General features: G+C 61.0%; 46 protein-coding genes and 1 pseudogene. 6 read left to right on the forward strand and 41 right to left on the reverse strand.

Features of this window, described 5'->3' with window-relative positions:
* Nucleotides 1-115: 115 nt before the first annotated feature.
* The 3 genes from ygfK to AB5767_RS03700 all read right to left on the reverse strand — a co-directional run bounded on the left by ygfK (nt 116) and on the right by AB5767_RS03700 (nt 6,210).
* A complete protein-coding gene (ygfK, locus tag AB5767_RS03690) occupies nt 116-3,115 on the reverse strand; it encodes a putative selenate reductase subunit YgfK (protein ID WP_368131878.1) in 3,000 nt (999 codons plus the stop codon).
* A 148-nt stretch (nt 3,116-3,263) separates the two neighbouring features.
* A complete protein-coding gene (ssnA, locus tag AB5767_RS03695) occupies nt 3,264-4,619 on the reverse strand; it encodes a putative aminohydrolase SsnA (protein ID WP_346979512.1) in 1,356 nt (451 codons plus the stop codon).
* A 196-nt stretch (nt 4,620-4,815) separates the two neighbouring features.
* Nucleotides 4,816-6,210 carry a uracil-xanthine permease family protein gene (locus tag AB5767_RS03700; protein ID WP_055285183.1) on the reverse strand — a complete coding sequence of 465 codons (1,395 nt, stop codon included), beginning with the start codon at nt 6,208-6,210 and terminating at the stop codon, nt 4,816-4,818.
* A 352-nt stretch (nt 6,211-6,562) separates the two neighbouring features.
* On the opposite strand from AB5767_RS03700, the gene AB5767_RS03705 reads away from it, so the two are divergent.
* A complete protein-coding gene (locus AB5767_RS03705) occupies nt 6,563-7,219 on the forward strand; it encodes a helix-turn-helix transcriptional regulator (protein ID WP_249360945.1) in 657 nt (218 codons plus the stop codon).
* A 108-nt stretch (nt 7,220-7,327) separates the two neighbouring features.
* Here AB5767_RS03705 and AB5767_RS03710 read toward each other — a convergent pair whose 3' ends face one another.
* Nucleotides 7,328-7,705 (reverse strand): RidA family protein, encoded by a 378-nt coding sequence (locus AB5767_RS03710; protein WP_089572469.1) that lies wholly within the window; start codon nt 7,703-7,705, stop codon nt 7,328-7,330.
* A gap of 378 nt (nt 7,706-8,083) precedes the next feature.
* Here AB5767_RS03710 and AB5767_RS03715 point away from each other — a divergent pair, with 378 nt between their 5' ends.
* Both AB5767_RS03715 and AB5767_RS03720 read left to right on the forward strand, forming a co-directional pair.
* The gene (locus AB5767_RS03715) at nt 8,084-10,576 is read left to right on the forward strand and encodes a peptidase U32 family protein (RefSeq protein WP_368131877.1); all 2,493 of its coding nucleotides are present in this window, start codon (nt 8,084-8,086) and stop codon (nt 10,574-10,576) included.
* A gap of 15 nt (nt 10,577-10,591) precedes the next feature.
* A complete protein-coding gene (locus tag AB5767_RS03720) occupies nt 10,592-11,251 on the forward strand; it encodes an RluA family pseudouridine synthase (protein WP_368131876.1) in 660 nt (219 codons plus the stop codon).
* 399 nt (nt 11,252-11,650) lie between these two features.
* Here the strand turns inward: AB5767_RS03720 and AB5767_RS03725 are convergent, their stop codons facing one another.
* From AB5767_RS03725 to AB5767_RS03835, 23 genes and pseudogenes are all read right to left on the reverse strand, one after another.
* Nucleotides 11,651-12,397, reverse strand: coding sequence for a DeoR/GlpR family DNA-binding transcription regulator (locus AB5767_RS03725; protein ID WP_368131875.1), 747 nt, complete (start codon nt 12,395-12,397; stop codon nt 11,651-11,653).
* 3 nt (nt 12,398-12,400) lie between these two features.
* Entirely contained in the window at nt 12,401-13,480 is a 1,080-nt protein-coding gene (locus tag AB5767_RS03730; RefSeq protein WP_368131874.1) for a Gfo/Idh/MocA family protein, read from the reverse strand.
* A gap of 496 nt (nt 13,481-13,976) precedes the next feature.
* Nucleotides 13,977-14,282 carry a 50S ribosomal protein L24 gene (rplX, locus tag AB5767_RS03735; RefSeq protein ID WP_006235043.1) on the reverse strand — a complete coding sequence of 102 codons (306 nt, stop codon included), beginning with the start codon at nt 14,280-14,282 and terminating at the stop codon, nt 13,977-13,979.
* Between the two features lie 13 nt (nt 14,283-14,295).
* Nucleotides 14,296-14,664, reverse strand: a complete 369-nt coding sequence (gene rplN, locus AB5767_RS03740) for a 50S ribosomal protein L14 (RefSeq protein WP_006235041.1) — start codon at nt 14,662-14,664, stop codon at nt 14,296-14,298.
* Nucleotides 14,665-14,782: 118 nt separating this feature from the next.
* Nucleotides 14,783-15,043 (reverse strand): 30S ribosomal protein S17, encoded by a 261-nt coding sequence (gene rpsQ, locus AB5767_RS03745; protein WP_006235040.1) that lies wholly within the window; start codon nt 15,041-15,043, stop codon nt 14,783-14,785.
* Between the two features lie 16 nt (nt 15,044-15,059).
* A complete protein-coding gene (rpmC, locus tag AB5767_RS03750; RefSeq protein WP_006235039.1) occupies nt 15,060-15,275 on the reverse strand; it encodes a 50S ribosomal protein L29 in 216 nt (71 codons plus the stop codon).
* Nucleotides 15,276-15,361: 86 nt separating this feature from the next.
* Nucleotides 15,362-15,778: pseudogene (gene rplP / locus AB5767_RS03755) on the reverse strand (50S ribosomal protein L16); the annotation flags it as partial.
* Nucleotides 15,778-16,488, reverse strand: coding sequence for a 30S ribosomal protein S3 (gene rpsC / locus AB5767_RS03760; protein ID WP_006235037.1), 711 nt, complete (start codon nt 16,486-16,488; stop codon nt 15,778-15,780). The pseudogene rplP and the gene rpsC, both read right to left, overlap by 1 nt.
* Nucleotides 16,489-16,494: 6 nt before the next feature.
* A complete protein-coding gene (gene rplV, locus AB5767_RS03765) occupies nt 16,495-16,866 on the reverse strand; it encodes a 50S ribosomal protein L22 (protein ID WP_006235036.1) in 372 nt (123 codons plus the stop codon).
* Nucleotides 16,867-16,880: 14 nt separating this feature from the next.
* Nucleotides 16,881-17,141, reverse strand: a complete 261-nt coding sequence (rpsS, locus tag AB5767_RS03770; protein WP_006235035.1) for a 30S ribosomal protein S19 — start codon at nt 17,139-17,141, stop codon at nt 16,881-16,883.
* Between the two features lie 32 nt (nt 17,142-17,173).
* Nucleotides 17,174-18,004, reverse strand: coding sequence for a 50S ribosomal protein L2 (gene rplB / locus AB5767_RS03775; protein ID WP_022094198.1), 831 nt, complete (start codon nt 18,002-18,004; stop codon nt 17,174-17,176).
* 179 nt (nt 18,005-18,183) lie between these two features.
* Nucleotides 18,184-18,471, reverse strand: coding sequence for a 50S ribosomal protein L23 (gene rplW / locus AB5767_RS03780; protein ID WP_022094197.1), 288 nt, complete (start codon nt 18,469-18,471; stop codon nt 18,184-18,186).
* On the reverse strand, nt 18,472-19,098 hold the full coding sequence (gene rplD / locus AB5767_RS03785; RefSeq protein ID WP_006235032.1) for a 50S ribosomal protein L4: 627 nt from the start codon (nt 19,096-19,098) through the stop codon (nt 18,472-18,474).
* 46 nt (nt 19,099-19,144) lie between these two features.
* Nucleotides 19,145-19,765, reverse strand: coding sequence for a 50S ribosomal protein L3 (gene rplC, locus AB5767_RS03790; RefSeq protein ID WP_035137484.1), 621 nt, complete (start codon nt 19,763-19,765; stop codon nt 19,145-19,147).
* A gap of 599 nt (nt 19,766-20,364) precedes the next feature.
* On the reverse strand, nt 20,365-21,162 hold the full coding sequence (locus tag AB5767_RS03795) for a sulfite exporter TauE/SafE family protein (RefSeq protein ID WP_368153306.1): 798 nt from the start codon (nt 21,160-21,162) through the stop codon (nt 20,365-20,367).
* Between the two features lie 501 nt (nt 21,163-21,663).
* Nucleotides 21,664-22,275: a hypothetical protein gene (locus AB5767_RS03800; protein ID WP_117647577.1), complete on the reverse strand. Its 612-nt coding sequence runs from the start codon at nt 22,273-22,275 to the stop codon at nt 21,664-21,666.
* A 15-nt stretch (nt 22,276-22,290) separates the two neighbouring features.
* Nucleotides 22,291-23,775 carry an arylsulfatase gene (locus AB5767_RS03805; protein ID WP_117862211.1) on the reverse strand — a complete coding sequence of 495 codons (1,485 nt, stop codon included), beginning with the start codon at nt 23,773-23,775 and terminating at the stop codon, nt 22,291-22,293.
* A gap of 101 nt (nt 23,776-23,876) precedes the next feature.
* Nucleotides 23,877-24,977, reverse strand: a complete 1,101-nt coding sequence (locus AB5767_RS03810) for a radical SAM/SPASM domain-containing protein (RefSeq protein ID WP_117647580.1) — start codon at nt 24,975-24,977, stop codon at nt 23,877-23,879.
* Between the two features lie 103 nt (nt 24,978-25,080).
* Nucleotides 25,081-26,577, reverse strand: coding sequence for a sulfatase (locus tag AB5767_RS03815; protein ID WP_117647582.1), 1,497 nt, complete (start codon nt 26,575-26,577; stop codon nt 25,081-25,083).
* Between the two features lie 169 nt (nt 26,578-26,746).
* The gene (locus AB5767_RS03820; protein WP_117862213.1) at nt 26,747-27,577 is read right to left on the reverse strand and encodes a PTS system mannose/fructose/sorbose family transporter subunit IID; all 831 of its coding nucleotides are present in this window, start codon (nt 27,575-27,577) and stop codon (nt 26,747-26,749) included.
* Nucleotides 27,577-28,386 carry a PTS mannose/fructose/sorbose/N-acetylgalactosamine transporter subunit IIC gene (locus AB5767_RS03825; RefSeq protein ID WP_117647586.1) on the reverse strand — a complete coding sequence of 270 codons (810 nt, stop codon included), beginning with the start codon at nt 28,384-28,386 and terminating at the stop codon, nt 27,577-27,579. Before AB5767_RS03825 ends, AB5767_RS03820 begins: the two co-directional genes overlap by 1 nt.
* Nucleotides 28,387-28,466: 80 nt before the next feature.
* Nucleotides 28,467-28,943, reverse strand: a complete 477-nt coding sequence (locus tag AB5767_RS03830; RefSeq protein WP_117647588.1) for a PTS sugar transporter subunit IIB — start codon at nt 28,941-28,943, stop codon at nt 28,467-28,469.
* Nucleotides 28,944-29,060: 117 nt separating this feature from the next.
* Entirely contained in the window at nt 29,061-29,516 is a 456-nt protein-coding gene (locus AB5767_RS03835; RefSeq protein WP_233543591.1) for a PTS sugar transporter subunit IIA, read from the reverse strand.
* Between the two features lie 247 nt (nt 29,517-29,763).
* On the opposite strand from AB5767_RS03835, the gene AB5767_RS03840 reads away from it, so the two are divergent.
* Both AB5767_RS03840 and AB5767_RS03845 read left to right on the forward strand, forming a co-directional pair.
* Nucleotides 29,764-30,528, forward strand: coding sequence for a DeoR/GlpR family DNA-binding transcription regulator (locus AB5767_RS03840; RefSeq protein WP_233543592.1), 765 nt, complete (start codon nt 29,764-29,766; stop codon nt 30,526-30,528).
* A gap of 15 nt (nt 30,529-30,543) precedes the next feature.
* Entirely contained in the window at nt 30,544-31,305 is a 762-nt protein-coding gene (locus tag AB5767_RS03845) for a DeoR/GlpR family DNA-binding transcription regulator (protein ID WP_117862215.1), read from the forward strand.
* A gap of 99 nt (nt 31,306-31,404) precedes the next feature.
* Here AB5767_RS03845 and AB5767_RS03850 read toward each other — a convergent pair whose 3' ends face one another.
* From AB5767_RS03850 to AB5767_RS03915, 14 genes are all read right to left on the reverse strand, one after another.
* The gene (locus AB5767_RS03850) at nt 31,405-31,632 is read right to left on the reverse strand and encodes a hypothetical protein (protein ID WP_233506705.1); all 228 of its coding nucleotides are present in this window, start codon (nt 31,630-31,632) and stop codon (nt 31,405-31,407) included.
* Nucleotides 31,633-31,663: 31 nt separating this feature from the next.
* A complete protein-coding gene (locus tag AB5767_RS03855) occupies nt 31,664-32,284 on the reverse strand; it encodes a histidine phosphatase family protein (RefSeq protein ID WP_368131873.1) in 621 nt (206 codons plus the stop codon).
* Between the two features lie 39 nt (nt 32,285-32,323).
* Nucleotides 32,324-33,478, reverse strand: a complete 1,155-nt coding sequence (locus tag AB5767_RS03860; RefSeq protein ID WP_368131872.1) for a cation diffusion facilitator family transporter — start codon at nt 33,476-33,478, stop codon at nt 32,324-32,326.
* Between the two features lie 149 nt (nt 33,479-33,627).
* Nucleotides 33,628-34,842 (reverse strand): PTS sugar transporter subunit IIC, encoded by a 1,215-nt coding sequence (locus AB5767_RS03865; RefSeq protein WP_368131871.1) that lies wholly within the window; start codon nt 34,840-34,842, stop codon nt 33,628-33,630.
* A 40-nt stretch (nt 34,843-34,882) separates the two neighbouring features.
* A complete protein-coding gene (accD, locus tag AB5767_RS03870; RefSeq protein ID WP_368131870.1) occupies nt 34,883-36,607 on the reverse strand; it encodes an acetyl-CoA carboxylase, carboxyltransferase subunit beta in 1,725 nt (574 codons plus the stop codon).
* Entirely contained in the window at nt 36,594-37,937 is a 1,344-nt protein-coding gene (locus tag AB5767_RS03875; RefSeq protein WP_152067433.1) for an acetyl-CoA carboxylase biotin carboxylase subunit, read from the reverse strand. Before AB5767_RS03875 ends, accD begins: the two co-directional genes overlap by 14 nt.
* 10 nt (nt 37,938-37,947) lie before the next feature.
* Complete coding sequence (gene fabZ / locus AB5767_RS03880; protein WP_368131869.1) at nt 37,948-38,370, reverse strand: 3-hydroxyacyl-ACP dehydratase FabZ; 423 nt, start codon at nt 38,368-38,370, stop codon at nt 37,948-37,950.
* Between the two features lie 9 nt (nt 38,371-38,379).
* Nucleotides 38,380-38,853: an acetyl-CoA carboxylase biotin carboxyl carrier protein gene (gene accB / locus AB5767_RS03885; RefSeq protein WP_022094191.1), complete on the reverse strand. Its 474-nt coding sequence runs from the start codon at nt 38,851-38,853 to the stop codon at nt 38,380-38,382.
* Between the two features lie 3 nt (nt 38,854-38,856).
* Complete coding sequence (fabF, locus tag AB5767_RS03890; protein ID WP_196025294.1) at nt 38,857-40,104, reverse strand: beta-ketoacyl-ACP synthase II; 1,248 nt, start codon at nt 40,102-40,104, stop codon at nt 38,857-38,859.
* A 39-nt stretch (nt 40,105-40,143) separates the two neighbouring features.
* Complete coding sequence (fabG, locus tag AB5767_RS03895; RefSeq protein ID WP_195520901.1) at nt 40,144-40,917, reverse strand: 3-oxoacyl-[acyl-carrier-protein] reductase; 774 nt, start codon at nt 40,915-40,917, stop codon at nt 40,144-40,146.
* Nucleotides 40,918-40,947: 30 nt separating this feature from the next.
* Nucleotides 40,948-41,874 carry an ACP S-malonyltransferase gene (locus AB5767_RS03900; RefSeq protein ID WP_368131868.1) on the reverse strand — a complete coding sequence of 309 codons (927 nt, stop codon included), beginning with the start codon at nt 41,872-41,874 and terminating at the stop codon, nt 40,948-40,950.
* Complete coding sequence (gene fabK / locus AB5767_RS03905) at nt 41,862-42,806, reverse strand: enoyl-[acyl-carrier-protein] reductase FabK (RefSeq protein ID WP_343001094.1); 945 nt, start codon at nt 42,804-42,806, stop codon at nt 41,862-41,864. Before fabK ends, AB5767_RS03900 begins: the two co-directional genes overlap by 13 nt.
* A 2-nt stretch (nt 42,807-42,808) precedes the next feature.
* Complete coding sequence (locus tag AB5767_RS03910) at nt 42,809-43,045, reverse strand: acyl carrier protein (RefSeq protein WP_006235019.1); 237 nt, start codon at nt 43,043-43,045, stop codon at nt 42,809-42,811.
* Nucleotides 43,046-43,096: 51 nt separating this feature from the next.
* The gene (locus AB5767_RS03915; RefSeq protein ID WP_161160724.1) at nt 43,097-44,056 is read right to left on the reverse strand and encodes a 3-oxoacyl-ACP synthase III family protein; all 960 of its coding nucleotides are present in this window, start codon (nt 44,054-44,056) and stop codon (nt 43,097-43,099) included.
* 176 nt (nt 44,057-44,232) lie between these two features.
* Here AB5767_RS03915 and AB5767_RS03920 point away from each other — a divergent pair, with 176 nt between their 5' ends.
* Entirely contained in the window at nt 44,233-45,009 is a 777-nt protein-coding gene (locus tag AB5767_RS03920; RefSeq protein WP_368131867.1) for a biotin--[acetyl-CoA-carboxylase] ligase, read from the forward strand.
* Nucleotides 45,010-45,141: the final 132 nt, after the last annotated feature.

The raw sequence follows: 45,141 nt of genomic DNA on the forward strand, positions 1-45,141 counted from the left end.
ACACAGCCAATGCAGCCTTCGCTGCAGCGGGCGTCGCCGCCTGCGGAAGCACAGCCGCTTCCGCAGGCAACGTAGGCCACGTTATGTTGAATGGATTTGGCCATAAGAGACTCGCCTATTTCTTAAGAAGGTACGAATAGTTGTCGCGCACAGCCCTGATGGTCAGGCGGACGGCCTCGGGAAGACCGGTGTTGACGGCATCGACCGAGACGGTGCGGACCGTGCCGGCGACGCGGACCTTAAAGTGATCCTCGTCCACGGCCAGGAAGCCCTCGTTCTCGGAGTTCTCCATGTCCTGCTCGCTCCAGAACAGGGTGAGCTTGTCCTTGTAGGGACGACCCTCCTGGTAGGGGCAGAACACGGCGCAGTTGCCGCACTCGTTGCACATGCCGTCGACGTGGACGACCTGATGCTTGGCCAGGCCCGGCACCTTAATGGCAACGTTGGCGCGGTTGGGGCACACGTCGCAGCAGACCTCGCACACCGAGCCGCAGCCCAGGCAGCGGGTCTTGGTGCAGTTGCGCTTGTCGCGGCACAGCGACCCCTTGCGCTCGTAGCAGGTGTCCTCGCGGCCGGCCTGCTCGTTGCAGTCGGCGTACTTGTTAAAGTCCACGCCGGCGATGGCACGGGCGACCTCGGCGGCGTCGGCGATAGCCTCAACCACGGTGGCAGGACCGCGACGGCAGTCGCCCGCAGCCCAGACGCCCTCGACGCCGGTGGAGGTGGCGGCAAGGCGGCCGCGACGGTCGTGCTCAACGCCCGCGGCGTCGTACAGGCTGGCATCGATGCCCTCGCCAACGGCGCAGATCACCGTGGTGGCAGGAAGCTCGACGGTCTCACCCGTGGCGACAGGGCTGCGACGGCCGCTTGCATCCGGCTCGCCAAGCTCCATAACGTCGCAGGTCAGCACGGCGCCGTTAAGTGCCTTGGGCGCCAGCAGCTCGCAGAACTCAACGCCATCGGCAAGAGCAAGATCGAGCTCTTCCTCGTCGGCGGGCATCTGCTTCTTGGTGCGGCGATACACCAGGCGTACGTTCTTCACGCCAGCCAGGCGCTTGGCCACACGGGCCGCATCCATGGCGGTGTTGCCGGCGCCGATGACCACGACGTCCTCGCCCAGCTCGAGCTTCTCGCCCTTCTTGGCGGCCTCGAGGAACTCCAGCACGTCGAGCTCGGCACCCTCGCCCAGGCCGGCGGAACCGGGCATCCAGGCACCGGTGGCCACGACAACGTCGGTAAAGCCCTGAGCCTTGAGCTCTTCGATGGACTCCACGCGAGCATTGAGCTGCACCTTGGCGCCAAAGGCCAGGCAGAGCTCTGCGTCGTGGGAGATATCGTCGCTCGCAATGCGGAACTCAGGAATCACGTGACGGACCACGCCGCCGAGCGAATCGCGGGCCTCGAAGATGGTGACGGGCACGCCGGCACGCGTCAGGAAGAACGCCGTCGCCAGACCGGCCGGACCGCCGCCGATAACGGCAACGTTGCGCTCGCCGTCGTTGGCGATGGCCTGGGCGCGCAGCTTGGGCAGCACGGCGGTCATGGCCTCGCGGGCGGCCTTGAGCTTGCTGGCGCGGATCTGGGCGCCCTCGGGCTCGTAGAACGCACGCTCGCAGGCACGGCCGCAGGGATGCGGGCAGATGGTGCCGGTAATGAACGGCAGGGCGTTGCGCTCGATGATGATGTTGAGCGCATCCTCGTAGCGGCCCTCGTCAACAGCCGCCAGGTAGGCGGGAATATCCTGCTGGATGGGGCAACTCGTGCGGCACGGCGTGGTAAAGCAGTCGGAAAGCGGGCTCTTGCCGGCGACCTTGCGGTCGGGCAGCGAACGCAGCGGCTTCTTGTAGAGCGGGTTGGTGAGCGAGTCAGCCTGGATCGCGGTCACGGCGTCGAGCGAGACGCCCGCGAACGGCTTGCCATCCAGGTCGGTAAACTCGCCGGCCATCTGGCTAAAGCGCTCGTAGCCACCGGGCTTGAGCACGTCGGTCGCCAGGGTAACGGGCCAAATGCCGGCATCGTACAGGGCGCGGATGTTGTAGACCGTGGCGCCGCCGGAGTAGCTGATGCGCAGTTTGCCATCGAACTGCTCGGTAATGCGGCGGGCAGCCTCGATGGTCAGCGAGAACAGCGAACGGCCGGACATGTACATCTCGGTGGAAGGCAGCTCGTCCCTGGTCACGTCGACGGGGAAGGTATTGGTCAGCTTGACGCCAAACTCCAGACCGCGCTCGGCGCACAGGGCAATCAGGCGCTCGAACATGGGCACGGCATCGGCCCACTGCAGGTCCTCGCGGAAGTGCGTGTCATCGAAGACGATGTAGTCAAAGCCCAGCTCGTTCAGACGCTGGCGGGCAAACTCATAGCCCAGCAGCGTGGGGTTGCACTTGATGTAGGTGTTGAGGCCCTTCTCGGTAATCAGATAGGTCGCGATGCGCTCAATCTCCGCCGGTGGGCAGCCGTGCAGGGTGGACTCGGTGATGGAGTTGGAGACGCGTGCCGGGATGGACTCGACAAACGCGGCGTCGACATGCTCAAACTTGTCCAGGTTGGCGAGCGCCCAGGCACGGCACTCGTTCCAGACGTCAGAGCCGCTGGCGTTCTTCATGCCCTCGATGTAGGCGTCGACCTTGGGGCTCTTGATGCCCTCCAGGTCATAACCCACGGACATGTTGAAGACAAAGCCGTCCGGGCTGCCCAGGCCGTACTCGCGAGCGATGAGGTGGCAGGCGAACCATGCCTTCACGTACTCGGCAAAGGCTTGCGGAACCTCAAGCTCGGTCGACCACTCGCAGTTGTAGCACTCGTCCTGCGCCACGATGCAGGGCTTGTTCACACACTTGGAGAGCTCCTCGCCGTCCATAACCTGAACGGTCTTGAGCTCAAAGAAGCGGGAACCGGCCACGTAGGATGCCACGATGTTCTGGGCAAGCTGCGTGTTGGGGCCGGCGGCCGGGCCAAACGGAGTCTCGATGCGCTCGTCAAAAATGGGAAGCGCGCCCTCCTGGTTGGTCGTGACCATCTTGCGCACGCCAAAGACGGCGCCCTGGGTCTTGTGCTCCTCGATGATCCAGTTCATCAGCTGCGAAAACGGGATCGGCCTCATGATGTCGCTCATAGTGAGCTCCTCTCTGCAACGCCCGGCGAGACCGCGCGGCGGGCGCAAATACGGTGTAGCGCTAGCACAGCGCCGGCGACCCCGCGGAGGTCGCCTATACGCGCGTCGGATGCGGCGAAACATCCGGCGCGCGTGAATCTACTTGTAATTAGTAGGCGCGATCGTTGAGCGTGCTCCAGAGCTTCTTGGACTCAGCCATGGTCCACGCGTTGATCTTGTCCTCATCGATACCGACAAACTCGCGATCCTTGTACAGGACGCGGCCGTTGATGATGGTGGTGCGGCAGTTTTTGCCCATCATGCCAAAGAGCATGTGGCCGTCGATGTTCTCCTCGCTCAGCGGCGTAAAGGGCTTGTAGTCCATGACGATGACGTCGGCGGCAGCGCCGGGCTCAAGCACGCCGAGCTTGCGATCGAAATACTTGCTGGCCATCTTGGCGTTATTCTCGAACAGCATGGTCATGGCCTCGCACCAGCCCACGTTGGGCATAGCGGCGTTATGGCGCTGAATGATCAGGAAGACCTTGAGGCTCTCGAGCATGTCGTGGGTGTAGGCATCGGTGCCCATGCACACGGGGATGCCGCGGCGGAAGAACTCGAGCACGGGAGCGCAGCCCACGGCGTTACCCATATTGGATTCGGGGTTGTTAACCAGCCAGGTGCCGGACTCCTTGACGATATCCATCTCGGCGGGCGTCACGTGAATGCAGTGACCCAGCATGGTGTCGGGACCGAGCAGGTTGTGCTGCAGCAGGCGCTCGACGGGGCTGATGCCGCCGCGGTTGAGGCGGGAATCCCACACATCGTTCATGCCCTCGCACACGTGGATGTGGAAGCCGGTCAGGCCGTTGTTGGCCTCGGCCATCTTATCCATAGTCTCGTCCGACAGCGTAAAGGTGGCGTGACCGCCAAACATTGCGGCGATCATGTGGTTGTCGTTATCGCGACGCTCCTTGGCGGCCCACTGGGCAAACTCGGCGTTCTCGGCAATAGCCTGGTCGCATTTTTCCTGACCACGGCGGTCGGAAACCTCGTAGCACAGGCACGAACGCATGCCCAGCTCCTGAGCGGCGTCCTTAATGGTAAAGAGACTGCCCGGAATCTCGCAGAAGCTCGCATGGTGATCGAAGATCGTGGTGACGCCGTCGCGGATGGAATCCAAAATCGTGGCATAGGCGCTTGCCTTGGTGCCGTCGAGCGTCAGGTTGTCGTCAATCTTCCACCACTGCTGCTCAAGATTCTCCAGGAAGTTGGTGGGGTTGCAGCCCTTAATGGCAAGACCGCGGGCCAGACCCGAATAGATGTGGGTGTGGCAGTTGATAAGTCCGGGCATGATGAGGTTGCCCTGGGCGTCGACGTACTCGGCATCCGGGTACTTGGCTTTGAGCTCGCGCTCGGGGCCCACTTCGACGATCGTATCTCCGTCAATAGCGACCGCACCGTTGGGAATGAACGGAGTCTGAGCGTTGCGGGTAAAGACGGAACCGTTAGCGACCAGAAGCATAAATGCTCCCTTCAACATCAGAGGCGGGGTTTGACACCTCTGACATGGCGGAAGTGCGAAGCGCCGGCCTACACCGGAAACGGGCCCTCTCCCGTCAACGCTTCACCAAAGGGACAAGCCCTTTGAAGTGCGGCCTATCGCCGCATGACGTCGGCGGACGAGGCGATACGTCCGCCGACGAATAGCACCGAATTGGTTACTTCTTGCTCTCAGGCAAGACCAGATCCACGGCAGCGTCCTTGGCGGCATCGATGTGCTGAGCCACGACCGGCGTCTGCGGGAGGATCAGATTGAGCACGATCGCCATGATGGCGGTGGGGGTTACGGCATTGGAGCCGATGACGGTGGACACCCAGGCGGGCATACCCTCGCCGGCAAGGCAACCGCTGGCCATCCAGATACCCAGGCCAAAGACGACGGAGGTGCCGACGATGGTGGTAGTGCGCTGCGTGAGGCCCTCGCGGGTGAACATGCGCACGCCGTTCATGGTGATGGTGCCAAAGACGCCGACGGTCGCGCCGCCGATGACGGGCTGCGGGATAGCGGAAAGGACGGCAGAGAGCTGCGGGAACAGACCGGCGATGGCAAAGACGGCCGCAATGATCACAAAGACCCACTTGTTGACGACCTTGTTGGAGCAGATGATGCCCACGTTCTGGCCAAGGGCGCTGGTGGGAAGACCGCCCAGCAGACCGCCGACCATAGAGGTGAGGCCCTGGGACACGATAGCGCCGGAGAGCTCGCGCTCGGTGGGCATACGGTCGATGGAGCCCAGGCAGGCGGCGGAGACGTCACCGATAACCTGGATGGCAACCATGGGGAACACGACGGCGAGGGTAATGCAGACCTCGGGATCAAACTCGAGCGCGTAGGGCATGAGCTTGGGAAGAGCGAAGACCTGAGCGGTGGCGACGCTGGAGAAGTCGATCATGCCAAAGGGGATGGAGACGATCATGCCAACGATCATGCCAAAGAACACGGATCCCAGCTTGAGCGTGCCCTTGCCAAAGTTGGCGAGCGCAAAGACCACGGCGAAGGTGATAAGAGCGACGCACCAGGCCTGCGGGGTGCCCCACAGCGGCGTACCCATACCGCCGGCCATATACTTGACGGCCGTGGGATACAGCGAAACGCCGATGGAGAAGATGACCGTACCGGTCACGACGGGCGGGAACAGCCACTTGATCTTGCTGTAGGCCAGACCAAAGAGGACCGCGACGGCGCCGCCGACGATCTCGCCACCCAGCAGCGCACCAAAGCTAAAGCCCGAGGCACCCATGGCCTGCAGGGCCGGCAGGAACGCGAACGAAACGCCCATGACGATGGGCAGGCCGCCGCCGATGCGACGGAAGGGAGCGAAGGCCTGAAGGGCCGTGTCGATCGCCGAAAGAATGAGCGCGACCTGGATGATGTCGGTACTCTGCTGGCTATTAAAGCCGTAGACGCCGGCCATGATGACCGCCGGGGTAATGATGCCGGCAAACGATGCCAGTACGTGCTGAAGGGCACACGGGATCATTTCCTTAACGGGAGGCATGCCTTCGCGAGTGAACAGGGCTTCAGTGCCGTTCGTAACCGTCTCCTGGGTCATTTGACCACCAATCCTCGAAGTAGTTGTTTTCGCATCTGACGCTCTATTGTGACGCAGTGCGGGGTTGAGGTTGTGCCTTCATTGCATATCGTATTAAAGATGATTCTCATTCTCAATAATAATTTTTTGTTATCAGACTATTCTTCAGCTGAAATTACGCATTTCCGCAGGTCAGGAAAGTGTCTGATCAAAATAACATCTAACATTTCTTTTGGTCAACCGTTTACCGCTAAATTCCTACCGTTCGTCTGCATTACGCAATGTACCTGCGGATATACGAGATGATGGGCAGCGTGTTACCATGAGAAAAAATTGTTATGAACATTTCCGATTTCACCCAAAGGAGTTGCCCGTGAACGAGACCGTACGTCGCTTTTTGCCGATGGTCGATTTTCTGGAGCAGATACTCGGCAAAAACAGCGAAATCGTGCTGCACGATTTCTCGGATCCCGACCACGCCATCGTCGATATTCGCAACGGCATCGTGAGCGGCCGCAAGGTCGGCGGTCCCGCCACCGATCTGGCACTCAAGATCATGCACGACCCCAAGTATCGCGACCTGCCGTTTATTACGGGCTACGAGGGGCGCGGTGCCGGCGGCAAAACGTTGGAGTCAGCGACGTACTTTATCCGCGAGAATGACGAGATCGTCGGTATGCTCTGCGTCAACACCGATCTCTCGACCGTGCGCTCCATCAACGCCATGGCGCAGCAGCTCATGGCGTGCTTCGACGCGGCGCCAACGCGCACGGAGCCCGCCCCTATCGAGGTCGAAAGCCTTTCGGAGTCCACACAGGAGCTCATCGACCGCAGCATTGCCGAGCTGCTGAGCGCTCGCGGGCTGGATGTGGCGTCGCTTGGTCAAAGCGACCGCGTGGACGTCATTCGCCACCTCAACGGCAACGGAGTGTTCATGCTCAAGGGCGCCGTAGCCTGCGCCGCCACCGCGCTGGGCATCTCGGAGCCCAGCGTCTACCGCTACCTGCAAAAAGTCCGCAAGGAGGGCTAACGAGCAAAATGGAGCGCGGCTCCACAAGCGATCCGTCACTTAACAAAAGACCCTGCAGCTCGCACTGCAGGGTCTTTTTGCATGTCATGTTTAGTTGTTGCCAACGCCTTAGAGAGCGGCGACGACCTCGATCTCAACCAGACCGCCGGCCGGAAGGGCGGCAACCTGGAAAGCGCTGCGCGCGGGGAACGGGGCCTCGAACTTGGAGGCGTAGATCTCGTTCACGGCAGCGAAGTCGGCGATGTCGGCCAGGTAGACCGTGGTCTTGACGACATCGGCAAAGGTGGCGCCGGCAGCGGTCAGCAGAGCCTCGACGTTAGCAAGGGACTGCTTGGCCTGGGCCTCGACGCCCTCGGGCAGCTTGCCGGTTGCGGGGTCGATGCCCAGCTGGCCGGACAGGAACACCATGTTGCCGGTCTGGATACCGGGGGAATACGGGCCGATGGCTGCGGGTGCGTTATCGGAAGACACGACGGTCTTGCTCATGTTTTTCTCCTTACGATCAGATAGAGAGCGTGAGCGCGGCGTTCGCACCGGGAGGCACAATTCGGTCTGAACACCGCGCTTGATTTGGGATAGTACTCAAGGTTTCCGCGCGATGCAAGATTATTATCACGTTGCGAGAATAATTTATCGCCCAACGGCACCTGTCGGCCGCTGAACGGCACGACCGGACGGTGAAGCTCAAAATGATCCGTTTCCCTCCGTCCCCATCGGATCAGGTAATCCATAGGGGACGGAGGGAAACGGGTCATTTTTGCTGCAAGGACTGCTGAAGACTTTATCCCGCTTGGAGCACGGGCATCGCCCGCCGCAACAGCACCACTATACTTTTGAGTATCTGAGCATTTTGAAAGGCAGGATATGACCGCAACCGCCAGTCGAACCACCAACCGCAGACCCGAGCTTTTGGCGCCCGCCGGAGGGCCCGAGCCCTTTGCCGCCGCACTCGCCGCCGGGGCAGACGCCATCTACTGCGGCATGGGCAGCTTCAACGCCCGCCGCAAGGCCACCAACTTTACCGACGAGGCCTTTGAGCAAGCCTGCCGCGCCGCACATCTAGCCGGGTCGCGCGTCTACGTCACGGTCAACATCGTCATCAAGCAGTCCGAGATGAGCGATGCGCTGCAACTCATCCATCGCTGCTCCACGCTGGGCGCCGATGCCTTCATCATCCAGGACTGGGGCCTGTTCTTTGAGGTCAAGCGCACGATGCCCGGCATCGAGACGCACATCTCAACCCAAGCAAACATCCACGACGACCGCGGAACCCTTTGGTGCCGCGAGCAGGGCGCCGACCGTGTGACCCTCTCGCGCGAGCTTTCCATCGACGAGATTGCCGCCATTCACGATGCCGCGCCCGATGTGGACCTTGAGGTCTTTAGCCATGGTGCCATCTGCTTTTGCTACTCGGGCCTGTGCCTGCTTTCGAGCTTTGCCATGGCGGGACGATCGGCCAACCGTGGCATGTGCGCCCAGCCCTGCCGCCTGCCCTACAAGCTGATCGACGAGAACGGTCGCGCACTCTCCCCCGCCGGCCGCGAGCGTGCGCTATGCCCGCGTGACACCAACACTTCACAGCTTGTTCGCCGTCTGTATGACGCCGGCGCCGCGTCGCTCAAGCTCGAGGGCCGCATGAAGGCGCCCGATTACGTGTACTCCATCGTTGATGTATATCGTCACGAAATTGACGACATGCTATCCGGAGCCACCGTTGCCAAGGACGAGGAAGCCGCCCGCCAGCGCCAGCTCAAGCGCTGCTTCAACCGCGACTTTACGCACGCCTACCAAGACGGTACCTCGGGTGACGAGATGATGAGCTACGAGCGCTCCAACAACCGCGGCCAGATCGTGGGCACGGTGCTGGGCAGCCGCCCGGCCAACCGCGATGTGCGCGGCCTCAAGCCCGACGACCGCCGTCGGCGCGCCGCCATCGCCCGCATTGAGTTGTTTGAGCCCGTGGGCAAGGGCGACCTGCTGGAGCTTCGCCACGATAACGAGTTTGACCAGTTCCTGACCACCATTGCCGCCGATGATGCCGCCGCCGGTGACATCATCGAGTGCCGCGTGCCTCGCAGCATGCCCGAGGGCTGCCGCGTGCGCGTGATTCGAAGCCAGCGCGCCATTGACGCTGCCGGCGCCGCGCTCAAGCGCGATGTGCTGCGCCGCCGCGCCGTAGACGTGTCCGCTGTGGCACGTCTGGGCGAGCCGTTTACTGTCACACTCACCTGCTGTGACAACCCCATGCTCACCGCCACCGCCACGGGCTTCATCGTCGAGGCCGCCAAGACCCGCGCCGTCGAGGCGGCAGACCTGGTTGAGCATGTGGGCCGCATGGGCTCCTCGCCCTTCGAGGCAGCGAGCTTTGATGTGGCGCTCGATGAGGGCTGCGGCATGGGCTTCTCCGCTGTACACAAGGTGCGCGCCGCCGCTTGTAAGGCGCTGGAAGAGGCCATTCTGGCACCGTACGAGGAGCGCGCGAAAAATCTCGAGTTGCCGGTGCTCGACAAATGTACTCGCCCCATGCCCGAGCACTACCGCGACGAGCCGCAGATCTGCGCCACCGTCACCTCGCTCGAGGCCGCCGAGGCAGCCCGCGCGGAGGGTGCAACGCGCATCTATATGACCACCGACGCGCTCGAGGCTGTCGGACTCTCCCCTGCCGATGCATTTGAGCAGGGTATCGTTCCCGTACTCGACGAGGTCTGCCGCGCCGTCGACCACGAGCGCGTCGATCCTTGGATCAATGCCGGAGCCACCGTCGCCGTCGGCAATATCTCCGAGCTCGCCGTAGCCGCTCATGCCGGCGCCACGGCCGAGATTCGCTCTTGCCTGCCGGTGCACAACACGCCCTGCATGGAGGCGCTTGCCGAGCGCGGAGCCGGTGCGTTTTGGCTCTCGCCCGAGATCACGCTCGACGAGATCATCTCGCTCGGCGCCGCCGCGCCCGCAGCCCTGGGCATCACCGTCTTTGGCCGCCCGCGCGTTATGACGAGCGAGCACTGCATCCTGCAGGTGGCCAATGGCTGCATCCACGATTGCGCCAACTGCCGCCTGCGCGCCCGCAAGCTGTCGCTCAAGAATATCGACGGCAAGGTCATGCCCGTACGCACCGACATCCATGGCCGCTCTCGCTTGTACGACGCCTACCCCATCGACCTTACGCCGCAGGTACCACAGCTGCTCGATGCCGGCGTGCGTCGTCTCATGGTGGACGGAACGCTGCTCGAGACGGATGAGGTGGGCCGCGCCGTCGCACGCGTCCGTCGCGCCGTCGAGGCCGCGCAAACCGGCCGCAAGCCCGCTACCCGCCTGCGCGGCGCCACCTCGGGCTGCATGTTTGTGGGAATTAGCTAACCGAAAGGCTTACACGTGAACGAAGAACCTCAAGTCCTCTACTGCGACGCCTGGCTCATGGCCATCGATAAGCCCGCCGGCATGATCGTCCACGGCGACGGCACCGGCGAGCGCACGCTCACCGACTACGCCAGCGATCTGTTGCTGGCGATGGGCGACGGCTTTGCCGCGACTGACATGCAGCCGCTCAACCGCCTGGACCGCAACACCACCGGCGTGGTGTTGTTTTCGCACGACAAGCAGACGCAGCCCGCCTTTGACCAGATGGTGATCGACCACGCCTTCGAAAAGCACTATCTGGCGCTGGCCGAGGGCAAAATCGACTGGAACGAGAAGCTCATCGACAAGCCCATCGCCCGCGACCGCCACGACAGCCGAAAGATGCGCGTCGGCGCCAGCGGCAAGCCGTCTCAAACGCGCGTGAAGGTACTCAAGCGCCTTAAGAGCCGCCGTGGCCTGCCCACACGCTCGTATATTGATGTCGAGCTGCTCACCGGCCGCAAGCATCAGATTCGCGTGCACCTGGCGAGCGAGCGTCATCCCCTGGTTGGCGACGACCTGTACGGAACGCCGCGCCCCTGCGGCCTGATGCTCCACGCCCACAGCATGTCCTTCACGCATCCCGTAACCGGCGAGCATATCTATATCGAAGCCCCCTGCCCCTGGGAGCCCTAAAACCTGCCGAAAAGGGACAGGTTTATTTTGGCAGGTTTTATCTGGACAAACGTCAAAACCACCACGATGGCTCAGCCGTGGCGCCAAAACGTCTCGATCTGTAACAGTTAAAACCCGTTTTCCGGTCTGTCTGTTACAGATCGAGACATTCGAATCTCCCTCAAGGAAAAATCTCAATCTATAACAATAACTCGGCAAAATCGGTCCCAGATGTTACAGATCGAGACAAAGGGACGGCGCGGTTCGGAAGAATCTCAATCTGTAACATCTAACCCACTTTTAACGGTCTAGTTGTTACAGACTTAGACAAAACGGCAGACAACAAAAGCGGCATCGCCCATCGAGGGTGTTGCCGCTTTTCTATTGAGGAACCTAAATGGTTTTGACCTTGCCCTGTCGCTAGACCGTGATGACGTTGTCCATCGACTGGTACTTGGCTGGCACCTCGCCCGCGGTGATAACCGTTGCGTCACGGAAGTCCGCGATTTTTACGGGAGCCACCATGCCAAACTTACTGGCGTCCGAGATTACGAAGCGTTTGGCGGTATGGCGCATCGAGATACGCTTGACTTGCGCTTCCTCGATATCCGGTGTGGTGAGACCTTGCTCGACGGCGATGCCATTGGAACCCCAAAAGCCGCAGTTGAAGTTATAGCGGTCCAGGGTTGCCAAGGCGTCGGGACCGACGAGCGCCTCGGTCTCGGGCTTGAGCTCGCCGCCCAGCACCACGGTGCGCATGCCGCGCACAGCGAGATGCTGAGCATGGAGCACGGAATCAGTCACATAGGTGACCGATTCGAGATGCGGAAGATGCTCGATGAGTCTGAGCGTTGTCGAACCCGAATCGATGTACACAAAGCTCTCGGGCTCCACGAGCGCCGCGGCGCGGGCGCAGATACGCTCCTTGTCGTCGTTATGGAGATCGCTGCGCTCATTGATCGTTAGGTCGCGCGTCACGTGCGCGCGCTCAAGACTTGTCGCGCCACCGTGCACCTTGGCGATACGGTGTGCGCGGTCGAGCGTCTGCAGGTCACGGCGAATGGTGGACGCCGTCACGCCCAGGGCCTCAGCAAGCTCCGGCACGGTAACCGAGCCGGTCTGCTGCACCATCGACACGATCTCGTTGAGCCTATCTTCCGCAAGCATCGCTTACTCCTCCTCGGGGTACACGACTCCCCAATCGGCGCGGAGCTTGGTCATCAGCTCCATAACATCGGAAGCATAGCCCAGAAGCTCGCGCTTAGAATCATCGCCGGCAACGGCCTTCTCCAGGTCGGCCATCTCGTAGCACAGTGCGTAGGCCTCGGTGCCAGTGTGGACCTCCTCGCGGTGACCGTCTGCAGTCCACACGATGGTCGCATGGTCGGCACGCGGATACTCGTTGACCTCGATATAACACTTGTCGAAGCTGATAACCGAGCGCTTGGGCTGCTTGGAGTGGAGCGTAAGGCTCACGACGCCCAGCTGCTGCTCGGCGTTACGGCAGACAATGCCACCTGCGACGTCAACGCCAGTCTCGCAGGTATTGCCCAGCGAAACGACCTCAGCGGGCTGGCTTGCCATAAAGAGGCGCATGACGGACAGGGCATACACGCCAATATCGAGCATGGCGCCGCCGGCAAGGCTGCGGCTGTAGAAGCGGTTGGTCAGGTCGCCGTACTCCTTATAGCTGCCAAAGTTGAGCTGGGCGAGGTTCATGCGGCCAAAGTCGCCCGCATCCATGCGACGGCGCAGCTCCTGATACAGCGGCATGTGGAGCACCGTGGTAGCATCCATAAGGACCACGTTGTGCTCGTCGGCGATGGTACGGGCCTCGTCGAGCTCGGCAGAGTTGAGGGTAATGGCCTTCTCGCAGAGCACGTGCTTGCCGGCGGCCAGCGCGGCACGCAGATAGGTGATATGCGTGTTGTGCGGCGTGGTGATATAGACGGCGTCGATATCCGGATCGGCATAGAGGTCCTCAACCGTTTCATAGACCTTCTCGATGCCATACTGCTCAGCAAAAGCCTGGGCCTTGGACAGCGTGCGGTTGGCGACGCCCGCAAGCTTGCGGCCGGCCAGCGCGAGGGACTGGGCCATTTGGTTGGCGATAACGCCACAACCGATCACAGCCCAGCGAAGCTCGGGAGCCGTAAAGATGTCGTTAGGGAACGGCTTATCCTGGACCGAAGCGAACGCTGCTTTTGCGGCTGCCGCGGAGTCGAGTGGAGCCTGCTTGGAATCTGCCATATGTGCCTCCTGAGTCATCGGAAGTTCTTCATTTCCAACAGCCTTATATTCGCACAAATGCGCGCGCATTTGCTTGTATTTGCGTGTTTATTTGTTTATCGGTCATTATTTAGCCATATTTTGCACATTTTTACGCGGTCATACGCATTAACACGCAATGCTATGCGCGATAATGCGCATGCGAGGATCCTTGTAAAGGATAAAGAAGCGGAACACCAAAGCCCAAAAAGGCAGAGCAGGCTGTCTTACTCTTCCCCTCTAGGGGCATCAGGCATCAATGGACCGTCCCAAACTGCCGACACATGGGGACTGTCCCCAACTGCCGGGACTACTCATTTAAGTCTGTCCCCAATGGGCACAATCACTCATGTAAGTCTGTCCCCAATGAGTAATTAGGGTACTCATTTAAGTCTGTCCCCAATGAGTAGGGATAGAAAAAGACCCGGGTGCCGTGGGGCATCCGGGCCTTTGCTAGCAACTTGATGTTGCGGGCAGCTTAGAACTTGTGGCCGCACTTCTTGCAGACGCGCAGCTTGTTCTTGCCGTCCTTCTCGTGACCGACGCGGGTAACCTTACCGCACTCGGGGCAAACGAGATTGACGTTGGAGGCGTCGATGGGAGCCTCCTGCGAAACGATGCCGCCCTGCTGGTTGGCAGCGTTGGGCTTGACGGCCTTCTTGACGACCGAAACGCCCTCGACAACGACCTTGTTCTCGGCGGGGAGAGCACGCAGGACAACGCCCTGCTTGCCGCGATCCTTACCAGAGAGAACCTGGACCTTATCGCCCTTCTTGATATACATATATCTCCCCTAACTACAGGGTCTCGGGAGCGAGCGAGACGATCTTCATGTACTTCTTGTCACGAAGCTCGCGAGCGACAGGCCCGAAGATACGGGTGCCGACGGGCGAACCATCGTTGTTGATGACAACGCAGGCGTTCTCATCAAAGCGAATGTAGGAGCCATCCTTGCGGCGGATCTCCTTAACGGTGCGAACGACGACGCAACGGACAACGTCCTTCTTCTTGACGTTGGCGCCAGGGGTAGCCTCCTGGACAGCACCGATGAACACATCGCCGATGCCTGCATAACGACGCTTGGAACCGCCAAGCACCTTGATGCAGCGAATCTTGCGAGCGCCGGAGTTGTCGGCGACGTTCAGCATGGTTTGCATCTGAATCATGGTAGATGTTCCTCCGAACTAAGAACCGAAGAGAGGTGCGCAGCCTTTATACGGCCCGTGGTATGCAAGCCAGGCATACGCACATCTTCGGAAACGTACAAGTCGTAAGAGCGACTGCTTATTTAGCGCGCTCGACGACCTCGATGAGGCGCCAACGCTTCATCTTGGACATAGGACGGGTCTCCATAACGCGGACGGTATCGCCCACGCCAGCCGTGCACTCCTCGTCGTGAGCGTGCAGCTTCTTGGAGCTGGTCATCATCTTGCCGTACTTGGGGTGACGCTTGCGCTCGGTGATGGTGACAACAATGGTCTTGGCACCGGAGACGGAGGTAACGACACCCGTACGGACCTTACGCGAGTTACGCGAATCAGTCATGTTCTCTCCTTAGGTCCTACTCGGCGACAGCGGACTTCTCCGCTGCGATCTCGCGGGCGCGCTGCTCCGTGAGGACGCGAGCGATGTCCTTCTTCACGGTGTTGACGCGAGCGGTGTTGTCCAGCTGGCTGGTGGCCATCTGGAAACGAAGGTTAAAGAGCTCGGCGCGCATTTCCTTCAGCTTCTCAACGAGCTGAGCGTCCGAGAGCTCACGAATCTCTGCGGGCTTCATTAGTTCTCCTCCTTGGCGGCGGCGGCGTCCTCAGCAGCCCACTTGGCCTCGAGAGCGGCCTCCTCAGCCATCTCCTTCTCGATGCGCTGCTCAGCGTTCTTGGCAGCAACAATCTTGGTCTTGATGGGGAGCTTGTGCTGCGCAAGACGCAGAGCCTCGCGAGCGACCTCCTCGGGAACACCCTTGACCTCGAACATGATGCGGCCGGGCTTGACGACGGCCACCCACTCCTCGGGATTACCCTTACCAGAACCCATGCGAGTCTCGGCGGGCTTCTTGGTGATGGGCTTATCGGGGAAGATCGTGATGTAGACACGACCGCCACGCTTCATGTAGCGGGTCATGGCAATACGAGCGGCCTCGATCTGACGGTTGGTGATCCAATGGGCCTCGAGAGCCTGGATACCAAACTCGCCGAAATGCAGCTCGGTATTACCCTTGGCCTGGCCCTTCATGGAGCCACGCTGCACCTTGCGGTGAAGAATACGCTTAGGGGCAAGCACTACTGACCCCTCCTCTCGGAGTTACGACGACGAGGACGGGAAGAGCCCTCGAGTGCAGGGTTGGGAACAGGCTGGCCCGGGAGCTTCTCGCCCAGGTAGATCCAGACCTTCACGCCGCAAGCGCCCATGGTGGTGCTGGCGACAGCCGTGCCGTAGTCGATCTTGGCACGGAGGGTGTGCAGAGGCACGCGACCCTCGCGGTACCACTCACGACGGCCCATCTCGGCACCGCCGAGACGACCGGAGCACTGGATACGGATGCCCTTAGCGCCGGCCTTGCGGGCGGACTGGACAGCCTTGCGCATAGCGCGACGGAAGGCAACGCGGCCCTCGAGCTGCTCGGCGATAGACTGAGCAACGAGGTTGGCGTCGAGCTCGGGGCGCTTGATCTCGACAACGTCGACGGAGAGCTGGCCCTTGGAAACGCCAGCGACCTTCTCGAGCTCGGTACGGAGGGTATCGATCTCGGCACCCTTCTTACCGATGACAACGCCGGGGCGAGCAGTGAGGATGATGACCTTCACCTTGTCGCCAGCGCGCTCGATCTCGACGCGGGAGACAGCTGCGCGGGAAAGACGCTTCTCGAGGTACTTACGAATCTCGAGATCGTTACCGAGGGTCTTAGCGTAATCCTTCTCTGCGAACCAGCGGGAGCGCCAGTTCTCGGTGATGCCAAGACGGAAGCCGGTGGGGTAGACTTTCTGACCCATACAGCTTTACGCCTCCTTTCGAGGAGCAACGACGACGGTGATGTGGGAAGTACGCTTCAGAATGCGAGAAGCGGAACCCTTGGCGCGGGGACGGATGCGCTTAAGCGTCGGACCCTCGTCAACATAGGCAGCGGCGACAACCAGGTTGTCGGCACGCAGACCGTTGTTGTTCTCGGCGTTCGCAACGGCGGAACGGAGAACCTTCTCGACATCCACGGCGACGGCGCGGTCGCAGAAGTGGAGGATGTCGAAGGCCTGAGCGACAGGCTTGCGGCGGATCAGATCGACCACCAGGCGGGCCTTGCTGGGGGAAACACGCACGTACTTAGCGACGGCGCGAACCTCGGTGGCCTCAGTTTCAATAGACTTAGTTGCCATTTACGGTTAACCCCCTATTTGGCCTTGTGGCCACGGAACGTACGAGTCGGCGCGAACTCGCCGAGCTTGTGACCAACCATGGACTCGGTAACATACACGGGCACATGCTTGCGGCCGTCGTGGACGGCGATGGTGTGACCAACCATCTCGGGGAAGATGGTGGACGCGCGGGACCAGGTCTTCACGACGTCCTTCTTGCCAGCCTCGTTCATCGCGGTGATACGCGAGAGAAGGCGAGTCTCCACGAACGGGCCCTTTTTGAGACTTCTGCTCATAAGTGCTTTCTCCTAAAACTCGGTATCCGAAATTACTTCTTACGGCGACGAATGATGTGCTGGTTCGAGACCTTCTTCTTCTTGCGCGTACGAAGGCCCTTCGTCGGCTTACCCCAGGGGGTAACGGAGGGACGACCAGAGGTGTGGTTCTTGCCCTCGCCACCGCCGTGCGGGTGGTCGACAGGGTTCATGACGGTACCGCGGACGGTCGGGCGCACGTTCATGTGACGCTTACGGCCGGCCTTGCCGATGACGATGTTGGAGTGATCGGCGTTGCCGACCTCACCGACGGTGGCGCGGCAGGTAACGAGGATGCGGCGCATCTCGGAGGAAGGCATACGGACGATAGCGTACTTGCCCTCCTTACCCATCAGCTGGCAGGAGTTACCGGCGGAACGGGCGATAGCAGCGCCCTTGCCCGGCTGGAACTCGACGGCGTGGATGAGCGTACCGACGGGAATGTCGGCGAGGGGCAGAGCGTTGCCCGGCTTGATGTCGGCGTCAGAACCGGACATGATGGTCTGACCGACCTCGAGGCCCTTGGGGGCCAGGATGTAGCGCTTCTCACCGTCAGCGTAGTGCAGCAGAGCGATGCGAGCGGAACGGTTCGGATCGTATTCGATCGTGGCAACCTTGGCGGGCACGCCGTCCTTGTTGCGCTTGAAGTCGATCACGCGGTAACGACGCTTCACGCCGCCGCCCTGGTGGCGGGTGGTGATGCGGCCGTTGTTGTTACGACCGGCCTTCTTGGGCAGGGGCTCGAGAAGAGACTTCTCGGGCTTGGTGCAGGTGATCTCGGAGAAGTCGGAGATCGTCTGCCAACGCCTACCAGCGGAGGTCGGCTTAAGGTGCTTTACAGCCATTACAATCCCTTTCAATAGGAATCCGTTAGCCATCGCAGACAGGGATTCGAGGTTCTGCCTCGGGTGCGATGACACCGGACGTATACACGGTTCCGGGCGTGTCCATTTTATACGCCCAAAACCTTGAGCTCCCGCCTCCCCTATTTGGGAGGCATGAGCTCACTCAACAGCAGCGAGTCTTAGGCCTGGTTGCCAAAGACCTCGATGGTGTCGCCCTCGGCCAGCGTGACGATGGCCTTCTTCCAAGAACGGGTCTTGCCGGCGACATAGCGCACGCGCTTGGTCTTGGGCTTGACCGTCAGGGTGTTCACGCGAACGACCTTGACGCCGAAGATCTCCTCGACAGCGTCCTTGATCTGATACTTGTTAGCATCCTTGGCGACCTCGAACGTGTACTTGTTCAGCTCCATGCCGGAGAAGGAACGCTCGGACACGATCGGACGGATGATGATCTCGTGGGCGGTCATTTATGCAAGCACCTCCCCGAAGTGAGCGGCGATGTCGGCGGGCATCAGCACGGCGTTGTTGTTGACGAGATCGTAGGTGTTGGCCTCGTCAGCGGTGATGATGAACGTCTTGGGAATGTTGCGGAACGACAGGTAGGCGTTGACGTCCTCATCGCGAACGATGATGGTCAGACGCTTGCCCTCAAGGCCGAGAGCCTTGAGCATGGCGACGGCAGCCTTGGTGGAAGGCTTCTCGAAGCCGTAGTCGTCGACGAGCACGAGCTCGCCATCGGCCAGCTTGGCGGACAGCGCGGAGCGCATGGCCAGCTTGACCTCCTTGTTGTTCATACGCTTAGCGTAGGAACGGGGCTTGGGGGCGAAGACGACGCCACCGTGACGCCACTGGGCAGCACGGATGGAACCCTGGCGGGCACGGCCGGTGCCCTTCTGACGCCAAGGCTTCTTGCCGCCACCGGAAACCTCAGAGCGACCCTTAGCGGACTGGGTGCCCTGACGCCAAGAGGCCATCTGGCACTTGACGATGTGGTGCATAACGTGGATGTTCGGCTCGATGCCGTACACCTCAGCGGCGAGCTCGGCCTCGGCGACCTTCTTGCCCTCGCTGTTCTTTACTTCAAACTTTGCCATTTAAGTGTTCTCCTTGGTATGACGCTGGGCTAAATGGGCTGGGCCCTTAGGCCATACGGATGGCGACGAGACCATTCTTGGCACCCGGGACAGCGCCCTTGACCAAGATGAGGTTCTGCTCGGCATCGATGCGGACAACGGAAAGGTTCTTGACGGTAACGCGCTCGTTACCCATGTGACCGGCCATCTTGACGCCCTTGAGGACGCGCGCAGGATAGGCGCACTGACCGATAGAACCGGGGTGACGCTGGAAGTGAGAACCATGCGTCATAGGACCGCGGCGCTGACCCCAGCGCTTGATGCGACCCTGGAAGCCCTTACCCTTGGAGGTACCGATGACGTCGACCTTCTCGACATCAGCGAAATCAGCGACGGTGACGACCTCGCCGACCTTGTGCTCCTCGCCGTTCTCGACGCGGACCTCACGAAGGAAGCGGACAGGCTCGACGCCAGCCTTGGCGAAGTGACCAGCCATGGGCTTGTTCACGTTCTTGGCCTTGATGTCGCCGAAACCGATCTGGACGGCGTCATAGCCGTCGGTTGCCTGAGTTTTAACCTGCGAGACAGCGCAGGGGCCAGCCTGGATGACCGTGACGGGAACGACGTTGTCGTCCTCGTCCCAAACCTGGGTCATGCCAATCTTGCGGCCGAGAATCATGCTGATCAAGATATGATCCCAACTCTCGCGTGGTCTTGGGACAATGCGTACACCACCGAGCGTACGCCCCTAGAGGACCACTACTTACACGACGTGCTCCCCAGCCTTGTATTTCGCCCGGACTACCTGACAACCCTATTAAGCAGGCATTTTGTCCAGCCAGAATACTCCCCTGGTTTCACACAGCTGTTTAGTATACACGGCTGCGGGCGTATCCATCGAGATTCATATTTCACTCACATTGTTTACGCAGGTAAAGCGCGCGGAGTCGCCTGGGGCCGGCAGAGCGGCGGCGAAATATATTAAGGTTGCTGCTCTGCCGGGCTTGGGAGACGACACGTTGACGCCTGCTTAACTCTGCTCGCTCAGGCTAAAGACTTTGTTGGGGATCCACTATTTGTTGGAGGGTGAATTTGCTTTGAAGCGGTTTGCCTTCCGCCTGTGGCTTTTTTGAATTGGCGGCTGACGCTGCCGCGACTTATTGCCAAGAGGACTTCAACACCATCGGCGCTCATGAGACGAGCGGGACACGGCGACCTCCTCAAGGCAGAAGAGGAAGGCCCGCGCTCCAGCTCCATTATCGCGGCATCCCGTTTCGGGGCGAAGAACTAGAGCACCGAGAACCGGATGAAATTGTACGTGCAGATCACGATGATGAGCACGAGGGCGAACACGTAGAGCTTATCGACCGCCGCCGAGTCCATCCGGCGCAGCAGGCGGCGCCCCACGACCGACCCAAGCACCGCCATCGCCGCCATGCCCAGCAGGACCACGGGGAGGAACGCGGGCACGCTGCCCGTGGCCAGCGTGTAGATGAGGCTCGCCGTCTGCGAGAACGCGATGATGAACAGCGACGCCTGCGCGGCGGGCTTGCTCTCCATGGCGAAGAAGAAGACGAGGATGGCCAGGTTGAAGGGGCCGCCGCCGATGCCGAGGAAGGACCAGCACGCCCCGGCGCAGAACCCTATGAGCGCCTGCGCCCACGCATTCTCGAGCTTGAGGCCCTTGATGCGCGCCTTGTTGAGCGTGTAGGCCAGCACGAGGACGGCGAGCACGATGAGCACGGCGGCCTGGACCGCGCCGACGAGCTCGGCGTCGGGGAACACGGACCCCAGCCGGTTGAACAACATCTTGCCGATCACGCCGCCCACCGCGGAGCTGACGGCGATGGGCGACATCGCCCGCGCGTCGATATCAGACTGCCCGCTCGCCGCGTTCTGCGCGAGCGTGGAGAGCGACATGATGAGCACCGACATGCTCGAGAGGAAGCTCACCGTGCTCACGCTCATGGCGTTCATCGCGTCGACCACGGGCTTGATGATCACGCCGCCGCCGATGCCACAGAGCGGCCCCAGAAGCGACGCCAGGAAGCATACCGCGAAGACCAAGATGTATTGAGGACCCATCCGAACAAGCTCCTATCGATCGAGCAACACCCTATGCAACGAATTGCAAGCGTTCGTATCATTCAAAACCGCAGCGTATGGTTGTGGACTTTTACATATCTCGAACGCTGCTGCGCGATATGTCCCTATTTACGCCGCTCATGCGGAGCACCGTTGCGCCAAGGGCTAGGCGTCCCCGCCAATCTGCCTGCCGAGTCCATCAATGGCCCGCGCACCGTCTCGACACGCCGCTAGTAGTTAGCGAAGTAATCCTGGTTGAAGATGCACGCGTAGACGACGTCGAGCAGCAGCGCGGTGGAAACGCTCATGGCGAAGTGCCCGATGTTGTCCTCGCGGTGCATCCGGACAGGAAGTTGATGGTCGCCACGTCGGCGACACCCACGGCGTCCATCACGGGCTTAATGATGATGCCCCGCCGACACCGCAGATGGCACTGATGGTAGAGGCGAAAAACGCAATGGCGAATACGATTGCTAGCATATGAAGCGCCTAGACTCTTCCCTACTTGTCAGGCATGGCTGCTGCGAGCGTCCGCTCAGCGCGCTCGCAATAGGACGCGGCGCGCCCCTCGTCACCCTTGTTCTCGTACTGAACCGAGAGCATCTGGCAGAGCAGGGCCTCTTCCATGCCAGCCGCCTCCGACAACGCGCGCTCCATCTCGTCGATATAGGCATACGAGCCCTTGAGGAAGACGTCATAGGTGCGACGGTCGGCACGCGCAGCCTCGCGATCACCGTGCTCCTCGAGGTAGGAGAGCACCTCGCGTGCGTGGGGCTCATCCCCGATCTCCACGTAGAAGGAGAACGCCTTTGCCGCCAGCGCGAGTGTCTGCTCCTCGCTCATCTTGAGCGAACCCATCTCGCGGATGATGCGCTCGGATGCCTCGACGTCATCCATGGCAAGAGCTGCGTTCAAGCGCATGAAAAGCACGTTGTACTTGGGGTACAGCACGCTAGTGAGCGGGCGGTTCAGGACCTTGAGGTAGTTGTTGAGGTCGCCCTCGCGCAGGTACGCCTCGAGCTTGGCGAAGGTTGTGCGCTTTTGGACCTCCATGTAAATGGTGAACCCGACCGCAACCACTACGACCACAATGCCGATCGTCTTCATATCCATGGATAGGCCTTTCTCTTAACGTTGGAGGCGCGAGGGCCGGGGGCGCTCAAGCATAACGGCGGGCGCACGTCCCGCCACCAACTCGCCGTCACGAACATATCCCTCTTCGCGACCAGCGAGCTCCTCAATCAGGCAGGCACGGAGCACGGCGATGCGCGCGGCGCGCTCCGGAGCGTCGATGAGGTCGTGCTCCTCACGCGGATCGGCGTCCAGGTCGAAATACTGCTCCACCCCGGTCCGTGTGAACCAGATGTACTTGTCATGCGGGGTCACGATCCACTGGTTGGACTGCTCGCGGCTGCCGCTGTGCTCGCCGTGCAGGTATGCACGGTTCAGCGGCGCGGCGCCGGTAAGCTCGCCCATGAGCGAGGCGCCCTCCACGCCCTCGGGCACGGGCAGGTCGCACGCCTCGAGGATGGTGGGCATAAGGTCCATGAGTTCCACCGTGCTCTCGCTCACGCCGCGAACGCGCTCGCCGCCCGGCACATCGACGTTTTTGCCCACGTGCACGATGAAGGGGATGCGCGCGGAGCCCTCGTAGGGCAACACCTTGCGAAAGAGACTGTGGTCAAAGAGCATCTCGCCGTGGTCGGAGCAGAACACGATCACGGTGTCGTGGTAGGTCTCGTCGTTCTCGAGCGCCGTGATGAGCCGGCCGATCTGGTGGTCCATATGTGTGATGCAGGCATAATAGCCCGCCATGGCCTCGCGGCGCAGCTCGGCGTCGCGGCAGCCGTGCACGCTGTCCAAGATCATGCCATCGCGCTCGGTGGCATCGGCGTCATCCCAATCGCCAGCGGCAGGCGCGCGCAGCTCCATGTCGCGGTACAGATCGAAGTAGGTCTGCGGCGCGTCGAAGGGCGGGTGGGGCCGCACGAAGCTCGTCATGAGGAAGAACGGGCGCGTGCGATCGCGGGTCTCCAAAAAGCGGATGGACTCGTCCACCACCCAGTTGGTGGGGTGCAGGCGCTCCTCGTAGGCCCAGGGATGGGTGATCCAGGAGTTGTTCTCAACGCCCGAACCGTTCACGTCGGCGAATTCGCCCAGTTCATTTTTGAGGAAGCGCATGTAGTCGTCGGAGACGTTCTGGTGCATCCAGTACGGCAGGTTCGCCTTGCGGTAGTGGCCGATGTAGCCGTCATGCAGGCGCATGTGCTCGAAGCCGCAGCCCAAACGCGGCGGATGCACGTGCATCTTGCCTACCACGGCGGTCTGGTAGCCGCCGTCGCGCATCTCCTGCGCGAGCATATGGTCGTACTCCCACGCGATACCGTCCTGGTAACCCACGCGGCCCGTGCCCGCGGGCGTCTTGCCGCAAAAGAGGGCGGCGCGCGCCGGGATGCAACTCGGGCAGGCGGAGTAGGCGTTCTCGAACAGCATGCCGTCGGCGGCGAGCGTGTCCAAGTAGGGCGTCTGCACGTCCGGATGGCCGTCGATACCCAGGCAGTCGCCGCGCATCTGGTCGCACATGATAAGGAGAACGTTGGGTTGCTGGGGCATAGGGAACTCCAAACTCACGGGAACGGGATGAAGATTGAGTGGTCAAGGCGGGAGGGGCGCAGAGCCCCACACAACTACGACGAGGCAAAACCCGGGCAGGATCAGCGCCGCGTGAACATGCGAGCCACGCGCTGCAGGCCGGGATAGGCGTACTCCAAAAACTCACGCAGCCCGCAGTAGCCCGCATCGTAATAGGCGATGTTCAGGCGCTTGCAGTTGCGATGGCAAATGCCCTCAAAGGGGCAATCGGCGCACCGCGCGCAATCGCGACGCGGCTCGTTCAAAAACATGCGCATGGTCTCACAGGTCGCCATTGCCTCAAGGGAATCGACGCGAATATCGCCCACGCGGTACTCATCCAGCGCATAGAAGTCGCACGGATACACCGAACCGTCGCTTTCCACCACGAACTGCGGAGCGCAGCGGCCGAGCATACCGCACTGCGACGGAAACTGCCCGAGCGCCATCTGCATGACGTTCTCGAACAGCCAGATGCTCACATAGCGCCCAGCACCGAGCTCGCGCCACCACAAGTCGAACAAGCGGCGGTAGAACGAGGAGAAGGCACGCGGGTCGAGCGAAAACGTGTCCCGCTCATCGTCGAGGCCCGGCAGGCACGGGATGAACTGGATATGGGTGATCTTCTCCTGCTTGATGAAGGAGAAGACGCGCTGTGGATGCGCCGCCATCTGCGAGGTGAGGACCGAGAGTATGTTGACGTCCACGCCGCGCTCGCGCAGCAGGCGAACGCCGCTCATGACGCGCGCGTACGTAGCGGCACCGTGCGCATCGGGACGCATCGAATCGTGCAGGTCGCGATAAGCGTCAACCGAGACTCCGATGAGGAACCCGTGCTCGCGGAAGAACTCGGCCCATTCCTCTTCGATCAGGTAGCCGTTGGTCTGCAACGCCCAGCTCACCCGCTGGTTCTCACGGCGCTCCTCCACCCGCGCGACGAACGAATGGAAGAAGTCAAGGCCGGCCAGGGTGGGCTCGCCGCCCTGGAAGGCGAAAGAAATGTGCGCATCACTCGCCACGGCGAGTGCACGGTCGATGATGGCACTTGCCACGTCTTCGCCCATGACGCGGGCGCTCCGCTCCTCGCGATGAGCAGCGACATCGCAGTAAAAGCAGTACCTGCACCGCATGTTGCAAGCACTCGATGCCGGTTTTATCAAAAAGCCAATATGCTTCGCGCACATGGCACATACCCCCCTTCGCACAGGCTAGCCCTCACTCATCGGGCCGGAAACCACCTCCTTACCCGAGGCGGCGCATCCGGCCCGCACAATCACCGCATGAATCTTAGGCCAAGCCCAGGCGCTCCTTTTGCTCGGCCGGGGACTCATGCTCCTCCAGGCCGCGCAGCAGCAGGTCAATCATGCGCTGTTCGGCGTGGTCGTCCTTGCCGGCGAGATTATTAACCTGGCCGTAGTCACTCTCAAGGTCGAACAGCATCGTCTGCTCGACCTCGGCGAGCGGCGTGGCTCCCTCGATCTGGGCCGGCTTCTTACAGGGGATCTTGAACAGCGGGTACTTGGTGCGTTTGAAGTAGCGGCCACACTCAATCTCCTCCGGGCAGTCCGAACCCATCTTTTTGCGGATGGTGTGCGGCAGTGCGGTGTACTCGAAGCACGGCTGGTTGCCGGCGACCGGCGCGCGGAAGTAGGTGTAGCGGCCGTCGGTGACGTTGACGGTCATGGCGTGCACGCCGTACAGGGCGTAGCCACGCGTGGGCGCGTCAGCATCCGTCATGAGCGGCACGAGGGAGGTGCCGCACACATCTGCGGGAATCTCGCAGCCGTGGGCCTCAAGCACCGTGGGCATGATGTCGATTGCCTGAGTGAGCTGGCGGGCATGCTCGCCGGCGCGGGCGTTACCCGGGAAGTGCACAATGAACGGCAGATGCGCGAGCTCGTTATACAGGTGCATGTAGTTTTTGCCCATGTAGTCGCGCTCGCCCAGGAAATAGCCGTGGTCGGTGGTGACCATGACCATGGTATCGTCCAGCATCCCGCGCTCCTCGAGCTTGTCGATGAGCCTACCAAACCAGCGGTCGGTCATGGTGACGAGGGCCTTGTAGCGGCGCTGCAGGTAGTCCTCCGCGCCCTTGTTGACGTCGGTGGCGGAGACGCGCTTGTACTCAGGAATCTCGAAGTAGTCGCGGTCGAGCTCGCCAGTGCCGCCGTACATCTCCATGTACTTGTCGGGCACATCGAAGGGCTCGTGCGGGTCGAAGGCCTCAACCATAAGGAAGAAGTCGTCGGCCCCAGCATTGCCGTCGATCCAGTCGCAGGCGGACTGGAAGGTCTTGGGGCTCGGCATGTCCTCTTCGTTGGGCCAGAGCTGACGGTTCTTCTGGTACTGCTCGCGCACGCGCCCGTAGAAGGTCTCGGGCATGTTATTCGGCTCATCGATGCGGCTGACCCACGGGTCGCCCTCCTGGCCGCGGTAGTAATCCCAGGTGTTGAACTCCTGGAGGTAGCCCTCGCCACCGGTGCGTAGGTAGTGGCAGTGGTCGGTGGTGATGTGGCAGAAGTTGCCGTTCGCGCGCAGGCAGGCCGGCAGCGTCACATCGAAGGGCTCGATGGGGCCCCAGGGGCGCTCGAGGAAGTTGTAGCGACCGGTGAGGATGTCGCGGCGGGCAGGCATGCAGGGAGCCGAGCCGATCCAGTGGTTGTCGAACACGCAGGAACGCTCGGCAAAGGCATCGAGATTGGGGGTCTGGACGTCGGTTGCGGGGTTGTAGCACGACAGGACGTCGCGACGCAGAGTATCCATGAGCACGAGGACGGTTCTCATTGGCATCCTTTCGATAGTTGGATTTGCCAGATGGCGATACGCCAAAGGCACATGGGCATAATGGAGCGCACCCCGATCGCGCACGATGGAGAGCACATGAGACAACGATGCCCGCGCCCGGCATGCGGGGCGCGGGCATCAAACGATTTGCCTTTTGATAAGCTCGCGATTAGGCGAAGATCTTGAACGCCGGGAAGTAGAAACCGATAGCGGCGAACACAAGGGAGAACACAATCAGACCGATAATGATCTGGGCGGAGTTCTTGCCCTGGCCCTTCTTGAGCAGGCGATAGCAGATGAAAGTCAGAACGACAGGCAGCAGGAAGGGCAACACCTTATCGAGCTGGTCCTGGAGCACCAGCGGGTCACCCTCACCGAAGGCGAACTGCACGGCAAGCTTGAGCTTAACGGTCGTGGCGATCAGGCCGCCGGTGACCATGACGCCCAGCACGTTGGCGAGGTTGCCCAGACGGTCGAAGACCTGGACGCCCGCCTTCTCGACGAGCTCCATGCCCATCTCGTAACCCTTGTGCAGGCCGAAGTACTTCAGCGGCCAGTACAGCAGGTTGATGAGCAAGAACATCACGAGCGGACCCACAATGGAGCCGTTGTCGACGCACATAGATGCGCCGATGGAGCCGGCGATCGGGAACCAGGTGAGGTTCAGCAGGGAGTCACCAAGGCCGGCGAAGGGACCCATGAGGGAGGTCTTGATGCCGACGACGGTGTCCTTCTGATCCTCATCCGTGGTCTCCTCCAGGGCGGCGGTGATGCCAAGGATGAAGGGGATCGCGAGCGGGTGGGTGTTGAAGTACTCGAGGTGGCGCTTCATGGCGTTAACGCGCTCCTCCTTGGGGGCGTCCTTGTAGAGCTCCTCGAGGACAGGGGCAAAGCAGTAGGTCAGGGACAGCGACTGCATGCGCTCGTAGTTGTGCGCGAATTGGCAACCCTGGGTGCGCAGCAGGACCTTGTTCAGGGTGGAGTTGGAGATCTTACCCATTAGAGATCGTACTCCTCGTCATCATCGGAGCCGGCGGCAGAGGCGGCGGCAGGGGCGGGTTGATTCTTCTGGCCCTCGGTAATGACGTCCCACACGCCGGCGGCGGCGCAAGCGGCGAGCGCGATGCCCACGGTCGGGACGTTGAGGAAGGCGGCCATGATAAAGCCGAGCAGCAGGAAGATCCACATGTTCTTCTTCATCATCATGGTGAGGAGCATGGCCAGACCGACGGCGGGCATCATGCCACCGGCGGTGGAGAAGCCGGTGAGGACCCACGGAACCTGGTTCTGCAGGAAGGCCATGATGTCCTCGATCACGAAGGAGCCGATGCCCGTGGCGATGAAGACGGGAACGGCGCGGGTCAGGAAGAAGCACAGGGCGCCGGTCCAGAAGAACTTGTTGACGGCGTTGAACTTACCGGACTCGATGGCCTTGTCGGCACCGTGGACAAGCGAGACGTTAGTGGTCATGACCAAGATGTTCAGCTGCTGAACCAAGGTGGCGGTGGGGATGCCGATGGCGACTGCCAGGGCGATGGCGCTGGCGGTGTCGGTGGAACCCATGATGCCCAGGGCGGCACCGACGATGGTGCCGGAGATGACATCCGGCGGAACATAAGCGCCGATGTTGTTGACGCCGAGCCACATGAGCTCCATGGTCGCGCCGATCATGATGGCGGTCGTCATGTCACCGAGGATGATGCCGACGCCGACGGATGCCAGCAGGGGCTTGCGGAAGCCCAGGTGGGGACCGAACTGGTCCCAAGTGCACAGACCCGCCCAGATGGCGAGCAGAAGTGCCTGAAGCATAAGCCTCTCCTTCCCTATTCGCCCATCGTTCCCTCCGATGGGCACGCCCCGGGTTCACATGCCCGGAGATGGTTACTTACTTAGTAGTTCTTGAGGAGCTCGGACACGGGCTCCTTGGAATCGCGCGTGGTGGTCTGCATCCAGCAGTCGACGCCGAGGCCAATGAGCTCCTCGAAGGCGGCCTTTTCCTCGGCGGTGACGGACATGTTCTTGTGCAGGCGATGACGCTGCTCGTTGAAGCGCATGCCGGAGACGTTCAGGTAGTCGAACGGCAAGCCGTTCTCGTGCAGCTTGAGGGCGTCGATGGGGTTGGTGAAGAGCACCATCGTGGCCTTCTTGAGCTCGGTCTTCTTGAGGACCTCAATGAACTTCTCGACACCGAAGACGGAGACCTTGATGTCGGGGGCGGCGAGGCCGGCGACGGACTTCTGGACGGGGTCGTTGGCGACCTTATCCGAGACAATGATTGCCGATTCGATGCCGAAGTCGGGAATCCAAGTGGTGGCGACCTGACCGTGGATCAGGCGGTCATCGATGTCGACGAGTTTGAGTGCCATGATGTTCTCCTTTTCGTTTGTACGTTCCTTCAGTACCGTTTACGAATGCTCTGCTCGATCGAGGCGCCCACTCGGGGGATACGGGTGAGCGCCACTCGAATCGACGGGCTAACGAGCCTAGAGGTCCAAATCGTCCTCGTCTGCCTCCACGGCCGGAGCGGGAGCCTTGATCTCCTGCTGGGCCCCGGCGTGAGCGGCAGTGAGCTGGGCACGGACCGCGTCGGCGGAATCGAGGCCATCGCGGGTGAGCAGGAGCTCGACCGCAACGGGCATGGACAGGCCAGTGTAGGCAACCATGTTCATGCCGTTGAGCAGGCAGCGGGTAGTCACGTTGAATGGGGTGCCGCCGTAGATGTCGCATAGGGTGACGACGAGTTCGCACTCGGCGCTGAGGGTCTCGTAAGCCTCGCGCATCTCGGACTCGAAAGACTCCAGGCTCTTCTCGGCGGTGAGACCAAGAGCGATGACATCAGGCTGCTTGCCCGCAATCATCTCGACGGCGCCGAGGGCGGCCTGAGCGAACTCTCCGTGACTTGCAAGGATGACACCGATACGCATCTTCTGTCCTTTCATACTTATTAATTCTCTTCGTTCTGTTCGTTCTGTTCGTTCTGTTCGTTTATGTTCGTCTATATTTGTTTATTGGTCAAGAGATGATTTTTGGAATGAGCTCTATTTACCTCCTATTTGATGGTTTTTTCCGTGAGCGTTATGTTTTGACCGGTGAAAGGTAATGTGCCTTCGTGAACGGTTTGCGTTTATTTATGTTGTTCGTTTACATTGAAATAAGAACAAACGCTCGATGAGGGAGTCGGCACTCATGAAATCCGAACGCCAGCAGGCCATTCTCGACTTGCTCGATCAACATCATTCGGTATCGGTAAACGAGATATCTAATACCCTATCTGTTTCGGATATGACCATCAGGCGTGACCTGGCCGAGCTTGCCGACAAGGGCCTTCTTGTGCGCGTACACGGAGGGGCTCAGCTTCCACACTCCGCCCACGGAACAGCCCTTTCACGTTTGACCCCGCATGAGGAGAAACGTCGTTTTCAAGTTGATCAGAAACGTGCCGCTGCTATAGCCGCCGCCCAAACCGTCTCAGCCGGCGATACGATCTTTCTCGGTGGAGGCTCCACTCTCGAGCTCATGTGTTCGTATTTGCCCCAGGAGGACATACGCGTCGTCACCAACAGTCTTCCCGTGCTGAACCTGCTAGCCGACAATCCACATATAGATCTATTCTTTGTTGGTGGCATGATGCGTCACGACACGCGAGTTTTCACCATGCCATACAACGGCCGCGGCCCCTACGGTCTATCCGCTCCCAAGGCCTACGTCTCGGCAACCGGTATTTTTGGAAACGAGGTCTTTGGCTCTCGTCCCGATGCAGCCATGGTCCTCTCAGACGCTCTTTCTCGAGCTCAGGAGCGTTATCTTGTTGTAGATGCCGAAAAAGTCGGAAGGCGCGACTTCTGCCTTTTCACCACACTGGAGGATATGACCGCGGCATTCATTAACGAGGACGCAGACCCCCGGACCATCGAGGCCCTCCGCGCCTATACCTCCGTCATTACCGCATAATCCAATTGGCAAGCCATGCTTAAACCCGAACGTCACGAACAATTACTTGAGCTGTGCGCTCAGCGCGGAATGGTCACTGTTGCCCAAGCCGCAACAATCTTTGGTATATCTGAAATGACCGCTCGAAGAGACTTCGATGAGCTCTCGCGACGCGCTGGCGTCATCCGCGAGTACGGTGGCATCCGACTTTCAAGCGGCTCCCCCATTGCCGAAGAGGTCCCGTTTTTTGAAAAGCTCTCAATCCGCTCCCCTGAAAAAGAGCATATCGCACGCACCGCTGTCAACCTCATCAGAGAGCGCGACACCATCTTCCTCGGACCCGGTTCGACTTGCGCTCTCATCGCCCGTGCGCTGCCGCGCATGCGGCTGCGCGTCATCACAAACAGCATCATCGTGCTGAACATGCTCCAGACGCGTAACGATGTGGAGATCTGGGCCCTGGGAGGACAGTATCGCAAACGATCGGGTTCTTTCGTCGGGCCCATCGCCGAAGATGCTCTCGCCCCGCTCGGTATCGACACTTGCTTTATCGGCACCAACGGCGTACTCGCCCAATCCATCTCCTGTTCTAACCTTGAGGAAGGACGCTTACAGGCGCTCGCTTGCGATCGCGCCGCCAAGCGTTACCTTGTCTGCGATTCAAGCAAGATCGGACAGATGGACTTCTTCGGCTTCTTCAATCTCGATCAAATGGACGCACTCATCACCGATGCAAATGTCAACGACAAACAGCGTTCCATGGTTCTCGAATCAACTCGCATCATCGTCGCAGAATAGGCCTGTTTTGATTTAGCTGGACACCACAGCAAAGACCCCGATTCGATAAAGCCGAATCGGGGTCTCATTATTCGCATCAAATCGCAAATAGGTCAGCAGCTACTTCTCAGTGTAGACGCTCTCGCCACCGAGATAGGTCTCGACGAGGGATAGGTCGGGGTTGAGGACGACAACCTCACCCACGTAATCGGAGGTGCCGGCACCGGTGAGCACCACATTGAGGCGACCGTCGCCCATGGCGCGGGCGTCGGCCAGGAACGCCTCGACGGCCTCAAGGTTATCCTTGTAGATGTTCAGCGTGTCAAGCCAAAGCTCGGGAGACGACACGTTGATGCCTGCTTAACTCTGCTCGCTCAGGCTAAAGACTTTGTTGAGGATCGATGATCTGCTGCAAGGTGAACTTACATTGGGACGTGTCGCATTCTTCTTGCGAATCCTCAAAATCAAAGATCATGATGGCGCAGTTGGGGAGCTTTGCTGGGAGTTCGAAGCCCTCTGGGGCGGCGGCTTTGATGAATTGGCGGCTGGCGCTGCCATGGCTTACTGCCAGGACGGTTTCAACATCATCGGCGCTCATGAGATTAGCGAGCGTGCTTACCATACGCTCTTGCAGCGCCTGACTTCCCTCCCCTCCGAAGGGGATTAAGTCCTCGCCCGGATCCCAGACGTCGGTAGGCAGTGCGTCGTGCGGGCCCCCTTCAAAGGAGCCATAGCAGCGTTCGATGATGCCTTCGCAGGGCTCGACGGCGGCGTCCGGGCCGAGGAGCTCGCCTGCGACGAGCCGAGCCGTGGCCATGGCTCGGCTTAAAGGAGACGAGACTACCTTGTCGGGGGTGACGTCGCGGGCTTTAAGCCATGCGGCGGCCTTTGCGGCCTGCTGACGGCCCAAGTCCGTTAGCGGTGAATCGCAGCGGCCCTGGACGAGCTTTTTGACATTGAACTCCGTCTGACCGTGACGGGGCAGATACAGTTTCTTCATGGTCTCCCCTTTTGCGCGAATGGCCCTAGCGATACAGCCCTACTCGCGTGCCGCGCCGACGTAGTCTTCATCGACCGTAATCTTGGCTATCGACTTGGGATATTCGGACTCCACCTGCTGCGCCAGCGTGCGCCTAAGGTCATCGGCGCCCATCGTTAAATCCGAAGGACGCACGCAGTCAAAAATCACGTTAGTGTGCGTAGGGCCCGGCACGCAGCGCAGGTCGTGGATCGAAATACGGCCGTCGATCTGTTTGGCCATCGCGTTGATGCGGAGGCGCATATCTGCCACCTTTGGATCGTCGGTCACGATGGGGTCGTAATGAAGCGTGACGATCATGCCGTCATCTTTCCTAAACGCCTGCTCAATGTTGTCGAGCGTGTCATGACTCTCCAGCGGATCGGCTTCGGCCGCCATCTCGGCATGAGCGCTTGCGAACTTCCTGCCCGGGCCGTAATCGTGAACCATCAGATCGTGAACGCCCAAAACGCCGGGATAGCTCATGATCTTGTCTCGAATGTGCTTGACCAGCTTAGGATCGGGCGTCTGGCCCAAAAGCGGGCTCACCGTATCCTGGATGAGTTCAAAACCGCTCCAGCCAATATAGGCGCCAACGGCAAGGCCGACCCATGCGTCAAGATTGATGTGCGTCACCTGCGAAACAATTGCGCACGCTAACACGGCGCCTGTGGCAAGAACATCGTTCTTGGAATCTTGCGCGGTCGCGTGCAGCGTCTCGGACTCAATGCGGTCGCCGAGCTTTTGGTTGAGGGCCGCCATCCAGAGCTTTACGACCATCGAAAGCACGAGAACCGCCACCAGGGCAAGCGAGAACTCGACAGGTTCGGGGTGGATGACGCGCTCAACCGAGGACTTCACCAGCTCAACGCCAATCAACAGCACGAGCGCCGCCACGACCAGACCCGAGAGATACTCGTAGCGACCGTGTCCGTAAGGATGCTCGGGGTCGGCCGGCTTGCTCGCCAGCTTAAAGCCCAGCACGCTCACGATATTCGAGCTGGCATCGGACAGGTTGTTCATGGCGTCCGCCACGATCGAAACCGATCCCGACAGCACGCCAATTACGCCCTTCGCAGCGCATAGTGCCACATTGGCGAGAATACACACCACGCCCGTCAACGTGCCCACGCGCGCACGGTCGCCCTGCGCACGCTTAACAATCCACTCGACCATCTACATCCGCCCCCACGGTACTACCTATATATCTATTGCTCAAACGGATTGTAGTGTAGCCACTTTGTCCTCAAGATACAAAAGGCCGCAGCCCGCACGGGCCACGGCCTTGGAATGTGACATACGGGACTGCCCCTTTGTCGATCGATTTATGCGCTTGCCTCGGCCACGCTCTTCGAGGTTTCGGGCAAATCGGCTCCGTCCCCCGTCGCCCGCCCCTTCGCCGGCACCACGCCAAAGCAGTAGCTCAGCGCCGCAGACACCGCAAATGCCGTGCCGCCGGCAGCGCAGCACCACAGCAGGTTCGGGATGCCGCCCGTGGCAAAACCAATGACCATGAGGACATTCGTCATGCCGATGGTATAGGCCGTAACGTGGCCCACGGCCGCAACAAGACCTCCGACGGCGCCGCCAATGGCCATGCACGTCAGGCACCTGCCATATTTAAAGCCGCAACCGTACAGCGCCGGCTCGCTTACGCCGCCAAGAACACCCGAGATCGAATAGCCCAGCATGAGAGCCTTCTCGTCCTTATCCGCAACGCGGAGCGACGCGCCAAAAGGCATGCCCCAAACGGCGAACGTTGCCATCGTCGCGGCGATCAGGATGCACGAATCCGTTCCCACACTCATAAACTGCGCATAGGCGAGCGATAGGACGACGTTACTGACGCCCGCGATCTTAAGGAACTCCCAGCCCGCGGCAAGCCCCATGAGCGTGAGCAGCGACACGATGCCACCGGAATTGCCAAGCATAAACATAAGCTGGCCCAACAGCATGCCCAAATAGCTACCCGCCGGCGCCGTAATACACAGCGAAACCGGAACCATGACAAGCATGGTCGCAAACGGAACGAACGAAAAAGCCACGGCCTTAGGGATAACGCGCCGAAAGAAACACTCCACTTGCCAAAGCACGGGCACCGAAATGAGAACCGGAATAACAGTCGTCGTGTAATCGTTGACCGGCGCGGGAAGCAGGCCATACACGGAAGTCATCGATGCCCCCGTCGTCGATGCGGCATCGACGAGCTTAAGCAGATCGGGCGCAATCAATACGCCGCCCAGCATCATGCCCAGCTGCTCCGAGCAACCGAGCTGGCGGGCAGCCGCCCAACCAAGATAAACGGGCAAAAAGTAGTAGCCGGCGTTATAGAGCCAACTGTAGAACAGGCGATAGATTTCGGAATCGGCAGACCACAGGCCCAGCATGCCTTCACCCATAATGACGGCGACGGTGCGGAACAACGCCGCGCAGACAATAAACGGCAGCGCCGACATCATGCTTTTGGACAGATAGTCCACCACGGCCATGGCGTTTGATGAGACCGTCGTTGTAAACGAGGTGTTAGAAACTTGTAGCATGGAACGCCTTTCCCAATATGACATGCGGGCTGTCCCTTTGTCACATCGTGCGATACTGACCGATTGCGCGGTACTTTTCGTAGCGGAGGTTTGTGAGGGTCGCGTCGTCGAGCCGCCCAAGCGTATCGAAGGCATCAAATGCCGAGGACATGACGGCACCGGCGATCTCCTCATGCGACAGGCCCCTATCGTCAACAATGCCGTCGATGATGCCGAGCGCCAACAAATCGGGGGCCGTGAGCTTAAGCGCCTCGGCGGCCTCATTCGCGCGCTCGGTATCCTTCCACAGAATCGACGCACAGGCCTCGGGGCTCACGACCGAATAGGCCGAGCTCGAGAGCATCAGGATGCGGTCGGCCACGGACAGCGCCAACGCGCCACCAGAGCCGCCCTCGCCTGTCACCACCGAGACAATCGGCGTCTTAAGGCCGCTCATCTCCATGAGATTCCGGGCAATCGCCTCGCCCTGGCCGCGCTCCTCGGCACCGATGCCGCAAAACGCGCCCGAAGTATCGACCAGGCACAGAACCGGTCGACCAAACTTTTCGGCCTGGCGCATAAGGCGACGCGCCTTGCGGTAGCCCTCGGGATGTGCCATACCAAAGTTGCGACGCATGCGCTCTTTGGTCGTGGTGCCGCGCTCGATGGCGATAACCGTCACAGGACGTCCGTCTTTCCAGCCAATGCCACCCACCACGGCGGCGTCATCACCAAAGTAACGGTCGCCATGCAGCTCCACAAATCCGTCCAAGCCCAGCGAGATCATCTCGCCCGCCGTGGCACGATCTGCCGAGCGGGTCTGCTTGACAATCTCGAGCGCGGTTTTTGGTGGCGCCGAGCGCTTAAACAAGTGTCCCAGCTTTTTGCCGCGGCGACCCGTATGCACGATTTCATGCGGTGCCCCCAGGCCGGGCGCGTGCCCTTCGTGCAGCGCCAGCAGCTCGCCTACCGTGAGCGCAATCTCGCCACGCGGAACAACGGCATCGCAAAAGCCGTGCTCCATCAAAAACTCGGAGCGCTGGAATCCCTTGGGCAGTCGCTTGTGCATGTTCTGCTCGATCACGCGCGGGCCGGCAAATGCCGTCAGGGCATCGGGCTCGGCCAGGATAATGTCACCCTCCATGGCAAAGCTCGCGGTTACACCTCCGGTCGTGGGGTCGGTGAGCACCGTGATATACAGGCCGCCCGCCTCGCTGTGGCGCCTAACCGCCGCAGAAATCTTGGCCATCTGCATAAGCGAGGTCACGCCCTCTTGCATGCGCGCACCGCCCGAAACGGTAAAGCCGACAACTGGCAATCCCAGCTCGGTCGCACGCTCAAATGCGCGACAGATCTTCTCGCCCACCACGGAGCCCATCGAGCCCATCATAAAGTTAGCGTCCATAAAGAAGAGCGCCGTATCGCAACCGCAGATTTTGCCCCTGCCGCACACAACGGCATCGCGCTCGCCCGAACGCTCGCTCACGCTCTTGAGCTTATCGGCATAGCCGGGAAACGAGAGGAAGTCCTCCGACGCCAGATTGGCATCCCATTCCTCAAACGTGCCCTCGTCGACCGTCATGCGCATGCGCGCGCGACCGCTCACGCGAAAGTGTTTGCCGCAACGGGGGCAGACCTCGAGGTTGTCGTGCAGGCGTGCTTCATCGATCACGCGGCGACACTCCGGGCACTTGATAAACACGTGGCGCGCGGGAAACTCGGCGCACGACTCGGTCATCGGCCCCTCGAGGACGTTGACCGTCTTTGCTTTTCTATTCATCAGCATAGAGATGCCCCATCAGATCGGTGTGGTACATGCCCGACAAGAACTCGTCGTTTGCCAGCACGTCGAGCTGAAGCTCGCTGTTTTCGCTCACGCCCTCAATCACGAGCTCGCCCAGGGCCGAGCGCATCTTGCGAATGGCACCGTCACGCGTGGGCGCACACACGATGAGCTTGCCGAGCATGGAGTCGTAGTACGGCGGAACTTTCGCACCGGTAAACATGGCGGAATCCCAGCGCACGCGCGGACCACCCGGCACACGCAACGCGGTGACCGTTCCGCATGACGGCAGAAAGTCCGGCGTTTCGGCATTGATGCGGCACTCCATGGCGTGGTTGCGGACCGGCATGTCCTCCTGCTCAAAGGGCAGAGGCTGGCCGGCTGCCACGCGCAGCTGCCACTTGACCAAGTCGGTATCGGTCACAAACTCTGTAACCGGATGCTCCACCTGCAAGCGCGTGTTCATTTCCATAAAGTAGAAATTGCCGTCGTCCGAATACAGAAACTCGATGGTACCGGCTCCTTCGTAGCCGACGGCACGAGCCAGGTCACGCGCTGCCTTGTGCATGCGAGCACGAATGTCGTTGTGTCCGTCGAGGCACGGCGCGGGACTCTCTTCGATCAGCTTTTGGTTGCGACGCTGCACCGAGCACTCGCGCTCGCCGAGCGAAAATACATGGCCCTGCTTATCGGCCATAATCTGCACCTCAACGTGGTGCGCCGGCGCGACGAACTTCTCCATGTAGCACTCGCCGTCGCCAAAAACGGCCTCGCCCTCGGCACGCGCCTCGATGAACGCCTTTGCCGCATCTTCCACGCGCTCGACCTTGCGAATGCCGCGACCGCCACCGCCCGCGCGCGCCTTAATGAGCACGGGACAGCCAATGCGCTCGGCCTCGGCCGTCGCCTCCTCGGGACTTTTGAGCAAATCGCAGCCCGGCACGATGGGCACGCCCGCCGCGGCAGCCGTTCGGCGTGCGGCGTCCTTGTCGCCCATGCTGTCGATCACCTCGGCCGAAGGACCGACAAAAGCCAGGCCATACTTGTCGCAGTCGCGTACAAAGCTCGCCTTCTCGGAAAAGAAGCCATAGCCGGGATGAATTGCCTTAGCTCCCGACTTTACGGCACAGGTGAGCACAGCATCGTCGTTGAGGTAGCTCTCGGCAAGACGCGGACCGCCGATGCAATACGCCTCGTCGGCAAGCTGCACGTGCAGCGCGTCCGCATCGGCCGTGGAATAAACGGCGACGGTCTTGATGCCCATATCGCGGCACGCGCGGATAACACGGACCGCGACTTCGCCGCGGTTGGCGATGAGCACTTTGTCGAACATGAAGCCTTCCTTAACTTTCGTGCATGAGCGCAAAAGACATGTCGGCGCGGCAACAGACCTCACCGTTGACGCTTGCAGTACCCGTCGCAAAGCGGAACGGCCCGCGCGCACGCGTGATGGAGCACACCAGATCCACCGTATCGCCCGGGCGCACCGGACGCTTAAAGCGCACCTTGTCCAGACTCGCGTAGAACGGCGTCGCGCCGCGCGCCTCCTCATCGCCCATCAGCAACACGCAGCAGTTTTGGGCGAGCATCTCGCACTGGATCACGCCGGGGACCACCGGGTTTCCCGGAAAATGCCCCTGCAAAAAGTATTCGTCGCCCGTAATCGTGATCTTGCCGTGGGCCTCGTCGCCCACCAGCTCGGCTTCGTCGAGCAAAAGCATCGGCTCGCGATGCGGTAACAGCTTCTTGAGCTCTTCTTTGTTCATGGATATCACCTATCCGATCCTCATGAGGCAGCTGCCAAACTCCACGAGGTCGCCGTCGGCCACGCAGATCTCGAGCACCTCGCCGTCTGCCTCGGCCGTCACCTCGTTGAGAACCTTCATGGCCTCGATAATGCAGAGGGTCTCGCCGGCCTTGACCTTAGAGCCCACGTGCACAAACGGCTCGTCGCCCGGCGCCGGGGCAGCATAGAAAACGCCGACCATGGGAGCGGTCACCTCGGTGCCCTTGGGCTCCGGTGCGGCGGCAGGTGTCTGCGCGGCGGGCTCCGGTGCGGCAGGCGCGACTGTGGGAGCTGCAACTGGAGCGGCCATAGCGCTCGGCATGGGCATGGGCACGGCAACCGGCTGTGCGGCGCTCGCGCGCTCGAGTTCGACCGCGGTGCCATCGGGCTCCTCAACGCGCACGCGCGTGAGGCCGCGGTCCTCCATAACATCGGCTATCTCGGCAAGTCTTTTGGAATCCATGCTCTAGCTCCTCGTATATCTACGCAGCGCGATGGCGGCGTTGTGCCCGCCAAAGCCTAGGTTGGTCGAAAGCGCCCAGGTAAGGTCGGCGCGAACTGCGCGATTGGGCGTGTAGTCAAGATCGCAGGCGGGATCGGGCGTGCGGTAGTTAATGGTCGGCGGCACCACGCCCTGCTCGAGCGCCATGGCGCAGGCCATGACCTCGATGGCGCCCGTGGCACCGATCATGTGGCCGGTCATCGACTTAGTCGACGAGACGTGCGCGGCGCGCGCCGCGTCCTCGCCGAGCGCACGCTTAATGCCCGCCGTCTCGGACGAATCGTTGAGCTTGGTCGATGTGCCGTGAGCATTGATGTAGAGACCCTCGGAAGGCCTGACGTCGCCCTCGGTCACCGCCAGCGATATCGCGCGGGCAATGCCGGCAGCCTCGGGATCAGGACTCGTGATGTGATAGGCATCATCGGTGTTGCCGTAGCCCACGACCTCGGCATAAATGTGCGCACCGCGCGCCTGCGCATGTTCCATGCTCTCGAGCACGAGCACGCAGGCGCCCTCGCCCATCACAAAGCCGTCGCGGTCTGCATCGAACGGACGGCAGGCCGTCGCGGGATCGGGGTTGGTGGTCAATGCACGGCAGGACGTAAAGCCCGCAACGGCATCGGGGATAATTGCAGCCTCGGCGCCGCCCGCGAGGATCGCGTCGGCATAGCCGTGCTTGATGGCGCGGAACGCCTCGCCCACCGCATGGGCCGAGGTTGCGCACGCGGTCACCACGGGCAGGGTCGGGCCCTTTGCCTTGTGGCGGATTGCGATATTGCCCGATGCCATGTTGGGGATCATCATCGCGATCATATAGGGCGATGCGCGGCGGGGCCCACGTTCGGCAATCGTATGGACGTTGTCGACGAGCGTCGTCATGCCGCCCACGCCCGAGCCCACGTAGACGCCCAGGCGCTCTCGATCGATGGCGCCTTCGACATCAAAGCCCGCATCGCGCATGGCCTCGTCCGAAGCCGCCATCGCAAACTGAACGCAGGGGTCCAGATGCTTTGCATCACGCTTGCCAAAGTACTCGTTGCCGTCAAAGCCCTTGACCTCTGCCGCTACCTTGACGGCAAACGCATCGGTATCGAAGTGCGTAATCGGGCCGATGCCGCACGTGCCAGCGCACATTGCCGCCCAGGTGGCAAGCGCGGTGTTGCCGAGCGGCGATACGGCACCTATGCCGGTGATTGCAACTCTCTGTTCCATCATGGTCTCCTCATCCAAGCCGTTCTTCGGCCCTGGTTTCTACATCGCCATTCCGCCGTCGACGCGTATGACTTCGCCCGTAATGTAGGCAGCCGCATCGCTCACTAAAAATCGCACCACACCGGCCACCTCTTCGGGCTGCGCCATACGCTTAAGGGGAATCTGCTCCTCGGTTACCGTACACACCTTCTCCGAGAGCTTTGCCGTCATATCTGTCTCGACAAACCCGGGTGCGACCGCGTTCACTCGTACACCGCGGGGCGCAAGCTCGCGCGCCACCGCCTTGGTCAGGCCGATCACGCCCGCCTTGGAGGCAGCGTAGTTGGCCTGCCCGGCATTGCCCATCAGGCCCACAACCGAGCTCATGTTGACGACGCAGCCGCCGCGCTGGCGCATAAAGGTCTTGGTGAGCGCACGCGTCGTGTTAAACGTTCCTTTAAGATTGACATCGAGCACGCGATCGAAGGCGTCATCGCCCATGCGCATGAGCAGGCCATCGCGGGTGATGCCAGCGTTGTTGACGAGCGCCCAAATGGAGCCAAAGTCGTTGAGGACCGCTTCCACGCACGCGTTGACGGCAGCGGGGTCGGCCACGTCACATTGATATGAGCGCGCCGTGGCGCCAGCCGCCTCGCAGGCGTCGCACGTCTCGCGCGCCGCATCGACGCTGCCGGCATAGACGACGGCGATATCGTAGCCATCCTCCGCCAGACCGATAGCGCAGGCGCGGCCGATACCCCGCGAGCCGCCCGTGACCAGTGCCACGCGACGTGAGTCGTTGCGCTCGAGCGCGCCATTGTTCAAGTTGCCCATGTCATTCCTTTCGGGTTACAGCCCTGTGGACTATGCGAGCTCGTCGGCAATAGCTGCGACCTGCTCGGCCGTCTCGCACGAATACACACGAACGTCGCTCAACGTACGCTTGATCAGGCCGGACAGCGTTTTGCCGGGGCCGACCTCAATAAATGTGTCGATGCCTTGATCCTGCAGAGCATGCAGCGTATCGACCCAGCGCACGGCATTGCTCACCTGATTGGCCAAGACATCCGATGCCGTCTGGGGGTCCGCCGGATAGGGCGCCGCTGTCATATTTGCCAAAACAGGAATGAGCAACGGGGACGGCGCGTGACCGGCCTCAATATATGCGGCAAGGCCACAGGTCGCCTCGGCCATATAGGGGCTATGAAATGCACCCGACACCGCGACCTTCATGGCGCGGCCGCCAGCCTCTTTTACTAGGACGTCGAGGGTCTGCAGCGCATCGGGCGCTCCGGCCACAACCGTCTGCTGGGGACTGTTGTAGTTGACCGGCCAGCAGTCCTCGCCGGCCTGCGCAGCCAGGTTCTCGACTTGCGCAGCATCAAGTTTGATGACGGCGCGCATGCCGCCAGGGTGACGCTCGGCCGCCGTGGCCATCAATGCCGCGCGCTCACACACGAGCTCAAAACCCGCTTGCGTATCGAATGCCCCCGCAAAGCTGAGCGCAGCGACCTCGCCCAGCGAGAATCCCGCACAGGCGGCAGGCACCACGCCGCGCTCGCGCAGGGCGACGGCGACAGCCAAGTCGTGCACGAACACGCAAGGCTGCGTGTTCTCGGTCTGCGAGAGCTCCTCCTTGGAGGCGCTCCGGCACTGCTCGCTCGTCCCCGGGCGCACCTCATCGGCAATGACGAACACCTCGGCGGCCGCCGGCGATGTCTCAATCAAGTCGACGCCCATCGCGGGGTGCTGGGCACCCTGGCCGGCAAACAAAAACGCTACGCCACCCATGCGCACGCACCCTTCAGGACGTGCTCGGCGCCATCGACCAGGTCGTCAACGATTTCGCGTGCGCTCTTGCGCTCGTTGACCATGCCGGCAATCTGTCCACACAAAAACGAACCCTCTTCGTAGTTGCCGTCCTTGGCGGCCTTACGCAGCGCACCGGTTCCCATAGCACCGAGCTCCTCGGCACTCGCACCGGAACCCTCGCTCTTGGCATAGGCGTTGGTGAAGGGGCTCTTGAGGGCGCGCACTGGATGCCCCGTCGAGCGACCGGTCGCACGCGTCGAAGTGTCGTTGGCCTTCAGGACCATCTCTTTGTACTGCTCCGAGACGGTGCACTCATTCGCAACGAGAAAGCGCGTACCCACCTGGACGCCGGCTGCGCCCAGCATAAAGGCAGCCGCCACGCCGCGGCCGTCGGCAATACCGCCGGCGGCCACAACGGGAATGTCGACCGCATCGACGACCTGCGGCACCAGTGCCATCGTCGAGGTCTCGCCAATATGGCCGCCCGATTCGGTACCCTCGGCAACAACCGCCGTGGCTCCACGACGTGCCACGAGGCGCGCCAGCGCCACCGAGGCAACGACCGGGATGACCTTGATGCTCGCCTCGTTCCACGCCTTCATGTACTTGGCGGGATTGCCGGCGCCCGTCACGACGACCGGCACTCGCTCGTCAATCACGACCTGTGCAACCTCGTCGGCAAACGGGCTCATGAGCATGACGTTGACGCCAAAGGGCTTATCCGTCTTGGCGCGCAGCTCATGAATCTGGTCGCGAAGCCAGTTGGCGTCGGCGTTCATGGCCGCGATGATGCCTAAGCCACCCGCCTCGGACACTGCGGACGCCAGCGAGGCATCGGCAATCCAGGCCATACCGCCCTGGAACACGGGCTTTTCGATGCCGAGCAGATCGCAGAGAGGAGTCTTGAGCATCTCTACTTCTCCAATGCCGCCTCGACCGTATCGGCGAACTCGCCGACCGTCTTGGGGTTCTCCTCGGTATCGAGCTGGATGCCAAACTCGTCCTCGACGGCAACGAGGATCTCGACGGTGCCCAGGCTGTCGAGACCAATCTCCTCGAGCGTGGACTCGGGCTTCATCTCGACATCGTCAAGACCGGCGGTCTCGCGGATAACGTCGCAAACGCGCTCGAAGGTCTTCTGATCTGCCATGGTAGTTCTCCTTTGGTTGTGCCCTAGGGCGTTTTTATTTCCTATGTGCGACTACTTCCAACGAAGCAGATAGCCACCTATATCCAGACCGGCGCCAAATCCAACCAAGGCGATGGTGTCGCCTGTGTGAAGTGCGCCGGCGTTTGCCAGCCGGTCGAGGGCAAGCGGAATGCATGCGCTCGAAATGTTGCCGGTCTCGCGCAACGTGCGAACCACGCGCTCGTCCGGCACGCCCAGGCGCTTGACCGCCTGGCTCAGGATTCGTTCGTTAGCCTGATGGAATACAAAATGATCGATGTCTTCGACCAAAATGCCCGCATCGATCGCAAGCTTATGGACCGTGTCGCAGATGGCGTTGACGCCGAACTTGAACACGCGGCGGCCATTCATGGACAGCACGCTCACGCTATCTGCGGAAGCCTTAAACGGCGAGGTACCGACCAGACCGGGAACGCGCAACGTCTCGACGTCGGGCGCCGTCGAAAGCTCAACGGCAAGGGGGTTGTCTCCCCCAGCTTCAATCACTGCGGCGCCTGCCCCATCGCCAAAAAGCACGCAGGTGGCACGGTCGGTCCAGTCGAGCGCGCGCGTCATCTGCTCGGCAGCAACAACAAGCACGCGCTCGGCACGGCTGCGGGCGATATAGCCCTCGGCGACATCGAGCGCAAATACGAAGCCGGCACAAGCCGCCGAGACATCGAAGGCAGGGCACGTCGCGCCTAGTCGCTCAGCAACGGCACACGCCTCAGCGGGAACAAGGTGGTCACCCGTCGTCGTCGAGCAGACGATCAGATCCAGCTGGCTCGCGTCGATTCCGGACACCTGGAGTGCCCGCTCGCTCGCCGCTACGGCAAGGTCGTCAAGTGACTCGGTGGTGCAGACGTGGCGGCTCTTGATACCGGTGCGAGTAAAAATCCACTCATCCGAGGTATCGAGGAACTCAGACAGCTCGTCATTGGAAACACTGCGCTCAGGAAGTGCCGAACCTGTTCCAAGAATCGTGAAACCCATCACTAACCTCCTTTGAGTTGTTGACGTGTTTACATCGACCAAGAGAGGATAACGCATTTCAGTCTTTGTTGACGTGTTAACATTAAATTGTCCAAATGCGACAAAGGCTTCACATTGTGTCTATCTCTCGACACCATTGCGTCATTCACTTATTCAATAAGGAGGTAGCAGCCGCTATGGATGCCCAATTAACGATTGTCGACGTAACCGGATCGACCAACGATGACCTGCTCGAGGCAGGAAAACAGGGTGCGCCGCACGGCACAGGACTTGCCGCCCGCGCGCAAACGGCAGGACGCGGCCGGCGCGGCCACAAGTGGGATTCAACCGCCGGCAACTTATTGCTTTCGATTGTCCTGCGCCCATGCGTTAATCCTGCAAAGTTCTCTGGTCTTGCCGCCGTCAGCGGCCTTGCGGTGCTTGAAGCACTCGAAAAGCAGGGTCTTGCAAACGAGATTCGCCTTAAATGGCCCAACGACCTTGTCGCGCGAGGACGCAAGCTCGGCGGCATTCTGGTCGAGGCCGCACGCGATAACGAAGGCAAGCCCTTCGCCGTCTGCGGCATTGGCGTCAACGTAAACTACACGCCCCAAGAGGTACCCGATGGCGGTCTGGCGGCAATTGGCCTCTCGGACCTTAACGAGAGCGTTCCCACCGTCAACATGCTCCTCGATGAGGTCTATCACGCAGTTATAGACGCTGTAGATGCGTGGGCAGAGCGTCTTAACGCCATGGAAGAAGACGGCGGACCGCTCGCGCCCGTCCACGGCGAATATGTCACTCACCTCAATTGGATTGGGGAGCACGTTATCGCCCGTTCCCCTGCCGGCGACGAGCTGGCACGCGGCATCTTTAAAACCGTCGATGGCTTTGGTCGCGCGTGTATCGAAACGGAAGGCGGTTTGCGATCCTTCCATTTTGAGGAGGCATCGCTGCGACCCGCGAGCGAATAGGGCGCCACAGCCAGCCGCTCGGCAGCCTTATCCGGCGGTCCAATCCCATCATGCTAATCAGAACCACCCTTAAAAAGGGTGGTTTGCTCTTAGGGTATAACCCACGGGCCCCGGGCTCGCGTCTAAAGGCGC

Origin of the sequence: Collinsella aerofaciens (assembly GCF_040926265.1) — a bacterium.
Classification (GTDB): Bacteria; Actinomycetota; Coriobacteriia; order Coriobacteriales; family Coriobacteriaceae; genus Collinsella; species Collinsella aerofaciens_BB.

Coding starts and splice junctions, on each gene's coding strand:
- AB5767_RS03865 (WP_368131871.1), bottom strand. CDS start 34,842: ATGCTACAAGTTTCTAACACCTCGTTTACAACGACGGTCTCATCAAAC.
- AB5767_RS03915 (WP_161160724.1), bottom strand. CDS start 44,056: ATGGGTTTCACGATTCTTGGAACAGGTTCGGCACTTCCTGAGCGCAGT.
- AB5767_RS03730 (WP_368131874.1), bottom strand. CDS start 13,480: ATGGCAGATTCCAAGCAGGCTCCACTCGACTCCGCGGCAGCCGCAAAA.
- rplX (WP_006235043.1), bottom strand. CDS start 14,282: ATGTATATCAAGAAGGGCGATAAGGTCCAGGTTCTCTCTGGTAAGGAT.
- rpsQ (WP_006235040.1), bottom strand. CDS start 15,043: ATGACTGATTCGCGTAACTCGCGTAAGGTCCGTACGGGTGTCGTTACC.
- AB5767_RS03840 (WP_233543592.1), top strand. CDS start 29,764: ATGAAATCCGAACGCCAGCAGGCCATTCTCGACTTGCTCGATCAACAT.
- rplN (WP_006235041.1), bottom strand. CDS start 14,664: ATGATTCAGATGCAAACCATGCTGAACGTCGCCGACAACTCCGGCGCT.
- AB5767_RS03795 (WP_368153306.1), bottom strand. CDS start 21,162: ATGGGTCCTCAATACATCTTGGTCTTCGCGGTATGCTTCCTGGCGTCG.
- accB (WP_022094191.1), bottom strand. CDS start 38,853: ATGGATTCCAAAAGACTTGCCGAGATAGCCGATGTTATGGAGGACCGC.
- AB5767_RS03825 (WP_117647586.1), bottom strand. CDS start 28,386: ATGCTTCAGGCACTTCTGCTCGCCATCTGGGCGGGTCTGTGCACTTGG.
- AB5767_RS03910 (WP_006235019.1), bottom strand. CDS start 43,045: ATGGCAGATCAGAAGACCTTCGAGCGCGTTTGCGACGTTATCCGCGAG.
- fabK (WP_343001094.1), bottom strand. CDS start 42,806: ATGCTCAAGACTCCTCTCTGCGATCTGCTCGGCATCGAAAAGCCCGTG.
- rplD (WP_006235032.1), bottom strand. CDS start 19,098: ATGGCAAAGTTTGAAGTAAAGAACAGCGAGGGCAAGAAGGTCGCCGAG.
- AB5767_RS03845 (WP_117862215.1), top strand. CDS start 30,544: ATGCTTAAACCCGAACGTCACGAACAATTACTTGAGCTGTGCGCTCAG.
- ygfK (WP_368131878.1), bottom strand. CDS start 3,115: ATGAGCGACATCATGAGGCCGATCCCGTTTTCGCAGCTGATGAACTGG.
- rpmC (WP_006235039.1), bottom strand. CDS start 15,275: ATGAAGCCCGCAGAGATTCGTGAGCTCTCGGACGCTCAGCTCGTTGAG.
- AB5767_RS03800 (WP_117647577.1), bottom strand. CDS start 22,275: ATGGATATGAAGACGATCGGCATTGTGGTCGTAGTGGTTGCGGTCGGG.
- accD (WP_368131870.1), bottom strand. CDS start 36,607: ATGCTGATGAATAGAAAAGCAAAGACGGTCAACGTCCTCGAGGGGCCG.
- rplB (WP_022094198.1), bottom strand. CDS start 18,004: ATGGCTGTAAAGCACCTTAAGCCGACCTCCGCTGGTAGGCGTTGGCAG.
- AB5767_RS03710 (WP_089572469.1), bottom strand. CDS start 7,705: ATGAGCAAGACCGTCGTGTCTTCCGATAACGCACCCGCAGCCATCGGC.
- AB5767_RS03715 (WP_368131877.1), top strand. CDS start 8,084: ATGACCGCAACCGCCAGTCGAACCACCAACCGCAGACCCGAGCTTTTG.
- AB5767_RS03805 (WP_117862211.1), bottom strand. CDS start 23,775: ATGCCCCAGCAACCCAACGTTCTCCTTATCATGTGCGACCAGATGCGC.
- AB5767_RS03875 (WP_152067433.1), bottom strand. CDS start 37,937: ATGTTCGACAAAGTGCTCATCGCCAACCGCGGCGAAGTCGCGGTCCGT.
- AB5767_RS03835 (WP_233543591.1), bottom strand. CDS start 29,516: ATGAAAGGACAGAAGATGCGTATCGGTGTCATCCTTGCAAGTCACGGA.
- rplV (WP_006235036.1), bottom strand. CDS start 16,866: ATGGCAACTAAGTCTATTGAAACTGAGGCCACCGAGGTTCGCGCCGTC.
- AB5767_RS03815 (WP_117647582.1), bottom strand. CDS start 26,577: ATGAGAACCGTCCTCGTGCTCATGGATACTCTGCGTCGCGACGTCCTG.
- AB5767_RS03820 (WP_117862213.1), bottom strand. CDS start 27,577: ATGGGTAAGATCTCCAACTCCACCCTGAACAAGGTCCTGCTGCGCACC.
- fabF (WP_196025294.1), bottom strand. CDS start 40,104: ATGGAACAGAGAGTTGCAATCACCGGCATAGGTGCCGTATCGCCGCTC.
- rpsS (WP_006235035.1), bottom strand. CDS start 17,141: ATGAGCAGAAGTCTCAAAAAGGGCCCGTTCGTGGAGACTCGCCTTCTC.
- AB5767_RS03860 (WP_368131872.1), bottom strand. CDS start 33,478: ATGGTCGAGTGGATTGTTAAGCGTGCGCAGGGCGACCGTGCGCGCGTG.
- AB5767_RS03855 (WP_368131873.1), bottom strand. CDS start 32,284: ATGAAGAAACTGTATCTGCCCCGTCACGGTCAGACGGAGTTCAATGTC.
- AB5767_RS03830 (WP_117647588.1), bottom strand. CDS start 28,943: ATGGCACTCAAACTCGTCGACATCGATGACCGCCTGATCCACGGTCAG.
- AB5767_RS03900 (WP_368131868.1), bottom strand. CDS start 41,874: ATGGGTGGCGTAGCGTTTTTGTTTGCCGGCCAGGGTGCCCAGCACCCC.
- AB5767_RS03810 (WP_117647580.1), bottom strand. CDS start 24,977: ATGTGCGCGAAGCATATTGGCTTTTTGATAAAACCGGCATCGAGTGCT.
- ssnA (WP_346979512.1), bottom strand. CDS start 4,619: ATGCTTCTGGTCGCTAACGGTTCCGTCTTTACCCGCAACGCTCAGACT.
- AB5767_RS03725 (WP_368131875.1), bottom strand. CDS start 12,397: ATGCTTGCGGAAGATAGGCTCAACGAGATCGTGTCGATGGTGCAGCAG.
- rpsC (WP_006235037.1), bottom strand. CDS start 16,488: ATGGGTCAGAAAGTCTACCCCACCGGCTTCCGTCTTGGCATCACCGAG.
- AB5767_RS03700 (WP_055285183.1), bottom strand. CDS start 6,210: ATGACCCAGGAGACGGTTACGAACGGCACTGAAGCCCTGTTCACTCGC.
- AB5767_RS03920 (WP_368131867.1), top strand. CDS start 44,233: ATGGATGCCCAATTAACGATTGTCGACGTAACCGGATCGACCAACGAT.
- fabG (WP_195520901.1), bottom strand. CDS start 40,917: ATGGGCAACTTGAACAATGGCGCGCTCGAGCGCAACGACTCACGTCGC.
- rplW (WP_022094197.1), bottom strand. CDS start 18,471: ATGACCGCCCACGAGATCATCATCCGTCCGATCGTGTCCGAGCGTTCC.
- fabZ (WP_368131869.1), bottom strand. CDS start 38,370: ATGAACAAAGAAGAGCTCAAGAAGCTGTTACCGCATCGCGAGCCGATG.